Annotated in this window: 56 protein-coding genes (2 of these 56 running past the window's edge); 40 read left to right on the top strand and 16 right to left on the bottom strand. The window is 62.9% G+C overall.

The features are described 5' to 3' along the window. On the top strand, positions 1–819 hold the 3' portion of the coding sequence (locus tag HOP51_RS09955; protein WP_234273758.1) for an MFS transporter. The gene continues 765 nt to the left of window position 1, outside the view; 819 of the gene's 1584 nt are visible here — the last part of the coding sequence; its start codon lies off the left edge, out of view; its stop codon occupies positions 817–819. On the opposite strand, the gene HOP51_RS09950 is transcribed toward HOP51_RS09955, so the two are convergent. Further along, positions 812–1414 (bottom strand): TetR/AcrR family transcriptional regulator, encoded by a 603-nt coding sequence (locus HOP51_RS09950; RefSeq protein ID WP_234273757.1) that lies wholly within the window; start codon positions 1412–1414, stop codon positions 812–814. The genes HOP51_RS09955 and HOP51_RS09950 overlap by 8 nt on opposite strands. Before the next feature lie 113 nt (positions 1415–1527). Here HOP51_RS09950 and HOP51_RS09945 point away from each other — a divergent pair, with 113 nt between their 5' ends. Next, on the top strand, positions 1528–2268 hold the full coding sequence (locus HOP51_RS09945) for an SDR family NAD(P)-dependent oxidoreductase (RefSeq protein ID WP_234273756.1): 741 nt from the start codon (positions 1528–1530) through the stop codon (positions 2266–2268). Positions 2269–2342: 74 nt separating this feature from the next. Here HOP51_RS09945 and HOP51_RS09940 read toward each other — a convergent pair whose 3' ends face one another. The 4 genes from HOP51_RS09940 to HOP51_RS09925 form a co-directional block, all read right to left on the bottom strand. Beyond that, positions 2343–3575 (bottom strand): MFS transporter, encoded by a 1233-nt coding sequence (locus HOP51_RS09940; RefSeq protein ID WP_234273755.1) that lies wholly within the window; start codon positions 3573–3575, stop codon positions 2343–2345. Positions 3576–3668: 93 nt separating this feature from the next. Then, the gene (locus tag HOP51_RS09935; protein WP_234273754.1) at positions 3669–4247 is read right to left on the bottom strand and encodes an NADPH-dependent FMN reductase; all 579 of its coding nucleotides are present in this window, start codon (positions 4245–4247) and stop codon (positions 3669–3671) included. A gap of 215 nt (positions 4248–4462) precedes the next feature. Continuing rightward, entirely contained in the window at positions 4463–5416 is a 954-nt protein-coding gene (locus HOP51_RS09930; protein WP_234273753.1) for a LysR family transcriptional regulator, read from the bottom strand. Positions 5417–5621: 205 nt separating this feature from the next. After that, positions 5622–6317 carry an FMN-dependent NADH-azoreductase gene (locus HOP51_RS09925; protein ID WP_234273752.1) on the bottom strand — a complete coding sequence of 232 codons (696 nt, stop codon included), beginning with the start codon at positions 6315–6317 and terminating at the stop codon, positions 5622–5624. Positions 6318–6465: 148 nt separating this feature from the next. Here HOP51_RS09925 and HOP51_RS09920 point away from each other — a divergent pair, with 148 nt between their 5' ends. Then, the gene (locus HOP51_RS09920) at positions 6466–7395 is read left to right on the top strand and encodes a LysR substrate-binding domain-containing protein (protein WP_234273751.1); all 930 of its coding nucleotides are present in this window, start codon (positions 6466–6468) and stop codon (positions 7393–7395) included. A gap of 22 nt (positions 7396–7417) precedes the next feature. Here the strand turns inward: HOP51_RS09920 and trpA are convergent, their stop codons facing one another. Together trpA and trpB are read right to left on the bottom strand one after the other, a co-directional pair. Continuing rightward, positions 7418–8239, bottom strand: a complete 822-nt coding sequence (gene trpA / locus HOP51_RS09915) for a tryptophan synthase subunit alpha (RefSeq protein WP_234273750.1) — start codon at positions 8237–8239, stop codon at positions 7418–7420. 20 nt (positions 8240–8259) lie between these two features. Next, complete coding sequence (trpB, locus tag HOP51_RS09910; protein WP_234273749.1) at positions 8260–9465, bottom strand: tryptophan synthase subunit beta; 1206 nt, start codon at positions 9463–9465, stop codon at positions 8260–8262. 113 nt (positions 9466–9578) lie between these two features. Here trpB and HOP51_RS09905 point away from each other — a divergent pair, with 113 nt between their 5' ends. After that, positions 9579–10499, top strand: a complete 921-nt coding sequence (locus HOP51_RS09905; RefSeq protein WP_276574352.1) for a LysR family transcriptional regulator — start codon at positions 9579–9581, stop codon at positions 10497–10499. A gap of 13 nt (positions 10500–10512) precedes the next feature. Here the strand turns inward: HOP51_RS09905 and nfo are convergent, their stop codons facing one another. Next, on the bottom strand, positions 10513–11361 hold the full coding sequence (gene nfo, locus HOP51_RS09900; protein WP_234273747.1) for a deoxyribonuclease IV: 849 nt from the start codon (positions 11359–11361) through the stop codon (positions 10513–10515). 103 nt (positions 11362–11464) lie between these two features. Here nfo and HOP51_RS09895 point away from each other — a divergent pair, with 103 nt between their 5' ends. The 3 genes from HOP51_RS09895 (at position 11465) to pdxR (ending at position 14229) form a co-directional block, all read left to right on the top strand. Further along, on the top strand, positions 11465–12088 hold the full coding sequence (locus HOP51_RS09895; protein ID WP_234273746.1) for a LolA family protein: 624 nt from the start codon (positions 11465–11467) through the stop codon (positions 12086–12088). Between the two features lie 21 nt (positions 12089–12109). Next, a complete protein-coding gene (locus HOP51_RS09890) occupies positions 12110–12595 on the top strand; it encodes an SRPBCC family protein (protein ID WP_234273745.1) in 486 nt (161 codons plus the stop codon). Between the two features lie 86 nt (positions 12596–12681). Next, a complete protein-coding gene (gene pdxR, locus HOP51_RS09885; RefSeq protein WP_234273744.1) occupies positions 12682–14229 on the top strand; it encodes a MocR-like pyridoxine biosynthesis transcription factor PdxR in 1548 nt (515 codons plus the stop codon). Here the strand turns inward: pdxR and HOP51_RS09880 are convergent. Genes HOP51_RS09880 through HOP51_RS09870 form a run of 3 tightly spaced genes read right to left on the bottom strand, consistent with a single transcriptional unit; the run spans position 14226 to position 16062 of the window. Continuing rightward, positions 14226–14978, bottom strand: a complete 753-nt coding sequence (locus HOP51_RS09880; protein WP_234273743.1) for a GNAT family N-acetyltransferase — start codon at positions 14976–14978, stop codon at positions 14226–14228. The genes pdxR and HOP51_RS09880 overlap by 4 nt on opposite strands. Further along, a complete protein-coding gene (locus HOP51_RS09875) occupies positions 14975–15586 on the bottom strand; it encodes an FMN-binding negative transcriptional regulator (protein WP_234273742.1) in 612 nt (203 codons plus the stop codon). Before HOP51_RS09875 ends, HOP51_RS09880 begins: the two co-directional genes overlap by 4 nt. An 11-nt stretch (positions 15587–15597) precedes the next feature. Continuing rightward, positions 15598–16062 (bottom strand): GNAT family N-acetyltransferase, encoded by a 465-nt coding sequence (locus HOP51_RS09870; protein ID WP_234273741.1) that lies wholly within the window; start codon positions 16060–16062, stop codon positions 15598–15600. A 164-nt stretch (positions 16063–16226) separates the two neighbouring features. Between HOP51_RS09870 and HOP51_RS09865 the strand changes: the two genes are divergently transcribed. After that, complete coding sequence (locus HOP51_RS09865) at positions 16227–17159, top strand: DNA-3-methyladenine glycosylase family protein (RefSeq protein WP_234273740.1); 933 nt, start codon at positions 16227–16229, stop codon at positions 17157–17159. Continuing rightward, entirely contained in the window at positions 17143–17670 is a 528-nt protein-coding gene (gene ogt / locus HOP51_RS09860) for a methylated-DNA--[protein]-cysteine S-methyltransferase (RefSeq protein ID WP_234273739.1), read from the top strand. The genes HOP51_RS09865 and ogt overlap by 17 nt, the downstream gene beginning before the upstream one ends. Positions 17671–17674: 4 nt before the next feature. Here the strand turns inward: ogt and HOP51_RS09855 are convergent, their stop codons facing one another. After that, the gene (locus tag HOP51_RS09855; protein ID WP_234273738.1) at positions 17675–18166 is read right to left on the bottom strand and encodes a MarR family winged helix-turn-helix transcriptional regulator; all 492 of its coding nucleotides are present in this window, start codon (positions 18164–18166) and stop codon (positions 17675–17677) included. Positions 18167–18252: 86 nt separating this feature from the next. Between HOP51_RS09855 and HOP51_RS09850 the strand changes: the two genes are divergently transcribed. Both HOP51_RS09850 and HOP51_RS09845 read left to right on the top strand, forming a co-directional pair. Next, positions 18253–19188 (top strand): DMT family transporter, encoded by a 936-nt coding sequence (locus HOP51_RS09850; protein WP_234273737.1) that lies wholly within the window; start codon positions 18253–18255, stop codon positions 19186–19188. A gap of 14 nt (positions 19189–19202) precedes the next feature. Beyond that, on the top strand, positions 19203–19844 hold the full coding sequence (locus HOP51_RS09845) for an NAD(P)H-dependent oxidoreductase (protein WP_234273736.1): 642 nt from the start codon (positions 19203–19205) through the stop codon (positions 19842–19844). On the opposite strand, the gene HOP51_RS09840 is transcribed toward HOP51_RS09845, so the two are convergent. Together HOP51_RS09840 and HOP51_RS09835 are read right to left on the bottom strand one after the other, a co-directional pair. Continuing rightward, positions 19841–20152, bottom strand: coding sequence for a cupin domain-containing protein (locus HOP51_RS09840; protein WP_234273735.1), 312 nt, complete (start codon positions 20150–20152; stop codon positions 19841–19843). The genes HOP51_RS09845 and HOP51_RS09840 overlap by 4 nt on opposite strands. 103 nt (positions 20153–20255) lie before the next feature. Further along, positions 20256–20924: an FMN-dependent NADH-azoreductase gene (locus HOP51_RS09835; protein ID WP_234273734.1), complete on the bottom strand. Its 669-nt coding sequence runs from the start codon at positions 20922–20924 to the stop codon at positions 20256–20258. 244 nt (positions 20925–21168) lie between these two features. Here HOP51_RS09835 and HOP51_RS09830 point away from each other — a divergent pair, with 244 nt between their 5' ends. From HOP51_RS09830 to HOP51_RS09785, 10 genes are all read left to right on the top strand, one after another. Continuing rightward, positions 21169–22035 (top strand): LysR family transcriptional regulator, encoded by an 867-nt coding sequence (locus HOP51_RS09830; RefSeq protein WP_234273733.1) that lies wholly within the window; start codon positions 21169–21171, stop codon positions 22033–22035. Between the two features lie 304 nt (positions 22036–22339). Continuing rightward, positions 22340–31159: a LysM peptidoglycan-binding domain-containing protein gene (locus tag HOP51_RS09825; protein WP_234273732.1), complete on the top strand. Its 8820-nt coding sequence runs from the start codon at positions 22340–22342 to the stop codon at positions 31157–31159. A gap of 165 nt (positions 31160–31324) precedes the next feature. Then, complete coding sequence (locus tag HOP51_RS09820; protein ID WP_234273731.1) at positions 31325–32899, top strand: SAM-dependent methyltransferase; 1575 nt, start codon at positions 31325–31327, stop codon at positions 32897–32899. A gap of 455 nt (positions 32900–33354) precedes the next feature. After that, a complete protein-coding gene (locus HOP51_RS09815) occupies positions 33355–33558 on the top strand; it encodes a hypothetical protein (protein ID WP_234273730.1) in 204 nt (67 codons plus the stop codon). 133 nt (positions 33559–33691) lie between these two features. Further along, positions 33692–34930 (top strand): SctD/MshK family protein, encoded by a 1239-nt coding sequence (locus HOP51_RS09810; RefSeq protein WP_234273729.1) that lies wholly within the window; start codon positions 33692–33694, stop codon positions 34928–34930. A 12-nt stretch (positions 34931–34942) separates the two neighbouring features. Further along, positions 34943–35359 carry a hypothetical protein gene (locus HOP51_RS09805; RefSeq protein WP_234273728.1) on the top strand — a complete coding sequence of 139 codons (417 nt, stop codon included), beginning with the start codon at positions 34943–34945 and terminating at the stop codon, positions 35357–35359. Further along, positions 35356–35688, top strand: a complete 333-nt coding sequence (locus HOP51_RS09800) for a tetratricopeptide repeat protein (RefSeq protein WP_234273727.1) — start codon at positions 35356–35358, stop codon at positions 35686–35688. Before HOP51_RS09805 ends, HOP51_RS09800 begins: the two co-directional genes overlap by 4 nt. After that, complete coding sequence (gene sctV / locus HOP51_RS09795; protein WP_234273726.1) at positions 35685–37904, top strand: type III secretion system export apparatus subunit SctV; 2220 nt, start codon at positions 35685–35687, stop codon at positions 37902–37904. The genes HOP51_RS09800 and sctV overlap by 4 nt, the downstream gene beginning before the upstream one ends. 49 nt (positions 37905–37953) lie before the next feature. Further along, positions 37954–39291, top strand: coding sequence for a type II and III secretion system protein family protein (locus HOP51_RS09790; RefSeq protein ID WP_234273725.1), 1338 nt, complete (start codon positions 37954–37956; stop codon positions 39289–39291). Between the two features lie 12 nt (positions 39292–39303). Continuing rightward, positions 39304–39729 (top strand): CpaD family pilus assembly protein, encoded by a 426-nt coding sequence (locus tag HOP51_RS09785; RefSeq protein WP_234273724.1) that lies wholly within the window; start codon positions 39304–39306, stop codon positions 39727–39729. A 52-nt stretch (positions 39730–39781) separates the two neighbouring features. Here HOP51_RS09785 and HOP51_RS09780 read toward each other — a convergent pair whose 3' ends face one another. Continuing rightward, positions 39782–40567, bottom strand: coding sequence for a tetratricopeptide repeat protein (locus tag HOP51_RS09780; RefSeq protein ID WP_234273723.1), 786 nt, complete (start codon positions 40565–40567; stop codon positions 39782–39784). A gap of 189 nt (positions 40568–40756) precedes the next feature. Here HOP51_RS09780 and HOP51_RS09775 point away from each other — a divergent pair, with 189 nt between their 5' ends. From HOP51_RS09775 to HOP51_RS09700, 16 genes are all read left to right on the top strand, one after another. Further along, positions 40757–41374 carry a hypothetical protein gene (locus HOP51_RS09775; RefSeq protein WP_234273722.1) on the top strand — a complete coding sequence of 206 codons (618 nt, stop codon included), beginning with the start codon at positions 40757–40759 and terminating at the stop codon, positions 41372–41374. Positions 41375–41400: 26 nt separating this feature from the next. Then, on the top strand, positions 41401–41583 hold the full coding sequence (locus HOP51_RS09770) for a hypothetical protein (protein WP_234273721.1): 183 nt from the start codon (positions 41401–41403) through the stop codon (positions 41581–41583). A 119-nt stretch (positions 41584–41702) separates the two neighbouring features. Next, positions 41703–42128 carry a hypothetical protein gene (locus HOP51_RS09765; RefSeq protein ID WP_234273720.1) on the top strand — a complete coding sequence of 142 codons (426 nt, stop codon included), beginning with the start codon at positions 41703–41705 and terminating at the stop codon, positions 42126–42128. 4 nt (positions 42129–42132) lie between these two features. Beyond that, on the top strand, positions 42133–42921 hold the full coding sequence (gene sctJ, locus HOP51_RS09760; RefSeq protein ID WP_234273719.1) for a type III secretion system inner membrane ring lipoprotein SctJ: 789 nt from the start codon (positions 42133–42135) through the stop codon (positions 42919–42921). Beyond that, entirely contained in the window at positions 42918–43604 is a 687-nt protein-coding gene (locus HOP51_RS09755) for a hypothetical protein (protein ID WP_234273718.1), read from the top strand. Before sctJ ends, HOP51_RS09755 begins: the two co-directional genes overlap by 4 nt. Beyond that, the gene (gene sctL, locus HOP51_RS09750) at positions 43561–44151 is read left to right on the top strand and encodes a type III secretion system stator protein SctL (RefSeq protein WP_234273717.1); all 591 of its coding nucleotides are present in this window, start codon (positions 43561–43563) and stop codon (positions 44149–44151) included. The genes HOP51_RS09755 and sctL overlap by 44 nt, the downstream gene beginning before the upstream one ends. After that, positions 44151–45488: a FliI/YscN family ATPase gene (locus tag HOP51_RS09745; RefSeq protein WP_234273716.1), complete on the top strand. Its 1338-nt coding sequence runs from the start codon at positions 44151–44153 to the stop codon at positions 45486–45488. Before sctL ends, HOP51_RS09745 begins: the two co-directional genes overlap by 1 nt. Further along, on the top strand, positions 45485–45973 hold the full coding sequence (locus HOP51_RS09740) for a hypothetical protein (RefSeq protein WP_234273715.1): 489 nt from the start codon (positions 45485–45487) through the stop codon (positions 45971–45973). Before HOP51_RS09745 ends, HOP51_RS09740 begins: the two co-directional genes overlap by 4 nt. Continuing rightward, entirely contained in the window at positions 45963–47084 is a 1122-nt protein-coding gene (gene sctQ, locus HOP51_RS09735) for a type III secretion system cytoplasmic ring protein SctQ (protein WP_234273714.1), read from the top strand. Before HOP51_RS09740 ends, sctQ begins: the two co-directional genes overlap by 11 nt. Then, positions 47077–47733: a type III secretion system export apparatus subunit SctR gene (gene sctR / locus HOP51_RS09730; protein ID WP_234273713.1), complete on the top strand. Its 657-nt coding sequence runs from the start codon at positions 47077–47079 to the stop codon at positions 47731–47733. The genes sctQ and sctR overlap by 8 nt, the downstream gene beginning before the upstream one ends. 5 nt (positions 47734–47738) lie before the next feature. Next, on the top strand, positions 47739–48008 hold the full coding sequence (locus HOP51_RS09725; protein WP_159549826.1) for an EscS/YscS/HrcS family type III secretion system export apparatus protein: 270 nt from the start codon (positions 47739–47741) through the stop codon (positions 48006–48008). Between the two features lie 6 nt (positions 48009–48014). Beyond that, positions 48015–48860: a type III secretion system export apparatus subunit SctT gene (gene sctT, locus HOP51_RS09720; RefSeq protein ID WP_234273712.1), complete on the top strand. Its 846-nt coding sequence runs from the start codon at positions 48015–48017 to the stop codon at positions 48858–48860. Further along, the gene (locus HOP51_RS09715; RefSeq protein WP_234273711.1) at positions 48857–49906 is read left to right on the top strand and encodes an EscU/YscU/HrcU family type III secretion system export apparatus switch protein; all 1050 of its coding nucleotides are present in this window, start codon (positions 48857–48859) and stop codon (positions 49904–49906) included. The genes sctT and HOP51_RS09715 overlap by 4 nt, the downstream gene beginning before the upstream one ends. A gap of 111 nt (positions 49907–50017) precedes the next feature. Then, the gene (locus HOP51_RS09710) at positions 50018–50377 is read left to right on the top strand and encodes a YciI family protein (protein ID WP_234273710.1); all 360 of its coding nucleotides are present in this window, start codon (positions 50018–50020) and stop codon (positions 50375–50377) included. A gap of 9 nt (positions 50378–50386) precedes the next feature. Further along, positions 50387–51634, top strand: a complete 1248-nt coding sequence (locus tag HOP51_RS09705; RefSeq protein WP_234273709.1) for an RNA polymerase sigma factor — start codon at positions 50387–50389, stop codon at positions 51632–51634. 38 nt (positions 51635–51672) lie between these two features. Next, positions 51673–52035, top strand: a complete 363-nt coding sequence (locus HOP51_RS09700) for a DUF1428 domain-containing protein (protein ID WP_234273708.1) — start codon at positions 51673–51675, stop codon at positions 52033–52035. Between the two features lie 3 nt (positions 52036–52038). Here HOP51_RS09700 and HOP51_RS09695 read toward each other — a convergent pair whose 3' ends face one another. Next, on the bottom strand, positions 52039–53316 hold the full coding sequence (locus HOP51_RS09695; protein ID WP_234273707.1) for an MgtC/SapB family protein: 1278 nt from the start codon (positions 53314–53316) through the stop codon (positions 52039–52041). Between the two features lie 271 nt (positions 53317–53587). Here HOP51_RS09695 and HOP51_RS09690 point away from each other — a divergent pair, with 271 nt between their 5' ends. The 3 genes from HOP51_RS09690 to cysT form a co-directional block, all read left to right on the top strand. Further along, positions 53588–54520: a CysB family HTH-type transcriptional regulator gene (locus HOP51_RS09690; protein ID WP_234273706.1), complete on the top strand. Its 933-nt coding sequence runs from the start codon at positions 53588–53590 to the stop codon at positions 54518–54520. A gap of 102 nt (positions 54521–54622) precedes the next feature. Beyond that, a complete protein-coding gene (locus HOP51_RS09685; protein ID WP_234273705.1) occupies positions 54623–55669 on the top strand; it encodes a sulfate ABC transporter substrate-binding protein in 1047 nt (348 codons plus the stop codon). Then, positions 55669–55793: the 5' end (the start) of a sulfate ABC transporter permease subunit CysT gene (cysT, locus tag HOP51_RS09680; RefSeq protein ID WP_234273704.1), read on the top strand. Its footprint extends 709 nt past the window's final position; only the first 125 of its 834 coding nucleotides appear in the window; it begins with the start codon at positions 55669–55671; its stop codon lies off the right edge, out of view. Before HOP51_RS09685 ends, cysT begins: the two co-directional genes overlap by 1 nt.

Raw genomic sequence — 55793 nt, 5'->3', positions numbered from 1 at the left:
CGCCAGCAGCGTCTGGACGACCCGCTGCTCGACATGCGGCTGTTCGGTAGCCGCACCTTCAGTGCCGCGCTGATCGTATTGCTGGTGGGGCTGGTCGGCGTGTCCGGCGTGATGCTGCTGGTGACCCAGTACCTGCAACTGGTGGCAGGGCTCACACCGCTGGCGGCGGGGCTGTGGATGGGGCCACCGGCGCTCGCGATGGTGCTGGCGGGCATCATGGCGCCGCTGATTGCTCGGCGCATTCGTCCCGGTTACGTGGTGGGCGCTGCCCTGACGCTCTCCACACTGGGCTACTGGCTGCTGGCCGCCGTCGAAGTGAACGCCAACGGAGTGGGTATGGCGATTGCCGGGTTCTCACTGGTCTATCTCGGCCTGGGCACCATCGCTGCTCTGGGCACCGACCTGGTGGTGGGTGCGGCGTCGGCGGAGAAGGCCGGCTCGGCCTCGGCCATGTCGGAAATGGTGCAGGAGCTGGGAGTGGCGCTGGGTGTGGCCCTGCTCGGTAGCCTGGCCACCTTCGTCTATCGCGCTCAGGTCAGCGCGACGATGGCCGATGGCGAAGCTGCCGAGGCAGCGGGCATCGTCGAGGAGAGCCTGTGGGCCACCGTTTCGGCCGGCGATAGCCTGCCTGCCGGCGTACTGCTGGAAGCCCAGCAGGCCTTTACCGCGGGGCTGAACGTGACTGCCACGGTGGGCGGCGTCGCCATCCTGGCGCTGGCGGTGGTTTCCATCGTCAGCCTGCGCCATGTCGGGGCGATAGGAGGAGAAGTACAGGAACTGCCGGAAGAGAAAGGCGAACCCTGCTCACCGGTTAGCTAGTCAGTGCGCTCCAGCTCGCCATGGCGCAGTCGGCAATGGCCTGCAGCGTTTCTCTTGAAGCGCCGTCACGGGCCTGAATCGACATGCCGTGCTGCACGGTGACGAAGTAGCTGGCCAGGGCGCGACAGTCCGTCGAGGCGGGTAGCTCGCCTTCCTCGACGGCACGCTTCAGGCGGCGCTCCAACAGGCAGCCGTTCGCTTGGCGGTGGGCCTTCAAGGCATCGCAGACCTGTGCATTGGCGCCCTGCATCTGCGGGGCGGCAAGGACGATCATGCAGCCGCGAGGCGTATCGCCGCGGGTGAATGCCTCGGCCGTGGCGCGCAGCACGTGGGCGATGGCGGCGCGTGCCGTCGGCGCCGTTTCCACCTGCTCCCAGATGCCGCTGCCTTCCGTGCGTACATAGAGCTCTACCGCTTCATGGAACAGTGCCTCCTTGCTGCCGAAAGTGGCGTAGAGGCTGGGAGCGTTGATGCCCATGGCCCGGGTCAGATCGGCGAGCGAGGCGTTGTCGTAGCCCTGAGTCCAGAACACCTCCATGGCCCGGCGCAGGGCTTCTTCTCTGTCGAAGCCGCGGGGTCTACCGCGCTGAGGCATGTCTTGCTCCTTTTTTGTATCGATAACTACAAAATATCTTGACAGCGGCTTGGCTGTCTAGCCATCTTGTTTATGTATCGATCACTACATAATTTTGTGAACGGAGGCGAGACATGCAGCAAATGAATGGCAAAGTCGCTTTGATCACCGGTGGCAGCCGCGGCATCGGTGCCGCCATTGCCCGGCGTCTGGCGGCGGAAGGGACAAGCGTGGCGGTGACCTACGTCAACGGCGAGGCTCAGGCGCAGTCGGTGGTGGACGAGATCGTGTCGACGGGTGGTCGCGCTATGGCCACTCGCGCCGACAATCGCGACGACACGGCGATCGAGGCCGCCGTCGAACGCACGGTGGCCGAGTTGGGCGGGCTCGATATCTTGATCAACAACGCAGGCATTTTCCCGACCGGGACGATCGAAGAAGCCACACTGGATGAGCTGGATCGCACCATCGCGATCAACTTGCGCGCGCCGGTGGTGGCGTCAATGGCAGCAGTGGGGCATATGCCGGAGGGTGGGCGCATCATTACCATCGGCAGCAACCTTGCCGTTCGGGTGCCCTGGTCCGGCATCAGCCTCTATGCCATGAGCAAGGCGGGCCTGGTGGGGCTGACCAAGGGGCTGGCGCGTGACCTTGGGCCAAGGGGTATCAACGTCAACATCGTACACCCAGGCTCCACCGATACCGACATGAACCCCGCCGACGGCGAGCTCTCCGACCCCCAGCGTAGCTTGATGGCCATCCCCCGTTACAACGAGGCCGACGACGTAGCCGGCCTGGTGACTTGGCTTGCGGGGCCGGAGGGTCGTTCGATCACCGGGGCGGAGTTCACCATCGATGGAGGTGCCAATATCTGATTCGGCCACGTTGGCGGTCGCCGAGAACGCTGGCTATTCGTACCACGTGAATTGCGCCGCCTGCGCTTGCTCGGTCATGGTTGAACACTTTCCCCGGCGGGTTGACGCTCGTATGTTGTCCTGAAGCTTGGGCGTGCGAGCAGGACGGCGGCGACCGAGACGAGCGCCAGAGCGACCGCTACGCTCGTCCAGCCGAGGCTTGCGGCCAGTGCACCCCCAGCGGCCGGACCGACCAGCATCCCGATATTGTTGCCCTGCATGGCGAGGCCCAGCGTCGCTCCCACAAGCTCGCGACGCGGCGCGAAGCGCGGCACGCTATCCATTAGGACGACCGGGATCAGGCCGGCCATGAAAGCGAACAGCACCGCGAAGACGGCGATCGCGATCCAGGAAAGATCGGCAGCCAGCACGCCGAAACCGAACAGCGTCATCACAAGGAAACCTGTCGCCAGCACATGAAATGGTTTGCGGCCCGAAGCAAGCAGGAAGCCGGCGACGAGATTGCCAACACCGCTTGCTGCGATGGCGATGGCTGAGACCGTGCTGGCCAGTTCCGGGCCGAGATCGAACCGCTCCGTGAGCAGTGAGGGCAGGAAGCCGAACACCACGAAGAAGGTAGCCGAGAAGGCAGCGAAGATTGTGGAGAGCGCCCATGGCCCAGGTGCGATAAGCGCCTGCTTCAGTTGCGAGCCGATGCGCTGGACGCTAGCAGTCGCCACCTTCTGAGTCGGTATGGCGAAGACGAAGAAGACAGCATAGGCGAACAGGATCGCTGAATTGAGCAGCCAGAAGCCACGCCATTCGAGCAGGGTCAGGAGTGGCGCGGCGAGCATCACCACGGTCATGCCTACCGGCATGACCGTGGCCCAGACCGCGATAGCGCGATGCTGTACCCTCCTGGCGACGATGGCGAAAATCATCGTGGGTCCGGCCACGAAAACTGCCATAAAGCCCAGTCCCTCGATGACACGAGAGAGCATCAGCAGTTCGACGCCGGTTGAAGCGCCGCCGAGCCCTGCGCCGAGCGCCTGAAGCGCCAGCCCGCCCACAACCATGCGCTTGGTGTCGATCCGGTCGGCCGCCAACCCCACAGGCGCCCCGACGATGGCACCGACGATCGCGAAGGCCGATATGAGCCACGAGACGACGACGAGGCTAAGGCCGAGATCGAGCTGGACGGTGCCGAGCGCCATCGGTGCCTTGCCAACCTGAAAGGCGGAGACCACGCCTGCGCCAGCGATGATGAAGACCGTGCTCCATCCCGCCTCCCGCGGCGGGTTCGATTGGGAGTATTGCGTAGCGGACATTCTCGTGCGCTCCGTCTGTTCGTACTGTGATTTCTCTCGGGAGCATGCGCGGATCGGCATGAGCGATTCGGAGCAGCGGCTTCCCTACCTTGCCTATTCCGAGACCGTGTAGGGCACGGCGTTGCGCGCCGTGCGCAGCGCCCTGGCCCACCATTTGAGTTGATGCAGCATCGTGTTTGCTGCTGCGGCACAGCCGGTCGGATTGCGTGGTTGGCCGTCCTCGTCGAATTGGTCCCACGGGTTCTGAAAGCTGACCGTGTCGCGTAGGGTAACGGCATGAAGCTCGGGCATGATGCCGCGCAGGTGCTCGACCGCGCGCACACCGGCCGCGAAACCGCCATAGGCTACGAAACCGACCGGCTTGGCCCGCCATTCTTCGTAGCCGAGGTCGATTGCCTGCTTCAGCGAAGCCGGATAGCTGTGGTTGTATTCCGGCACGACCATCACGAAGGCGTCGGCCGCGTCGAGCCGCGCGGTGTAAGCTTTGAGATCGTCATCCAGCTCTGCGGGAAGGATCGCAGGCAGGCTGATGTCGGCCAGATCGATATAATCGACCTCGAACTCTTGCCGGCCCTTTACCTGATTCAGAAACCACTTGCCGATCGTCGGCGCGAGGCGGCCTTCACGATTGCTGCCGACGATGATCGCGAGGCGGATGGGCGTGTTATTCATGGTCTTTTTTCCTTTGTTCGTTCTACCGCTGGGCAATGGAATGTCGTTCCCCCCGAAGCGAAGCTCTGGCGGGAGACATGTGGTCAATATCGTGATGAAGGAATCTGTGCGCTCAGGCGCGCGGTGCTTCCGTAGGAGTTTTATGCCACAGCTTTGTGATTCACGGGACTGACAAAAGATGGATCATCATGATCTATCCGATTGGACTGTAGCAGTCAGTCAACCAGGCGACCCTGGGCCGCAGCTATCGTGTCGATCTCCAACGAGCAGCTCGGTAGGGCGTCCAGCAGTGCTTTGCGGAAGGCGGCGCCCGCCGGACCGAGAGGGCGGTCGGTGCGGCGAGCAAGGTAGGTCTGCGTCGTTGATTCGCCGCCCTTGGTGAAGGCTGCGACCGGAAGCCGAACGAGATCACCTTCTTGCAACTCGCGTTCAATCATCCAGAGCGGGAGGCTACCCCAGCCGACTCCCGACAGGATCAGTGTCTTCTTCGTAAGGTTGTCCGCCACCCGCCAGCGTGACGGAGACACCACGCCATAGTCGCGCTTGCCAGTGAGCGCGGACGGATCTTCGCCAACTATCTGGATGTGATCGGCGAGCGTAGTCGTGCTGAGTGGTGCGTCGACCGCCTGCGCGAGCGGATGGCCTCGCGCGACAACGGCGGCACGTCGGACTGTCATCAGCGCTTCCAGCTCGATCGCCGGATTGATCAGGTCGATTCCGCTGATCGCCAGATCGCATTCACCCTCCAGCAACGCTTCAAACGATGCCCCAAGCGGCGTCGAGAGAATACGAAAGGTGACCGCGGGGTAGGTTTCGCAAAGCGTGTTGAGGGCGCGTCCCAAGACCGGCAACGGGAACTGCGGGTCGAGTGCCACGGTGATCTCCAGTTCCACGCCCTGGCCCAGCCCCCGCGCCCGCGCGCGCACCGCGTCGACCTTGATCAACAGCGCCCTGACATCCGCCAGAAGTGACGCCCCGACGGGGGTGAGCTGTGGCCTGTGACCGGAGCGGTCGAAGAGCTCCACTTCAAGCTGCGCTTCGAGATTGCCAATCGCATGGCTGATCGCCGACTGCACTCGCGACAGCCGCATCGACGCCGCGCGGAAGCTGCCGGTCTCGGCGACGGTGACGAAAACGCGCATCTGATCGAGCGTCAGGCCGTCCAACATGTGCGATTCCTCCGATCATTTTCTGCGGACTTAGCGCTCCCTTATATAGGCTAAACGACCGATAGGCAGCACCCGAAGCGAGCTAAATTGCCTGCTTACTTCGATACCGAGTGTGCTTTTTTATCGCCGTATCGGCCATTCATGTCTAGTGTTCGCTCCCATCCGGTACGAGTCGCAGGCCACGCAGTGCGAGGCCTGCTTTCCCTCAGACGTTTACCAGATCCTTCTCGTGTTTCTTGGCCAACGCCGCAACCAGGGCATCGATATCCTGTTCGGCCTGGGCCAGCGAGGCCTGCAGGCGCTCGCCGCCGAACTCGTCGTATTCCGCTGCGATGCCGTGCACGTCGTCGATGCCCAGATAACCGAACACGGTGCGAATGTGCGGTTCGACATGGTTGGCCTGGGCCATACGCTCGCCCGGTTCGTAGCCGTAGTCGCCGCGGGAACTCAGCACCACCAAGCGCTTGTGCATCTCGGTCAGCATCGGCCAGTAGGGTAGTCCCTGGCGCGCGCGGTCGAAGCCGAAGGTGCGTCCGACCCGCACGATGTTGTCGATATAGGCCTTGAAGCCGGCCGGGACGCCGAAGTTGTACATCGGCACGCCGGCAACGATCAGGTCCGCCTCCAGCAGCTCATCGACCAGGGTATCGCTCTCGGCCAGGGCGTCGTGCATCCAGGGCTCGCGCGCTTCCGGCTTGGTGAAAGCGGCGTGGATCCACTCGCCGGTCACGGGGCGTGGCGGATGTTGGCCCACGTCGCGATAGAGGATGCGATCTCCGGGGCGGGCTCTTTTCCATTGCTCGACGAAGTGCGCGCTGAGGCGGCGGGAATGGGAGCCATGAGGATCGATGCAGGAACGGCCGGGGCGGGCACTGGCGTCGAGGTGGAGTAGCGTGATCATGAACGTCTCCTGACAAGAAAAATTCAACTTGGATGATGCGTGGGAGACAGGATCGATTCATGATGCCAGGCTGACAAACGACCATTTCTTGCGCGATGGAATAGCTGAGCTTGTCCATGGACTGAGCCTTGGCCATCAGGAGATGCCGGTGAACCGACGCACGCTGCCGCTATCCCAACTGCGCGCCTTCGAAGCGGCGGCGCGCCAGCGCAGCTTCAAACGGGCCGCCGAGGAGCTGGCTGTCACGCCGGCGGCCGTCAGCCATCAGGTACGCGAGCTGGAGGCACTGCTGGGCGTGGCACTGTTCGAGCGCCGCGTACGGCAGGTGGTGCCGACACCGGCCGCCATGCAGCTTCTTCCCGTGCTGCAGCGCGGCTTCGACGCCTTCGGCGAAGCGCTGGAGGCGCTGCGAGAGCAGGGCGATAGCGGCAGTGTCACGCTCTCCTGCACGCCGGCCTTTGCCAGCCAGTGGCTGTTGCCGCGCCTGGCCGACTTCCATGCGCGGTGCCCCGATATCGATCTGCGCATTCACGCCAGCGAAGCGCCGCTGGATCTTTCACGCAGCGCATCGCTGGCGATTCGCTATGGCATGGGACCCTACCCGGAGCACGACGCCGAGGTGCTGGCCGAGGATACCTTTGCCCTGGTGGCCAGCCCACGGCTGGCGTTGACGGGGTATGGGGATCTGAAGGCGGTGCGGCATATCGTCTTCGACTGGTACAGCCCGACATTGGGATTGCCATCGTGGCAGCACTGGTGCCAGGCGGCCGACGTGGCCCAGGCCGATCTCGGTGCGAGCCTGACTTTCTCCGACGAGAGCCATGCCATCCAGGCCGCCATTGCCGGCCAGGGGGTAGCCTTGCTGAGTCTCACACTGGTGAAAGCGGAGCTCGAGCGCGGCGTGCTTCAGGTGCCCTTCGGGCCGAGGCTGCCGGGGCTGCGCTATCAGTTGGTCCGGCATCGGCGTTTTGCCGGACATGCCGAGCTGGAGCAGGTTGCGGCGTGGCTACGACGTGCTTTTGCAGGGGTGGCCAGCGATCAGAGCGATGCGGCAAAGAGGGGGCCTGCCTGTCATTGATTTTGGTGGCTCCAGACTCGCTCTAGGTGTTGGCAGCCCGGCGCACGCCTTCGGCCAATTCACGCACCAAGCCATGAACCGCCTCGATGGCGCCATGTCGAGTCTCCGCGTTCGCGATGGCCTCCACCAGGGCCGAGCCGACCACCACGGCGTCGCTGAATCGGCCAATCGCCGTGGCCTGTGCCGCATTGCGAATGCCGAAACCGACGGCAACAGGCAAGCGGCTACGCTCGCGCAGCTGGTCCACCATGCGCTCGACATCCTGTGCCACGGGAGCGCGTCCTCCCGTGACACCGTTCATCGAGACGCAATACAGAAAGCCCGAGGCATTATCCAGAACCCTGGGCAGCCGCTTGGCATCGGTGGTCGGCGTGGCGAGGCGGATGAAGTCAATACCGTGCTCCCTGGCGGGCAGGCATAGCTCGTCATCATGCTCGGGCGGTAGATCGACCACGATCAGGCCGTCGACACCGGCGCAGGCAGCATCCTCCAGGAAGCGCTCCACGCCGTAGCGGTGGATGGGGTTGTAGTAGCCCATCAGCCCCAGCGGCGTTTTCGTATCCTGTCGGCGGAAGTGATGCACCATCTCGAGCGTCCGGACCATCGTCTGCCCGCCCTCGAGGGCGCGTAGCGTTGCCTTCTGGATCGCAGGTCCGTCGGCCATGGGGTCGCTGAACGGCATGCCGAGCTCGATCACGTCTGCGCCTGCCGCCGGCAGCCCCTGGAGCAGTTCAAGCGAGGTCTCGAAGTCGGGGTCGCCGGCGGTGACGTAGGTTACCAGGGCCGGCCTTTTCTCCGCCTTGAGCGCGGCAAAGCATTCATCGAGGCGAGTGGCGGCGTTCATGGGGTTTTCCTTGGCAGCGTTCATTGGAAGTTCTCTCCCAGGTGTTGAGCGACGCTCATCATGTCCTTGTCGCCGCGCCCGCTCAGGTTGACCACCATGAGGTGGTCGCGGGGTAGCGTTGGTGCCCGCTTGGCGACCTCGGCCAGGGCGTGGGCCGATTCTAGGGCTGGAATGATCCCTTCCTGACGGCAGCAGCACTGGAACGCCGCCAGCGCTTCGTCGTCGCTGATCGAGACATATTCGACGCGGCCCTGCTCATGCAGCCAGGCATGCTCGGGGCCGATGCCGGGATAATCGAGCCCGGCCGATATCGAGTGGGCGTCGGCGATTTGGCCATCCTCGTCCTGCAACAGGTAGGTGCGATTGCCATGCAGAACGCCGGGTGCGCCGCCGCGGAGGCTTGCCGCGTGCAGGCCGGTGTCGATGCCCTTGCCGCCGGCCTCGACGCCGACCATCTTGACCGCTTCGTCGGCGAGAAAGGGATGGAACAGCCCCATGGCATTGGAACCGCCGCCGACGCAGGCGACGAGAGAGTCGGGTAGACGTCCTTCCTTCTCGAGAATCTGCGTGCGGGTCTCGCGTCCGATCACCGCCTGGAAATCACGCACCATGGCGGGGTAGGGGTGCGGTCCGGCCACGGTGCCGATGATGTAGAAGGTGTCATCGACGTTGGTCACCCAGTCGCGCAGCGCCTCGTTCATCGCATCCTTGAGCGTGCCGGTACCCGTCGTCACCGGAATGACCTCGGCGCCGAGCAGTTTCATGCGAAACACGTTGGGCTGCTGGCGTTCTATATCGGCCGAGCCCATGTAGACGACACAGGGCATGCCGAAGCGTGCCGCGACGGTGGCGGTGGCGACGCCATGCATGCCGGCGCCCGTTTCGGCGATGATGCGGGTCTTGCCCATCCGTTTGGCGAGCAGAATCTGGCCGATACAATTGTTGATCTTGTGAGCTCCAGTGTGGTTGAGCTCCTCGCGCTTGAGAAAGATCCTGGCACCGCCAAAGTGCTCGGTGAGACGCTCGGCAAAGTAGAGCGGGCTGGGCCGGCCAACGTAATCGCGCTGGAAGTAGGCGAGCTGGTGCTGGAATTCGCCGTCCTGACGGGCTGCATCGTATTCGCTCTGAAGCTCGCTAATCAGCGGCATCAACGTCTCGGGAACGAAGCGTCCGCCGAAGCGGCCGAACATGCCATGGGCATCGGGCTGCATCGAAAGGTCGGTCATGGAGTACCTCGAAGGGTCAGGGAGCTTGTGATGAAGCTAGCGCAGACAGGCGCGGCAAAAAATCGATAAGATGGCTGCTATATGTGAGCCAGGATCACAAATTGATGCACTCCATGCCTTCTCTTAGCGCACTGCGCGCTTTCGAGGCCACCGCGCGATTGGGTAGCGTCACGGCCGCGGCAAATGAACTCAGTGTGACTCACGGCGCGGTCAGCCGTCAGGTGCGAAGCCTGGAAGAGCATTTCGGCGTGGCCCTGTTCACCAAGGCGGGTCGCGGCCTGCAGCTCACGAGTCACGGGGAGCGGCTCCAGCACGGCGTTGGCGAGGCGTTCCTGCGCTTACGTGACAGCTGCACGCAGTTGAAGCGTGACGTCGAGGCGGCGCCGTTCATCCTGGCCTGTCCGGGTAGCCTCCTGGCACGCTGGCTCATTCCGCGCCTCGACCACCTTCATCGTGAGCTACCGGAACTCAAGCTGCATGTCGTCGCCAGCGAGAGCGAAGCTACCCCAGGAAGGGGCGAGGTCAGCGCAACGCTGACGTTTGCTGAACCGCCATGGCCGGCCGACCTGGAGGCGATCGAGTTGGCAGTGGAACACATCGGCGCGGTGGTGAGCCCACAGTTGGCCGCTCGGTTCGATCCTCAGCGACCGGCGACACTGTTTGACGCCAAGCTGCTCCATACCGCCTCTAGGCCTCAGGCCTGGCCGCACTGGGCGGGTGCTCGTGGGCTCGATTCGGCGCGTCTCGACCGGGCGTTGGCCGAAGGGCAGGGCTTCGATCATCTCTATTATCTGATCGAGGCGGCCGTGGCCGGATTGGGTGTGGCGATAGCGCCCCGGCTGTTGGTCGAGGACGAGCTGCGTCAGGGGCGGCTGATCGCACCGTGGGGCTTCGTCGAGACGCCCGCCCGGCTATGCCTGTGGCTTTCACCCGCGGACAATCGACGCTGCAGCGCTCGGCTCATCGAATGGCTCAGGGGTGAGTTGAACGCCATGCTCGAGCGCGCCGTGGCAGCCGGCCGGGAGCTCTCCTAGCCGGGGCAGCACCTCAGCCGTCTGTCACCTGGGCGCGTAGCCAGGCGATTTCCTCGGCCCAGATCTCGGGCTCGATGGTTTCCAGCACCAGCGGGATCTCGTCGATACGCGGGTCGCGCATGATGGTGGTGAAGGCGTCGAGGCCGATGTTGCCCTGGCCCAGGCTGTGGTGGCGGTCGACACGGCTGGCGTATTCGCTCTTGGCGTCGTTGAGGTGCATGCCGCGCAGGTACTCGAAGCCCACCACTTTGCCAAACTCATCGAGGGTGGCAGTGCAGGCCTCGGGCGTACGCAGGTCGTAACCGGCGGCAAAGGCGTGGCAGGTGTCGATACATACGCCGACCCGCGACTTGTCGTCGACCTGCTCGATGATCTCTGCCAGGTGCTCGAAGCGCCAGCCCAGGTTGGTACCCTGGCCGGCGGTGTTCTCGATCACCGCGACGACATTGCGGGTTTCGGCCAGGGCATGGTTGATCGAGTCGGCGATGCGGGTCAGGCACTCGCTCTCGCTGATCTTCTTGAGGTGACTGCCGGGGTGGAAATTGAGCAGGGTGAGGCCTAGCTGCTCGCAGCGTTGCATCTCGTCGAGAAAGGCGGCGCGTGACTTCTCGAGCCCCGCCTTGTCGGGGTGGCCCAGGTTGATCAGATAGCTGTCGTGGGGAAGGATCTGCCCGGGGCCGAAGCCATGTTTCCGGCAGGTGGTGCGGAAGGCCTCGATGGTGGCATCGTCGAGGGGCTTGGCCCGCCATTGGCGCTGGTTCTTGGTGAACAGGGCGAAGGCATCGGCACCGATCTCGACGGCACGCAGTACGGCCTGGTCGGGTCCGCCGGCGGCACTGACATGGGCTCCGAGGTATTTCATCTGGCCTCTCCATGGTTGGCAATGCCACAACGATAGCATGAGCGGCATCTCACCACCCGCCGCTGCCCTGCTAGGCTCAAGGAAGGAGACCAAGGAGAACCGTATGCTGCTGCTCGTTTTGGTTGCGATGAGCGCTCCCCTCGCCGAGGATCCGATTGCCGCATCGCTGGCACGCATCGACGCGCTGCAGGGGTATCGTCTGACGCTGCGCAGCCAGGGCAATGGTGGTGAGGAAGTCATTCGCTACAGCTACCAGCGGCCCGGTTATGTGCGCATGGACATGGAGACGCCCTATCGTGGCGCGGTACTGATCTACCGCCCCGATACTGGCAGGGTTCAGCTCTGGCCCTTCGGTTCGCCGGGCCGACGAGCGGGTCTGTCGCTACGACCTACCAATCGCCTGGTGCGCAGCTCACGCGGTCATCGTGTGGATCAGTCAGATGTGGGCACATTGCTGCGCAACGTGCAGCAAGTGCAACGGCATGACACGGCGCGCCTGCTCGAACCGACCGAGCTCGATGGACGCCCGGCACGGCACGTCGTGGTGGAGGCCGAGCCCGGGCGGGCCGTGCGCGAGGTAGCACGCTACGATCTCTGGCTCGATGACGAGACTCTGTTCCCGCTCAGGGTGGTGAGTTACGACCGGCGAGGTGAGCGCCTCGAAAGCGTGCGCCTGGAGAACATCGACCTCGACCCCGGTTTCCTGCCCGATCATTTTACTCCCTGACGTTCTTGGTGAAGAGTGCCCATGGCTCGCTTCGACTTCGACACCACCTGGCATATCGAGGCGTCGGTCGACGCGGTCTTCGATGCCTTGACCGATTCGCTGCACTGGCCCGACTGGTGGCCCGGTCTGGTGGTCGTGCAGCCACTCGTGAGCGGCAACGACCGGGGCATCGGACGCACCCAACGTTTCGTCTGGAAGAGCCGGTTGGGCTACCGCCTGTGCTTCGACATCCGCATCACCCAGGTTCGTGAGCCCCACCTGATCAAAGGAGAGGCAAGAGGAGACGTGGCCGGGGTTGGCCGCTGGTTGCTGGATGAGGAGCGCCAGGGTACCCGGGTTCGTTATACCTGGCACGTACGTACGGTGCGGCCATGGCTGAGCCTGTTCTCGCGAGTGGCATGGCCACTGGTGACCTGGAACCATCACGCCATGATGCGGGCAGGCGCGGTGGGCTTGTCGCACTACCTGAAGCATGTACCAAAGCCCGCCGAGAGAGCCGTGCAATGAGCATGAGCCGCCATCGTTCAAGTAACGTTGGTCGCCCTATGGGCAAGCGGTATTCTTAAGCTATTTCGAAACACTGCGGAGATGCCATGAAGGGCTCGCACGGCAGCATCGATCATGAGCGACTGTCCGGGGGCGCGGCCCTTCTGGAACACGCCGATGGGCTGGCCGATGCATTGAGTCTGGCGCTGGACGAGGCGTCGAGCCAGCCCTTGAGCACGCGCCTCTATCACTCCCTGCGTGAGTGGATTCAGGCCGGTCGGTTGGCTAGCGGCCAGCGCTTGCCCTCTACCCGGCAACTGGCCCATGAGTTGGGGCTGGGGCGCAATACGGTGCTCGCCGCCTTCGACCAACTGTTGGCCGAAGGCTTTCTCACGACCCGTCATGGTGCGGGTACCTTCGTCGCCGACCTGCCGTTCCAGCAGGCCCAGGTGAACGCTTCAAGCGACATCGCCGCGCCGCGGCCAGTGCGGGCCGTTGAACCGCTGCTTTCCTCGCGTGGCAGCGCGCTGCTGGCTTTCTGCCACGCCCGGCAGGAGCCCTTTTCCGCCTTCGTTCCCGGTGTGCCTGCGCTGGATCGCTTTCCCCACGGCCAGTGGCTGCGGCTGTTGCGTCGACATCAGCAGCGCATGCCGGCTGCCTGGTTGAGCTATCAGGCCCAGGGCGGTGTGCCGATGCTGCGCGAGGCACTGGCCGATTACCTGCAACTTTCGCGCTCGGTGCGCTGTCGTCCCGAGCAGATTCTCATCGTGCAGGGCGCCCAGCAGGGTTTCGAGCTGATCGTGCGGCTGTTGACCGACAGCGGCGATGAAGTCTGGCTCGAAGAGCCGGGCTATCACGGTGCCCAGGCCTGCTTCGCGGCGGCCGGGCTCGAGATGACTTCGGTTGCGGTGGACGGCGAGGGCATGAACGTCGAGGCGCTTGCGCGCCCTGGCTCCCCCCGGCTGATCTACGTAACGCCTTCGCACCAGTACCCCAGTGGCGTGACCATGAGCCTGGCCCGGCGCCTGGCGCTGCTGGAAGCCGCCGAGCGGCATGACGCCTGGGTCGTGGAAGACGACTACGACAGCGAATTCCGCTATGCCCAACGGCCTGTCGCCGCCCTACAGGGATTGGTCGAGAACTCCCGGGTAATCTACGTCGGCACTTTCAGCAAGGTCATGTACCCCGGCATGCGGCTGGGCTACCTGGTGTTGCCAGAGGTGCTGGTCGAGCCGTTCCGTCGGGCCAACGCCCGGCTTCATCGCGAAGGGCAATACGCGGTGCAGGCAGCACTTGCCGAGTTCATCACCCGTGGCCATTTCTCGCGCCATGTTCGCCGCATGCGCGATTGCTATTCATGGCGTCAGGCATTGCTGCGCAAGGCGCTGGCGCCGGCTGTCGCGCGGGGCCTGAGGCTCTCCGAAGGTCAGGCCGGCATGCACCTGGTGGCCTGGCTCGACGCGCCCGAGCATGAGCGGATTCTCGTTGAGCGAGCCAGAAGCGAGGGCATCTCGCTGTCGCCGCTGTCGGGCTATTACCTCTCCTCCCCCGGCCAACCTGGCCTGGTACTGGGCTACGCCGGCACCGTGGAGGCCGAAATCGGTCGCGCCGGGCGGTGGCTGGCCCAGGCGTGGTGTGACCTGGTGGAGGGCTAACCGGCCTGGCAGGCCTCGTACGTCAGCGCCGATAGCGAACTCAGCTGCTTTCCCTTCGCGTCGAAGTTCTCTGGCGCGAGCCAGCGCTCGAGGCGAGCCTCGACGGTTGGCCATTCACCGTCGAGCAGCGAAAACCAGGCGGTGTCGCGGCTACGCCCGTTTTCTACCCGGTGCTGACGGAAAATGCCCTCGAAGCGAAAGCCCAGGCGCTCGGCGGCACGCCGAGATGCGGCATTGAGCGCATTGCACTTCCACTCGTAGCGCCGGTAGCCCAGCGCGAAGGCGTGGCGCATCAGCAGCAGCATGGCTTCGGTGGCGGCCGGTGTGCGGCGGAGTGCGGGCGTGAAATGGATGTGGCCGACCTCGATGCTGCCATGTTCCGGCACGATGTTGAGATAGCTGGCCAGCCCCAGAGCACGATTGGAGTCTGCTTCGACGATGGCGTAGAAGAGTGGATCCTCGCTGCGCGCCCGGTCTGCCAGCCAGATACGGCACTGCTCGGCATCGGTGAACGGCATGCCACCGGAGTAGGTCCAGCGCGCCGCCGGGGCGTCGTGCGGGCTCTCGCCCGGCATCATGAAGGCGGCATGCAGCGAATCGGAATGGCGCTCGGCCGTGAGTGGTTCGAGGCGAACCCGGTCTCCCAGCAGGGGATTCCGCTGCGGCCGGCGTGCCGGCTGCCAGGTGGACTGGGGAGCCCCGACCGGCTGGCCGAAGTCGTTGCGGTGCATGTCGTCGGCAAGGGTCATGAGCCGCTCTCCACGTTGGTCAACTGCTGCATTTCGTGCCAAAGCTGGCGTGCCTGTGGGTCGCGGCTCTCGGCTAGTGCCGCCTCGACGCCCTCCTGATCGGCCAGGGAGCGCTGGCGGCCGAGCTTGGCCTTGCCCGTGAGGGTCTCGATGCGCAGGCGAAATCCGACCACGCCGGCCTGCATCTTTTCCAGATAGCCAGGCTCGCGGGACAGCGAATCGAGCAGAGTGGGCTCAAAGTGGGCCAGGCTGCGCTCGAGCAGTCTTCGCGTACTCTCGTCATCCAATAGTTCGACGCTGCCCGTGGCATGCACGGCCAGATAGTTCCAGGTGGGCACGGCGGGCCGGCTGGCGTACCAGGTTGGTGAGATGTAGGCGTGAGGACCACTGAATATGGCCAGTGCCCGGTTGCCGTTCAACGTGCGCCATTGCGGATTGGCCCGGGCGAAGTGACCGTACAAGGTGCCGAACTCGCCTTCGCTGCGTTTCAGAAGGAGGGGCAGGTGGGTAGCCTCGAGGTCGGGGCCGATCAGCACACCAAAGTCGTATCGTTCGACCAGATCCCAGGCCTGCTCGCGTGAGAGCCGCATTGATGGGGGAACGTACATGGCGCCTCCGGTCAGCCCTGGTCCGTTGTGGTATCGAACAGCAGCCCGTAATGATAGAAGGTAGTGTCGCGCTGCCAGCCGAGCGACTCGTAGAGCGCTTGGGCCGCGTAATTCTCGATCTGGGTGGTGAGCTTGAGGTGCCTGACGCCATGGCTTGCGGCCAGATCCCTGGCGGCTAGCATCAGCTCGCGTCCGACACCCTTGCGCCGTGCTTGGGTGGCGACGAACAGGTCGTTGAGCAGCCACAGCGGCGCCAGGCGCACGGTGGAAAGCAGCGGATAGAGCTGTACGAAGCCCTGCAGCTCTCCTTCGCTGCCTTCATGCACCAGAATGTGCGAGTCGCCGCCTTCCAGGCGTGCCTGCAGGAAGCGCCGGGCGCCTTCGAGGTCGGGTTCCTGGCGGTAGAAGCGGCGGTAGTCATCGAGCAGCTCACTGAGCGGGGAAAGATCGGCAAGAGTGGCATGGCGAATGGGCATCGTGGCTCTCCTCGTTGTTCCCTGACGGTGAGTGGTCCAGTCTGATGTCTGACTGGTCCCTTGCTAAGAGCCATTCTTGCGTTTTTTCGTAGAGCCACTTCGTGGCGTTGAGGATCGATGCCAAAAACGCCGGACAGGAGCGGCGCTCACGCTAGAATGGAGCCATGAACCACGTGAACGAGTCGATATTGCGCTTGCCCTACCGCCCGCCCTATGACTGGCAGGCGATACTGGCCTTCCTGTCCCGGCGGACGATTCCGGGGCTCGAACGCATCGACGGCGAAGGGTATCACCGAATCTTCCGTCTGGGCGGAGTGCTAGGCCGCGTCACGGTGCGCCACGCGCCTGACGAGAATGCGCTGCGGGCGTCGATCCGGCTCTCCTCGCGTGCGACCCTCCCGGAGGTGGACCTCCGACTGCGGCGGCTCTTCGATCTCGAGGCCGATCCTGTGGCGATAGGCCGTAAGCTCAGTCGCGACGCCACGCTGGCGCCGCTGGTCGCGCATCGTCCGGGGCTTCGCGTGCCGGGCGGATGGGATCCGTTCGAGGTCGCCGTGCGGGCCATCCTCGGCCAGCAGGTCAGCGTCGATGCGGCCACGCGGCTGGCCGGCAGGCTGGTCGAACGGCTGGGTGAACGCGTGGCAGGCCAGGAAGACACCGGCCTGGACCGGTTGTTTCCCGCCCCCGAGCGCTTTACCTTCGACGAGATCAGAGCGCTCGGCATGCCCGGGGCGCGCGCCAAGGCCCTAGTACGGCTGGCATCGGCCTATCTCGAGCAGCCCCGTCTGTTCGAGCGCGGCCAGAATCTCGATGAGAGTGTCGCTCACCTGTGCGCGCTGCCCGGCATCGGTGAGTGGACGGCGCACTATATCGCCATGCGCGGGCTACGCGAGAGCGATGCCTTCCTGCCCCGCGACGTGGCGCTGCAACGTGCATTGGTGGAGCAGGGCCGGCGCCCCACGCCGCGTGAGCTGCTTGCGCGCGCCGAGGCCTGGCGGCCTTGGCGCGCCTATGCCGTGCTGCACCTGTGGCATGCCGATGCGGCGACAATAGCGGCAAAACCGAAACAGGAGAAAGGCGATGCAACTCTGGCTTGATCTATTGCCATCCCCGGTGGGCGAACTGAGCCTGATCAGCGACGAGCAGGGAGCGTTGCGGGCACTGGAGTTCGACAGCAATGACGAGCGTCTGCATCGCATGCTGGGGCGTCACTATCGCGAGTACCGACTTGCCAAGGGCAGAGCGCCTGCGCCCGCCCGAGAGGCCTTGGAGGCTTACTTCTCTGGCGATCCGTCCCACCTCGATGCGGTGCCGGTGGCGACCGGTGGTACCGAGTTCCAGCGCCTGGTGTGGCAGGCGCTGCGGCGGATACCGGCGGGCACCACGATCAGCTACGGTGAGCTTGCCGCAAGAATAGGGCGGCCCGGTGCCAGCCGTGCCGTGGGCCTGGCCAACGGCGCCAACCCGGTGTCGATCGTGGTGCCGTGCCATCGGGTGATCGGTGCCAACGGAACCTTGACCGGCTATGGCGGCGGGCTGGCGCGCAAGCGCTGGCTGGTGGAGCATGAGCGAGGCCACGTGCAGGGCGAGCTGTTCACCCTCGCTTAGCGACTCAGGCCTGATCGGCCAACCCATCTAGCAATTTGCTCAACAGTTCGCCCAATGCCTTCTGCTCTTCACGGCTGAGAGCGGCGAGCATCCTGGCCTCGTTTTCCACGTGGCGAGGCACGATTCGGTTCATCAGGGCCAGGCCCTCTTCGGTCAGCGAGACCAGCGTTCCGCGCCGATCTTCGGGATTCGGCGAGCGCACGATCAGTCCCGCCTTCTCCAGGCGATCCAGTCGACTGGTCATGCCGCCCGACGAGACCATCAGCGTCTCGAACAGCTGTGTCGGCCCCAGGCGGTAAGGCGCCCCCGACCGCCGCAGCGTGGCCAGCACGTCGAACTCTCCCGCCTGCAGGCCGTACTCCTTGAAGAACGCCTGTAGCCGCTCCTGGGTAAGCAGCTGAGTGGTCTTCATATATCCCACTACCTCCATCGGCAGCAGGTCGAGCTCGGGCATTTCTCGTTGCCATTGGGCAATGGCTTGCTTGACACGGTTCATAGGTGCATTTATCTTTCCATCAAGATACTTTTCGTCGAGAATCTTCCCGGCGTACTTCCCGACGTACTTATAACTAGGAGGCGATCATGGCCAACTCAACCAAGGCGCGCAACCGTGCCGGCTGGTATGCCCTGGCTTGCCTGTTGCTGGTCGGTAGCCTGCTGGCGCTGTCTCTGGTCGTGGCCAAGCTCGCCGATGGAGCCGGCGCCCCGCGCCTGAGCTTCCTGATGGTGGCGGTGACCGTTGCCGGCGGACTGCTGCTGGTGCTTGCGGCTGGGCAACGTCAGTCGATGCGGCTTGACCGGCGTATCGTCGAGTACGCGCTGGTCTCGGGCGCGCTGTTCGCGCTGCCCAATGCGCTGGGTTTCCTGGCGGTGCGCCATGTGGGGGCGGGGTTCGTCTCGCTCAGCTTTGCCTTTCCGATACTCGTCACCTGGGTGCTGGCGGTAGGGCTTGGCATGGAGCGCATCAGAGCGCTGCGGCTTTCCGGCGTGCTGCTGGGGCTAGCTGGCGGGGTGCTGCTGGCCTCGGCCAAGGCGGGCGGCATGCAGGGCGCCCAGGGCTGGGTCGCGCTGGTGCTGGCGATTCCATTGATCATTGCGCTGGGCAATGTCTATCGCACCCTGCGCTGGCCGGGCGAGGCAGGGCCGGTCTATCTCGCCGCGCTGATGCTACTGGGGGGCGCGCTGGCGCTCGCCCCCTTCGTGCTGATCTTCGAAATGCGCCAAGTGCCGCAGCTGTTCGGCCCGGAAGTGATTAGCCTGTTGCTGGTCGAAGTGATGGTCTTCACGGTGCTCTATGTCTTCTATTTCGTGCTGCAGAAAATTGCCGGTCCCGTCTATCTCAGCCAGATCGGCATGGTAGCTGCCCTGGTGGGCACGCTGATTGCCGTCTCGTTGCTGGGTGAGGCGGTGCCGCCCTACCTGGGCCTGGCGGGGGCATTGGTGGCCCTCGGCGCGGTCCTCTTCCACCGTGGCGCCTCGCGCCGCGAAACGACTCCGCTTGCCACGGCGGAACCCTGACCCAGGAGAAGCCCATGCCTCTCATGGAAGCCCTGCAGTGGCGTTACGCCGCCAAGCGCATGAATGGAACAGAAGTGCCGCAGGCCACGCTCGATACCATCCTCGGGGCAGCGAGTTTGGCGCCGTCCTCCTATGGCCTTCAGCCCTACAGTGTGCTGGTGGTACAAGACCCAGCGCTGCGTGAGCGAATCCGACACGCTGCCTGCGACCAGCCTCAGGTCAGCGAATGCTCCCACCTGCTGATTTTCGCCACCTGGAACGAAGTGGATGGCCGGCATGTGGACGAGCTGATCGCCCTGACTGCTGCAGCGCGCGGTCTCGACCCAGGGGAACTGGAAGGGTATCGACAGTCGCTCCATGCTGCCGTGGCCGGCTTCACCACGCCGGAGGCGCGGCAGCAGTGGGCGGCTCGGCAGGCCTATATCGCCTTGGGCATGGCCTTGACCGCCGCAGCAGCGGAGCGGGTCGACGCCTCGCCGATGGAAGGGTTCGACCCGCCGGCATTGGACGCCCTATTGGGACTCGAAGAGCGGGGCTTGCGCAGCGTGGTGCTGCTGGCGCTTGGCTATCGCGATACGCAACAAGATCGCCTGGCCGGGCAGGCCAAGGTGCGCTGGCCCAGGGAGCGCTTCGTGGTGGAGTGGAGCGAGGCCTAGACGCTGCCTTCCTTCTCGACGACCAGCACCCGTGCCTCGCCGATCGGGCAAGCGATATGCTCGGTACCCACCGAGGCGAAGAAGATGTCGCCCACTTCCAGCAGCTGCGAGCGCTCGCCTTCTGGGCTGCGATAGCGCATCTCCACCTGGCCATCGAGCACCACGAAGACCTCCTCACCGTCATTGACGTGCCAGCGGTAGGGCTGGTCGGTCCAATGCAGGCGGGTGGTGATGCCGTTCATGTTGGCGATGCCCTTGGCGCCCCAGGCGCGCTCGGCGGTGAAGTCCCGGCTGCGGGTGATTTCCATGCGGCTGTGTCCTTCGCGCTACGATAGGGTTTTCCGGGCGAAACACCCGAAGTCATTATGCTCGGCGAATCGGTCGTTTCGCCATCCTTGCCGCAGTTGGAGTTCAGGATGGGATTCGAGCCGCCTGGTGGGAGAGTGCCAGACGCTCTGCGAGTTGCTCCGCCTGCAGGCAGGCGTGTCGGCGCGCTTCGCCGTCGATCTCGCTGCCAAAGAGAGTCTTTTCCACGATCACCGATTCGATATCGGTAATGCCGACAAACTTCAGCCACATCTCGAAGTATACTTTCTGATAATCGTATTCTTGCGAAGGGGTAAACGAATCGTTGGCGTAGCTCAGCCCCCTGGCATAAACCACGATGGCTTTCTTGCCGGTGAGCAGGCCACTGAATCCGAACTCGGGGTCGAAGGAAAACAGGATGTCTTTCTGCGATACCAGGTCGATGAAGTGCTTGAGTTTATAGGGAATGCTGAAATTCCACAGCGGCATCGAGAACAGCAGAAGGTCGGCCTCGTGCAGGTGGGAAGCGAGCTGACGCAGGCGATCCCAGGCCTGTTGCTGAGCTGGCGTCAGCGGTGTGCCGGCTAGCCCGGCGTATTTCGCGGCCATGGCGCTCTTATCGAATTCGGGGAGCTCGATGTCCCATAGATCCAAATGTTTCACTTGGGTGTCCGGCATATGTCCGTGGTAGTTCGTGATGAAGCTGTGAGCGGCTTCCAACGACGCGGAACGTTGCCGGCGGGGAGAAGACGAGACATGCAGGATGATTGTCATGATACAAATCTCGGTGATTGTTCGTTCTTATATGCCAGCACTTTTGGATCGGAAATATAAATTAAATCATGTGATGGTATTTATAATGAACCGAGATGATGTTTTTTTCGTAACTCTGCTACGCTGTTCGAGGGGGTAAGGCAGCACGGCAGGGCAGAAGAAATCATCAGGCGGCGTTGTTACGACGAGCTGCCGAGTGATACATAAAAACTGCAAGCCATACTTATCATGGACAGATATGCTTATGCTCGATCTGCTTCTCTTGAGGAGTTTCGTCGCTGTCATCGATGAAGGTAGCTTCACTCGGGCTGCCAGTCGCCTACACCTGACCCAGCCTGCTATCAGTGGGCACCTGCGTCGTCTGGAGACGCAGGTTGGCAAGCCTTTGCTTCGCCGTACGACACGGGCCTTCGAAGTGACACCGGACGGAGAGTGCCTGGCAGCGTATGCCAGGGCCATCTTGGCGCTCAACCGCGATGCCATGACCCAGCTTTCTCGCTCCTCCTATCAAGGCAATGTGCGCTTGGGAGTTGCCGAGGATTGCGTCACCGTCCCGCTGATGCGCGCGCTCAGGGAGTTCGTGGAAGACAACCCACAAGTCGGACTCGGCGTGCGGGTGGGTATCCCCGGTGACATGATCGTGGCCATGAAGCGAGGCGATGTGGACCTGATACTGGGAGCACAGTGTGGCTCGCAGGAGCCGGGACGCCTGCTATGGCACGAACCGCTGGTTTGGGCCTGGACCGACCGCTGCCCTGTACGCTTGCCCTCTCCACTACCCCTGGCCCTGTTTCCGGAGGCTTGTCCCTACCGCGAAGCTGCCTTGACCCAACTGGCGCTGGCCGGCATTCCGCAGCGCATGGCCATGCTGTGCACCAGCGGAGCCAGCCTGCGAGCGGCAGTGGAGGGCGGGTTTGCGCTGGCACCGATGCCGGAGAGTCAGCTCGGCCCTGGGCTGATTGCCCTGTCGGAAGAGCATGGCTTGCCTCTGCTGCCTGAGGCCGAGCTCATGCTGATGACCAGCCCGACGGGAGACCAGACCGTGCTCTCGGCCTTGGCCGACCGAATCGTCGAACATCTTTGCCCCACCCCGGTAGCGGAGCCGGCCTAGGAGCCCGGACATGTCATTGGCATGAAGGACGGCCAAGCCGTCGTCAGGGAGGAGAACAATAATGCGACTGAGCAGCGTCATGCGATTGGCCGCCAGGGCCTCGACCGGGGGCGACTCGATCTTTGCCAAGGCTCTTGTCAGGGCAGCGGCCAAGCCGCGCCCGCCCAGCCAGCCACAGTTCACCCCACAGCAGACCGTTACGACACCGCAATGGAACGCTGGCACGACCTTCCATCCGGTTCAGGCCACGAACAGCGCGCCTTTCCCAGGCTATGGCGTCTATTCACCCGCATACCTGGAATCGTTGGCTCTACTTCCGGACCTCAACCAGGACGATCCATACCCGTTACCGGACTTGGTGCCTGAGGACTATATCCCCGAGGGAGGCGAGGGCCCGTTTCAGAACGTGCACACGGTCGAGCCGGTGGACAATGTCGAGACCGATGAGAATGCCGCCGTGGCAGCAGCAGGGGAGATCGTCGACGATGTGGCGTCGGGCAAGAACCTCGAGCTGATCGCTGAGGAACAGGGGCTGAGCCGAGAGAAACTGATTGAACAGCTGGAAGCCGCTGGGTTGGAAGTCGGGACGACGGAGCCCGAGGGCGAAACGGGGCGTACCACTGCCATCACCGATCCGGAGACGAATGACACCCTGGCCGAGTATGAAGAAGTCGAGTTGGCAAGTGGTGACACAGTCGAAACTTTCACTGACGAGAATGGTGACATTGTCAGGGTCGTCGTCGATGAGGCGGGGAACCGCACGGCGCTGGAAGAGAATCAGGAAACGACCCGTGAGGGCATCGATGACATCGCCGAGGAGGTCTCCGAGGGCAAGAGCATCGACCAGGTTGCCGAGGAGCGGGGGTTGACACCTGAACAGGTGATCGCCCAGCTCGCGGTAGCCGGATATGTGGTCGAGTCCGAGACCGATGAGCTGGCCAATGGAGGGGAGCAATACACCACCAAGATCGTCGATGCAGAAGATGACGAGAAGGTAATCGCGAGTTACAGCTCCGGGCGAGGTGCCGAAACCTCTTCCGTTTTAATCGACGCTGAGGGTAACGAAACACACCGGACCGAATATCGAAACGGTACGGTGATAGAAACCGAGATCGACGCTGACGGGCGTGAAACCAAGACGACCACGGTGGCAGAGAACGATGGAGAGGTCATCGAATATGAGGTGCAGGATGGCGACTATCTGATCGCCATTGCCGAACGCTATGGCGTGACGCTGGAGGAACTCGAGGCGAGCAACCCAGAACTGTTCGATTCGCCGCGCGATCCCGATGTCATTCATGAAGGTGACACTGTGGTCATCGAGGGCGCCACGCAGACGACGGTCGAGGTGACCGACAATGGCTATACCCTAACCACCTCGCCGGATGGGAGCAAGACGCTGCGGCGTGACGAGGATGGCCTGGAAATCGACATCGAATCCGCGACAAAGGAAGAATCTCTCGCTGAGCTGTTGATGGGGCTGGACGGTGACTCGGACGAGGAACAGGCACTCCAAGGAATCATTGAGAGGATCCTGCTGGGAGATGAAGAGTTGGCTCACATCGAGGAGTTGGAGGAGGAACTCGAGAGCCTGGAGAAAGAGACGCAGGACGCCATCGAAGAAATCATCGGGGAAGATGGTGACGAAGATGATGTGATTAAGCCTGCCACTAATGCCTCCGGCGATGACCCCGGGGAGCCACCTGAAGAAGATGCCCCCTCTGGCGGCGACTGGGAGGCCGTGCGCAGAAACGGCGCTTGGGTGTGGGTGGACGCCGAGCTTGCCGAGGCCGTCCGGGAGCAGGAAGCCGCGCGCCGTGCCCTGGACGATGCAATGGCGCCTGTCATACAGCGGCAGGCACAGCTGGATATCTACGCCTTGGATCCAGAGTACAAGGACGCCTGGAACAATGCTCTTGAGCGCCTCAACGCCGCGGGTGAGGCTCATGGTGTCTACTGGGAGCTGCCGGATCCGGATAGCACCCTGAAAGAGGCACAAGAACGACTGGAAGAGATTACTACCTGGATCGAATATCTCGATGCGGAGCGCGAATGGCAGGAATTGCAAGAGGAAGCGGAGGATATCGAGGAACGCCTTCTCGCGCTCTACGAGGAAGACGAGGAATACTCACGGTATTTCGATGAGGATGGCTATGAATATACCGTGAGTCGTGGGCGGGCAGGCTCGAAGACGGAGCATACGGGTGAGCTGCTGGAACAGGAGGTCATCGAGCGGGACGGCCAGCTATGGCTAGTCAATACCTACGAGAATCTGGATGAGACGAAAGAGAAACTGCTCACCTACGCTCCGGGTGATGCGCCAAGGGGGCGGCAGGAGGCCGCGCGGGATCTCGACCAGGAGTGGGAAAACCTGATGCGCGGAGGCGACTCCCTGGAGTTGGCCGATATCAGGCAGGACGCGCTCGCTGCCGAACGTGAAGAGAACCCGCACTATTTCGAGGCGGAGGGATACGAATATGAAGTGACGTCCCGTGGGCGGGGGGGGCGAACCACCCGAGACAGGCATACCGGGGAGTTAGTGGCGCAGGACGTCGTCGAGCGGGATGGGCAGCTCTTCCTGGTGAACACCTATGCCCACGAGGAGGTTGAGATCCAACTGACCCATGCCCCTGAGGAGGACGGTCGTACTGATGTACAACAGCAGATCGATGAGGACTGGGCGCGCTGGAAAGCGGCGCGGGGTGCCTCGGCAGACGGCTTGGTCGATGTTACGGAGAGCTATAACGAGGCGAAGGAAGCCTATCAGGAGATGCTCGCCGAGCAGTTCGCGGAACAGCGGGCGGGGCTCGAGGGCGAGGATGGTGAGATTGCCACTGCCCAGCAGACCCTCGATGACGCTGAGGAACGGCTCGGGGAAGGCTCGCTGGTGCCTGATGGCGAGGCTACGGTATCGATCGAGCGAGACGGTGAGACTTGGTATGTGCACCCTGAGGTGGCCGCGGCCCACGAGGTATTGAACGACGCCGAGGAGCGACTCGCGGAGTATGAACGCCTAGAGGACGAGGTGCTCGAGGCCTATCGGGAGCAGCACCCGGATCGCTTCGGCGATAACTACCGCTACTATGATGCGAGCCGCGACCCTCGGGGAGAGGGTCGCATGCGGTCTGCCGGGCGGTTCAGTGAGAACGACGTCAATGTCACGGTGGAAGATGGCCAGCTCCATCTGACGATCATCTATGAAAACCACACTCTGGAAACCCCGCTGACCTATACGCCGGGTGACGCGCCCGAGTGGATGGAACGTAGCGAGACGCAGCAACGGCTTGACCAGGAGTGGGCGGACTGGATCGACGAAGGCAGTCTGGAGGAGGCCAGGACGGCCGTGGAGGAGGCCCAGACATCCTATGACGATACCGTCGAGGAGTATGGCCTTGGCGGGACGGAGGAACTCACCGGCTCCCTGCCTGATGACGTAGATCCGGTGCTAGTGCCGATCATCGATGAAGAGATGGGAGAAGGGATGCGCTGGGTGCACCCCGAAGTGGCGGCGGCGCAGGAGGAGTTGGTGCTGCTCGAGGAGCAGCGTGATTCTCTCGAGGCGGGTGAGTGGCACGCACGAATGGAAGCCTATCGTGCCGCCCAGCCGTCGACCTGGCAACTGCTCGACGGCGGGACCTCGGCCGGGCCGGTACAGGAAGGGCCAGGGCCCGCAGAATCCTGGCAGTGGGAAGATGACTACCTTGGGCTGGAGGGAGGGTATCTCGAGGCCCAGCAACATCTCTCCGACAGTCGCGAGGCGCGTATCCGCACTCAGTTGGGCATCATGCGGGCCGGTATCTCGTTCATGGAGAAGGCGCCGGAAGAGTGGAAGGAACAGTATCCAGAGTTGAATCTAGCTGATGAATTCGCCCTCCTGAATGATGAGGCAAAAGTCCTGCGAGAAGGCTTGGATGAGAACGCTAACCATCGACTGAACATTGACAGGGCCAGTCGGTTCAACGCGTATCTGTTGGAACAGGAGGAGGCGCATCGCCTCGATCCGGACAGCGCGGAGGAGATCGTCACTGCATTCAGGGATGACGAGGCCGATGAGGCGCGTGTCGAGGCAGGGTTGGGCAACCTGCCGGAGGAGCGTGTCATCACCATCGACGAGGAGCTGGACGACAACCTGAGCGAGGTGTTCGGTACGGACGAGGCGGAGTTGATCGACCCCGTGGCCGACCAAATCCGTGAGCTTGGCGATGAGGGCGACGAAGTAGAGATTATCCCGATTCTCTATCGGGAGAGTGGCTCTACCTACGACACAGCCCTGTTCCGCATGGGGGAAGACGATACCCACCCCTGGCTCATCGACGACAGTGGCAGCCGCTATCGCAACTTTGCGGATTTCCAGTACAACAATTACCTGTCCGCAGATGGCCAGGTCTATGTACCGGAGAACTTCGCCGAGATCGCTGATATCAGCGGCGACATTCAGTATGAGTGGCAGCAGGCCCGCGAGAAGAGCTTCACCGAAGAGTGGCTCGACCCGGTAATAAGCATCGGTACCGGAGTTGCCACTCTGCTGTCCTTTACCCCAGCGGCGCCCATAGCGGCTCCTCTTGCGTACGCAGGAGGGGTCTACTTTACCGCGCGTAGCATTGACAACCTGGCCAATATGAAACGCCATGGCCGGTCCTGGGCCAGCGCGGAAGGCCTGATGCAAGGCGCCATGCTGGCGACGTCCGTGCTGCCGATGGCATCGAGCGGTCTGCGTTTCGCTGGAATGACAGCACGCGGAGTGGAGGGAACGGTGGCGGCACGCACCAGCATTGGAGCGTTCAATGCCCGCCGACTGAAACCGACACATCCGCACTATTCACCGGACTACGCTCATGCGTCGCAGATGCTCTCGCAGCCGGGTGGTGTCTTTGCGGCGGCCCGCTGGTCAGACGTGGGCGCCATGGGAATCGGCGCACCGCTACTGGGCCACTCCGGCTACAACCTCGTAATGCACTGGGACGAGATGTCAGGTCTCGAACTGACCGAGGCGGTGACGGGGGTTGCCAGCGGTATCTTCGGGACCGGCATGGGGTACCTGGGGCTGCGGGCCTCGTGGCCGAAGCAGGGGGAGGCAAGGAAGCAAGCGCCTCCCGCCTTACAGGAACTCAACCGCACTTCTATCCCTTGGAGTACATCCGGGGAGTTGTCCACGACGACGCGGCTCTACCCGACGGCGTACATGCGTGCTGGCTCGGAGGCCATCGATACTGCAGCGTTGCGGGCCAGTTTAGGAGGGGAGTCCCCCACGCCTGCCGCGGCCAACCATTCCCCTCGTGCGCGCGATAGTCAAGCTGGCCCTTTCCCTGGGAACATGCCAGAAGCTGTCTTCCCGCGAATCTCTCGCCAAGAGTTGGCAGTCGCGTCGACCGATCCACAGAGTGTGGCTCGGTTGACGTCGAGGCAATTTTCAGAGCTTTCACTTTTCCAGCTGGAGCGATTTACCCTTGCACAGATGAGGTCTATTCGTGCCTCACAACTGAACGCTTTGTCGAATGATCAGCTCGCAGCGTTTACGCCCGAACAAGTCGCAGCGCTGGATCCCCAAGTGCTTGGCAAGCTAGCGCCGGAGAAATTCGCCTCGTTGACGACAAGGCAACTGAGCAATCTCACCGAAGACCAAAGAGAGGCGCTGCGCTCCTGGCAACTGGAGACGCTGTCCAGCGAACAGCGGGCCTTGCTCACACTCACGACACGCTCATCTTCACAAGGGGAGGAAATATCTGCTTCTTACCAGATTAACCATGATACTGGTGCAAGAAAAAGCGGCCTTACACGGTTCCGGGATTTCGTTTGGAATTTCGTCCAGCAGAATTCCGGGCGAGGGGATGAGGGGGCCGTGCGCCTCGGTCTTCTAATTCCGTGGCTGGGTGGCTCGCCGACGTCGCGTACTAGTCAAATGGTTCCATCAACAGAAGGTCGTGCGAGGCTTTATCATCCTAGGCATTCGAGCCAGAATCACATCGAGGCGCTGAGCCGGGCAATCACCAATGGGGATATACCAGCAGGATATCATGTTCATTTTATCCGCTCTCAGAGGAAGTCTGATTCACTTGTTCTGACTGATGGGACGATACCGTTAAGCGGGATAATACGAGACGATGGGAAAATTAGGTGGCCAGCCCACCGCACTGGGTCAATTGAAAATGTCACCGTCACTAGTAACAATAAAAACCAGGCAGTGATTAGGGTCGAGAGCGTAAAGAGTGACGGAAGTTACCATGCGAAAGATATAAAGTATAACGAAGATGTTTACATTGTCGTGTCCGAGTTGTCAGCGAGTGCCATACGAGATCGTTTCAGGAATAATCAGGGGCAGTTACATGTTGCCGAGTACGATAGTGATCATGTTAGTGGCTGGAATGTGCCCGCGCGTCCAGAGGCAACGACTCTCGATATCGGACAATTACAAGGGGAGGCAGTCGCATTCATTCCCCCCTCACATCTGGCACAGGTGGATAATCTGTTTGGAATGCTTAGGCCCGAACAGGTGCCACATCTGACGAAAGATCAAGTTGGGGCTTTAAGTGATGCTCAACTCGAGTCATTGACCAATGGCCATATTCAGGCATTGACTGAGAATCAGATCCGGGCGCTGGAAGGGCGGATCCAGGTATTGACGGCCGATCAGATCGAAGCAATGAGCGACAGCCAACAAAAGACATTTACAGATCCCCAATGGAACGCTCTCCGGAGACCTCAGCTTGATCGGATCCGAACCTCACTGTTGCAGCAGCATGCGACTCTCTCGGCTCTGGAGAATGCGGCCCGCCAGGGCACAATTTCCTTAGTAAGGGACGATTTTGGCAACCCCAAGGTCGTCTTGGTTCACGGTATAGATGATGGGAATAGAAAGAATATTGATACACGTCCAGTGTTAGGGAGAGCTAGTAGTGAGTTCTTCGTACTGAAGGCGTCTAGATTTTCGGCATACAATAGAGCTGCTAAACAAGGCAGCGCAGAGGTGTTGAACAGTATACCTCTTGACAAAAATATTCATCATGCCTTGTCAAGAGCGATATCTCTTGAAGCCCGTAGTATTCTTCCTGCGGCCGATCCACAACAGGTGCGGGTACAGATGGTGCGTGACCCATCAACGACTCAGGGTACAACACCCCGAACCCGGGTTGATAATGCACAGGCTGAGCCAAAGCCACCAAACTGGTTGTCCCGGCTAGTGTCACCGACGTCGCCATCCCAGCGCCAGGGAAGTTGGGCTGCGGGTATTTCCTCCGCTTTGTTCCTAGGTGCAGCTGAGCTTCACCGGCACATACCTTTGATAGCAGATCCTTTGAACCGCCTGGATGTATTGGCACCAGCCGTGGTGCTTTCCAGTTTGGCGGCTGCGACTCGCGGTATAGGCATCTTCAGTGATTCCAGTTACAAGATGAGGTTTGAGACAAAGAAAGGAAGAATAGAGAGAGGTGAGAATGTAACTGCGGAGCTTCTTAATTGGGGGCTAAGTCGAATTTATGCGGCTAGAAAAGCCTTCAGCTTGAGTAACGATAGTTTATTGAAGGCCAGCAATGCAACCGAGGAGTTCTGGCTTGGCTACCAACTCCTGAACAACCTCCCTGTTCAAGAGAGTGCAGCACATCAGGGCTGGACTAGATCTGAACAGGAATTTACTATTCGCGAGGCCGCCAACGAGTATCAAGAAGGTCTTAAGGCAGCAGTCGGGGAAGAGGCATTGTTCTTGAAAGTACTCGACCCTCGCCTGGGCGTGGGGCGTGCATTTCTGGGCGGGATATCGTTAACCCATTTGATCAATGTTGCCGTGTCTTGGCAGTTTCTCACTACTGGAGGAGTTTTTCCCAGACTTTTGTCGAATGATTCAACGTGGTTGATGATTGCCGATAATGCCGGGCTTATGGGTTTTATGCTGGCCAACTTGACGCTAGGAATGAGTGCGGCGGCTAAACTAGGGGCTGGCCTACGCAATATTGATCCTACATCGAGCCCCTTGCGAAAAGCGTGGATTCAGAGTGCTACGGCCAATGGCTCATACTTCTATGGGATTCTTACTCCCTCTTGGGCCGGTAGTGCCACTGCGGTGATGGCAGCGAATGCCCTTGCCAGTGGCAATCCTTGGCTTTCCACGTCTTATGCTATCGCGACCGTCCCTCAGGTGCTTCTTGGCTATTATGGAATGAAGGGGCTTCGTGACGACTCGATCGCTATGCGTGAAGTCTGGCGAAATGTCATTGCCTCAAAGTGGCCAGATAATATAGCTCCTTTCGCTCCTGAAAGAAGCAAGACTTCCCTGAATCGCGATCCAGATAGGGCTTGGTTCAGTCCAAAGGGAAAGACGTGGCTTGCACAGCATTTGGCGGGCTTGCCTGTTGGGGCCTTGGCTTCGTTGACTGGTATAGAAGCGGGCAACCAATTCCTTTCTCAAGCTGGCTCGCCTTTGCTGGGAAGCACCTTGATAGCGGCTACTGCCATGCAGCTTGGCTTCCTTGCATACATCTATGGAATTAAGTTCCCTGGGCTGAATGTACGCATGCATGGCTTCGATTGGCTGACAGAGGGCAACCGCACTGACTGGCGTGGCAGGATTCATACGGAGGACACGGACCCTGTATGGGTGGCGAACGATGGCCAGAAAATCTGGAGGGGAGTCGGCGGCACTCTGTTCCTAAGTATGGCAATCCCCGCCGCGATAGATATCTGGCTACGTAACCAACTCTCGGCGGACGAGGAAGAGAGGGAGGAACCGGAGAGGGAGCCTACTGAAACTCCGTCTCCCTCGATGTCGCCGAATCCCTCGCCATCGTCGGAGCCTTCGCCTTCACCATCGTCGGAGCCTTCGCCTTCACCATCGTCGGAGCCTTCGCCTTCGCCATCGTTGGAGCCTTCGCCATCGTCGGAGCCTACGTCATCGCCGATACCCGCTTCATCACGGCAGGACACCATGGCCGACAACAGGCGCACCAACCCCGATCTCGAAGGGCAGGGGCATGACTGGATCGAGGTCGAGTCACCGCTGTCCCTGGGGGGCATCGCCATCAGCCAGGGGCACGATGTTGCAGAAGTGGTAGAGCTCAACTTGGGCCATATCGCCGATCCCAGTGCTCTGCAACCGGGGGACCGGGTCTATCTGCCAAAGCGGGAGATGGCTTAGGGAAACACTGATTTATTGCTGCGCTCGTTAACCTGGCCGTCGGCGGTGCTCTTAACACCGCGTAAACTCCGGTTCTTGCGCTCCGGCGGCGACCAGCATCTCTTCGCTCGCGACATAAATCAGCGCTTCCTTAGCGCTATTTGAGAACGACGGGAAGCTTTGCTAATGCATTCTTCTATTGCCAAGAATGAAGCGAATCCATATCCGGCGCTGGGATTGCGGCTCGACCCTCGGTTTGTCAGTGCGCTGGTCGAATACGTCAGGGCGAGGGGAAGCATTCCCTTTGCCGAGTTCATGGAATGCTCTCTCTATGGGGTCCATGGGGAGGGTGGGTATTATAACTCTGGGATCGTTTCTATCGGCAATACGAGGAACGATGACTTCCTGACGGCACCGGAGCGAAGTCGTTATTTTGGCCGTACGCTTGCGAAAGTGTTGGTCGACATGCATGTGGCGATGGGGCGTCCTGGGCATTTCGATGTGGTCGAGATGGGGGCGGGCAATGGGACACTGGCGCGCGACATCCTCCAGACCTTGCAGGATGAGCATAACGTGCTTCATGGCGCCCTTCGCTACACGATCTTGGAGCGCAGCCGAGCCCTGATCTTGCGGCAGCGGAACGCCTTGGCGAGATGGCCACGGGTCCGCTGGGTTCATGCAAACGCAGACAGGCTACCGTTGCGGAAGATACGTGGCGTGTTTTTGTCCAACGAGCTTCCCGATGCCTTTCCGGTACATCGTGCCGTGGTTCGGCATGGGGAGCTCAAGGAAGTTTATGTCACCCTCAATTCACACGGTAACTTTAGCGAGGAGGAGCGATCGCCGAGTGTGGCTCTTGCCGCCGTGCTTATGGACCTGAACAAGGTGTTCCCGATCGCGGCACAGCCTGAAGGCGAGCAGTTGACGGTCAACGTGAGGGCCATGCATTGGATGCGTGAACTCGGAATGGCTCTCGATGAAGGCTATGTATTGACTTTCGATTACGGAGGGCCGGGCGTCATCAGGAAAGCGCCTTACACCGTATTTGACTGGGAGCAGTATCCTTTGGATATAGCGTACCGATATCCCGGTACGGTCGACATGACATCTCATGTCGACCCGATCATCCTCGCCAAGATCGGAGCTGGCGAGGGGCTGGTGCCCATAGCCACTGCTAAAGCTCCTCAGGGGGTCTACACTCAGCCTGCATTTCTGAAGGCGTATGGACTAAGGGAAAGCCTGCGTAGGGAGAAAGATTCCATTCTGCGGAATAGTGGCTTGAGGCTATTGGGAAAAGATTATTCCAATTTCTTTGCCCTGGTTCAGAGAAAATCTCGCCAGCATTCAAGAGGCCCTGACAAAAGCACCAGCCGGAAGGGTCCACCTTCTAGGGCGGCACCCGTCCGCCTGGAAGGATGTACTCATGTCTATCGCCTTGGTGATATCCCCGCGCTGAACGGCGTATCACGCCGCGGAGGCTTACCGGCTGGATACTATGTTCACTTCATGCAGCTCCCCAACATGGATGTCAGCTTTTCTTCGTTTTGCCGGGGCAAGGTGATATGCAGTGGGCGCATCGGAATGGATGGTCGCATCTGCTGGCCTGATACTCTTAGAGTACGTGCTACTCACGACACATATATCGTTGTTACTTGCTTGCCGGCGTCAGAGGTGGATGATCTCTTGGTGCAAGGTGAAAGGCTTGCCGGCTCTGCTTCGCGGTGCGCTCACGGTTGTCTGTTTGGCGAGGCCGAACCATAGCATAAGGCCGCCTGTAGTAGGTGCGGTTGGCATGCTGCCGCCATGGGCGAGGATGGAGGTGCCAGGATTTTTCCGAATTTCTTCTCTTTCTTGGAGTTATTTTCTGCATGCCGTGTTTTTCTGAAATCATAGATGCTGACTCAAGGAAATATCTTTGTTTCAAAGCGTGGGGAAAAACTCAACCAAATTGTAATTTTTATGTGATATGAGGATGGTTTTTGACTATTTATAGAGGATCGTTATTGTGCTTTTCGGCATATTTTATATGTTTTTATTGGGCTTTATGATAAATGGTTTTTAGTCGTTTTTTTCTCCTTTCTTGCATTGCGCTGGCCGTTTGTTTGTCTATGATCTGATGGAGCGGTATCCCATTTTATCTGGTTCTGCTTGCGCGGTGCGTTGATGTGTGCAGAACGGGTGACCGCTAGTATTTTCTTCCCCAAAGGAGACATGGCATGGCGATCTTCAAGCTCAAGGAAAAGAAAGAGAATAATGAAGCCGCTTCTAGCGTCGGTGGTTCCGGCGGCGGCGGTATTGACATTGCGAAGCTAGAACAGGTCTTTGAAACTGCTGCTGAAAAGTCGATGGCCGTCAGCAAGGCCAAGACCGAAGGCAACACCGAGATCGATACGGCTAGAGCCGCACGTCCCAACAATTGACGTGGCTACGGCGGACGCTGGCGGGGCACCGGTGTCCGTGCGTGTCTGATTGAGGGGCCAGTCTGAGCATTGGCCGTCGTCATGCTCCGGGGTGGGGCCCGGGGCATGGCGACTTTCATGACAGGTGACATCCATGGCTTCCGTGACCGCGTTCCTGTTGCCGACGACCGAGACGTTCTCCACGCTCGAGGTCAGAAGCGGTTTCCACCGCGGCGTGGCGGTTTCCCTCGAGCGATCCGTTTGTCGCCTCGGCTCCGCCGCCAGCAGCGATGTCATGTTGAGCGACGATGGTATTGCCGCTGAACATGTTATCTTGCGCTTCCACGGGCGTATGGTGGCCATCGAGGCGGTCGGCGGTGTCGTCGAAGCCAATGGCAAACCGTTGGCGCAAGGTACCGGTTGGCGAACTCCTCTGCCGGTCACTCTCACCATTGGTGAGGCGACACTCACCCTCTCCCGGCCGGAGCTGACGTTGCCGCCTGCCTTGCAGAGCGCCCGCCAGGCCGCTGGTACGTTCAAGGGGCGTGTGCAGGTCGGCGTTCCCGCCGTATCGGTCGCCCTGGGACGTCGGCTGGCTCCGCTGAAGGCGGGCTTGCGTCGCGTCGCGCTACCCATCGGATCGGTCCTGCAAGGCAGGCTGGTGAGCTTCTGGCTGCGCATCGAGCGGTTCATGGCGCCGGTGAACCGACGCCTGGGTGGCTGGCTGGCGCCGCTGGGAGATTTCATGGTCCGCCAGTGGCAGCGGGCACCGATACCAGCGTCCTGGCGCCAACGGCTGGCCCGGGTGGGGCGGGCCACGCCTCATGCGTTGGCCGGGCGCGGTGCCGCCGTGATGGCCTTCTGCTCCTCCCTCGCGCTCGTTGGGGCTTATCAGATGATTGGTGTCGGCAAGGCAGGAGCCGACATTTCCGCCAGCGCACTTTACTCCACGGGCATGTTGCATCCACAGGCGGCCGAGGCGGCTCGTGCGCTGATGGATAGCGAGACGCCACCCGAGGAGGCACTGGCGCAGCGCCTCGCCGAGGCCGGGCTGGAGGGGCTGCAAGTACGCGATGCCGGCAATCATCTGATCGTGGCCGGTGAATTCCCGCCCGAGCGATATGAGGAATGGCGCGACGTACAGCACTGGTTCGACCAGCACTACGGTAGTCGCCAACTGTTGATCAGCGAGGCCCGGCCGCGGCTATCGGTCGACTCTCCCGTGCTCCAGTTCCAGGCCGTGTGGTTTGGGGACAATCCCTACGTCGTCGATGCCCGGGGCGGGCGCCTCTACCCCGGCGCTCCCTTGCAGGAAGGGTGGGTGCTGGCCGAGATCGCCGAGGGCCGTGTCACGGTACGCCGTGATGGTACCGAATTCTCCTTGACCCTCTGAGGGGGCTGCACCATGAGAGTCACTTCCGAGCGGCCCCATGACGACACCCGGCTTCGCTCGGGCACGGTGAACCACGCTGGTGAGCGTGTTGGTGGGCATGTCGGCGAGATAGAGGGTGGCAAGCCCGTCGACCCGGAGCGTCAGGCCGATTTCGCCAGGGCGGTGGAGGATAGCCAAGCCAGGCGCCAACAGGGAGGCACGTTGCGCGAGCGGGTCGAACGCTTAGCGCAGCCGTCGCCAAGCGATCCATCGCTCTACGGCAACGAGCGCAGCATCGAGCTGCTCCAGCACGTGACCGAGGTGGTGCTGCCCGGGATGGACGTATCGCCCGAGATCGCCGATCTGGCCGCGCAGTTGATCAATGAAGAGGTTACGCAGCGCCTGGAGTGGGCAGCGCGCCGTGCCGAGGCCGAGGAGTACGAGCCATGAGAGATGGCAACCAGGGATCGGCGGAGCTGCTGCACATGATGGGACACCTCTACCTCAAGAGCGGCGAGAAGAAGCGTGGCCTGGTACTGCTGCTGATCGCCGCGCATGCGGCGCCGGCGCATGCCGGGATCCTGCATTCCCTGTCCCGGGCCTTCATCGCGGTGGGCGATGCGCCGCGTGCGCTCGAGGCGCTCGATCGCATCGAGCAGCTTCAGGGAGCTTCTCCGGCGCTGGTATTGCTGCAAAGCCGTGCGCTGTGGGCGGACGGTCAAAGGGACGAGGCCCGACGCCGCTTTCACGATTACCTGCAGCTGCGGGGGAGCGCATGAGCGCGGTCCTGGCGAAGCTCAATCTCGTTGCCCAGCGGGCGGCTCAGCGCAGCGACATCGTCATTGCGCTGTTCACCGTGCTGGCGGTGATCATGATGATCATCCCGCTGCCGACGGCGCTCGTGGATGCCTTGATCGGCATCAACATCGGTTTCAGCCTGCTGATCCTCGTCGTGGCGTTCTATATCTCGCACCCGGTCGAGTATTCGTCGCTGCCGCCGATCATCCTGCTGGCCACCCTGTTTCGCCTGGCGCTGTCGATCACTACTACGCGCTTGATCCTGCTCGAAGGCGATGCCGGGCAGATCGTCTCGGCCTTCGGCCATTTCGTCATCGCCGGGGAGGTGGTGATCGGCCTGGTGGTGTTCCTGATCATCACCGTGGCGCAGTTCCTGGTGATCACCAAGGGGGCCGAGCGGGTCGCGGAGGTCGCGGCCCGCTTTATCCTCGATGCCATGCCGGGCAAGCAGATGAGCATCGACAACGACCTGCGCAATGGCGACATCGACCAGGAGGAGGCGCGTGGCAGGCGCCGACGCCTGGAGCAGGAGAGCCAGCTCTATGGGGCGATGGACGGTGCAATGAAGTTCGTCAAGGGCGATGCCATCGCCGGCCTGGTGATCTTGTGCGTGAACCTGATCGGTGGGTTGTCGCTGGGCATGGTCAAGCGGGGCATGTCGTTCGGTGAGGCAGTGAACACCTATTCGCTGTTGACGGTCGGCGACGGTCTCGTGGCCCAGATCCCGGCGCTGCTGATCGCCGTGGGTGCCGGCACCGTGGTGACGCGGGTCAGTTCGAACACCGGGCACAGCGGTGACCTGGGCAGCGAGATCGTCGGTCAGCTCGGCAGGAACTCCCGAGCGTTGGGGTTGACGGCCGTCATCCTGTTCTTCGTCGCTTTCATCCCAGGGTTCGCTTCCGGCGTGTTTCTCGCCCTGGCGGCCGGTTTGGGCTTTGCGGCCTTCGTGATCCGGCGGCGGGAACGCCAGCTCGTGGCCCAGGCCGGCGGCAACGCGTCGCCCGCCTTGGCCATGCCGGCTGGTGCCACGCCGGTTGGTAGTAGCGCCGCTCCACAGCCCGAAGTATCGCCGCCACCGGCTCCTCACGAGCCTGAAGCCTCTGCGCCGACACCGGGAACGGATGGCGTGCACCGGGTGAGGCTCAGCCTGGCGGCTCCCCTGGCCGACGAGCTGCCTCAGGAAACCCTGCGCTGGGAACTCGACGCTGCGCGCCGCCGGGCCGGCGAGACCCTGGGAGTCGAGATGCCCGGCGTCGGTTTGCGTGTCGATCCGGCATTGGAAGCCCAGCACTTTGCCATCGAACTCGACGAAGTCCCGATCATGCAGGGAGAGCTTCCAGCCGGGCGGGTACTGCTCGATGACGATCCCGTACATCTGGAGCTACTGGAGGTGGAGGCTGCAGAGCATCCGTTGCCGCTGAACCGGCAACCGGGGCAGTGGGTGGCCGTGGGGGAGTGTGAGCGCCTGGATGAGGCCGGAATTGGTTACCTCAAGGCCGACCAAGTGCTGTGCCGCTGCCTGGAGCGCACCCTGACGCGCTATGCCGGTGAGTTCGTCGGTATCCAGGAAACCCGTGCCCTGCTGTCGCGCATGGAGCAGGACTATGCCGAGTTGGTGAGCGAGGCGGTGCGCGTGGTGTCGCTACAGAAGATCGCGGATATCCTGCGCCGCTTGGTGGACGAGGGCATTCCACTGCGCGCCCTGCGCACCATCCTCGAGGCGATAGTGACCTGGGGGCCTCAGGAGGCAAGCGTGACGCGGCTAACCGAGCGGATTCGGGCGGCGCTGTCGCGTCAGATCTGTCATCGCTTCGCTCGAGCCGACCGAGTGCTGCCGGCCTGGGTGGTATCGCGCCAGGTCGAGGAAGCCATCCGTGCGACCCAGCGCAACAGCGACGGCGCTCCCAGAAGCGGTAGCGTGCCGGCCACGCTGTCGCGCTCCCTGAATCGTTGGTTCCAGCAGCGTCTCGAGGCGTTGGACAGGGATGTGTCACCTGTGGTGGTGGTGTCCGCCGATGTGAGGTCGGTGCTGCAACAGTGGGTGAGGCGACATGAGCTGGACCTGCCGGTCATCGCCTGGACCGAGATTGCGTCGGAGTTCAGTCTCCAGTCGCTTGCCCAGGTCAGGCTGTCGCAAGAGCACTCGCGGGGCGACGGCGCCGCTGCGACCGGCACGCCCAAGGGCGAAACGGAATGAGTATCTCAACGACAACTTCTCTTCCCATGGACATGGAGCGATGACCGCAATGGCAGCCAGACCCTCGATCTTTTCCTTTGTCCTTGGCTCGGTGCCGATTCATGGCCTGGCGTTCTTGCTGTCATGGCTCGTGCTGGTGATGCCTTCACTTGCCCAGAACGTCGACGGCGGAGAGGGACAGGGGCTCACACTGGAAACCGGCCAGGGACGTATCCTGCGCTTCGGTGAGCCGGCCGTTTCGGTGTTCGTGGCCGATCCCGAGATTGCCGACGTGCAAGTCGTCTCACCTGGAGTGCTCTACCTCTTCGGTAAGACCCAAGGGGACACCAACCTGATCGTGCTGGGCTCGGACGAGCGCACCCAGGCCTCGATGCGCATCCAGGTGCGCGACGGCGCCCAGGCGGCCAACCAGGCGCTGCAGGGCGCGGGAGGCGGAGCGCCGATCACGCTGCGCATGGCCGGCAACCAGTTGGTAGCGCAAGGCGAGAGCGTGGATGTCGATGGGACAATCGCCATCCAGTCCACACTGCAGAGCCACGCGCCGGAAGAGGGACGGGCGCTGGATGCCACCACCTATCGAGGCGGCACTCAGATTAACCTGCGCGTCCGTTTCGCCGAGGTATCGCGTGAGGAACTGCTGCAGTACGGCGTCAGTTGGAGCGCGCTGATCAACAATGGCTCCTTGTCGCTGGGTATACTGCCTGGCTCCCAGGCCGGCATGACCTTCGGCACTCTGGGTGCCGGTGGCGACAGCGTCGACGGGCTGTTGCAGGCTTTGCAGGAGAACGGACTGCTGCAGATCCTGGCGGAACCCAACATCACCGCGGTGACCGGAGAAACCGCAAGCTTCCTGGCCGGTGGAGAGATCCCGATTCCGGTGCCGGTCAATCGCGACCTGGTCGGTATCGAGTACAAGCAGTTTGGCGTCTCGCTGCTGTTCACCCCGGTATTGCTGCCCAACGATCGCATTTCGCTGCAGGTGCGCCCGGAGGTGAGCAGCCTGACCGACAGCAGTGTGCAAGTCGGGGGCATCAGCGTGCCGGGGCTGCAGGTCCGCCGCGCCGACACCCTGGTGGAGGTCGGCAGTGGGCAAACCTTCGCCATCGCCGGGCTGTTCCAACGCGACACCTTCAACAACGTCGAGCGCGTTCCCGTGCTCGGCGACCTTCCGATCCTCGGCAACCTGTTCCGCTCGCGGCGCTTCCAGCGCAACGAAACCGAGCTGGTGATCCTGATTACTCCCTACATCGTCGAACCCGTCTCTTCGCCGGCCTCGGTGCGCATGCCAATGGAGCATGCCCGGGTCGTGGACGACGGCGGGACGGTCGACACGGGCAGCGCCTATCGGGTCGCGAGCAACGATCCCTTCGGCTTCCACCTGCAGTGAAGGAGAAAGGATATGCGACATCACTCATGCCGTCCCTGGTGCCTGCTTCCCTTGGCACTGCTGCTGAGCGGCTGTGTCTCGTCGATGGGGCCGATCTCGTGGGATACCGGCTATCGGCAGGTGGGCGATCCCGAGGGGCAGGATACCGAGGCGCTGCGGCGTACCATCGCGCCCAACACCTGCCGGGCGGCACCGGGGCAGACCGGTATTGTGCCGTTGCCGCCTGGCTGCGCCAATGATCTCAACCTGCAGGCCATGGTCGAGCGTCCCAGTGATCTGCTGCACGGGCGCGAAATGGGGCCTGCGCGGGGAGCCCCCGTGGCGGCGGCGGCTCGCGAACGCTTGGAGGACCGCGAGCGCGCCAACAGCCGCCGCGTCGTGCTCGAGGCGGAAGCGCGCAGCTCCACCAGCCGCAGTGTCACCACGGGGGACCTATGAGCGTGCGCTTGCCAGCGTTGCTTGGCTTGGGCGCATGGCGCCCAGACGGGCCTTACCGCGTCATGGCCAGCCCCATGGCACGGGCTCGGCTGGCCGGGTCGGCGATCTCGCCGATGCGAGCAGCCTGTTCGATCAGCGACTGGCGCTCGTTGGCCGGCATCTCCGGAATGGCAATGCTGCGGGCGAGTTCCGTTTCCCGGGCCAGCACCAGTACCAGGACCAGGTTACGGAAGTGGCGCGCTTCCGCCAGCGGCGAGTCGCTCACTTGGTGCATCAGTTCGACCGCTTCGGCACTCTCGCCGGCCAGCGAGTATGCCAAGGCCAGGTTGGTGAGGGCGTCCGGGTCATGCGGCCTAAGGGCGGCCGCTCGCGAAAACGCGTGGGTCGCCGATTCTCCCTGGCCGACCAGCGCATGGGCGGCACCCAGGCGGCTCCAGGCCACGGGCGTGTCGATTTCCGGCGCCGCCTTGCTCAGGTTGCGTACTGCGCTTTCCGCCTCGCCGAGCTGCAATTGGGCCGTACCCAGCCCCAGCAGCGCTTCGGCGTTTTCGATATCGAGTCGAAGGGCGGTGCGGAAGGAGGCCTTGGCCGCTTCCGCGTTACCGGCCGCGAGACGCGCATTGCCGAGCCGGACATGCAGGCGCGGATCCTCGGGCGTCAACTCTGCTGCCCGCTCGTACATGGCCGCGGCGGTGGCGTGGTCGCCGCGCTGGTTGATGTCGTCCGCCAGGCTGAGCAAGCGGGCCTGCTCGCCGCTTGGGCCGACGGCGGTAGTCGTACAGGCACTGAGTGTCATGCAGGCAAGCAACAGGGCGGTCGTTCTCAGGCTGGCAGTCATCAAGGATCAAGCCTCCTTTTGTGTGACCCGGAATGGTGACGTCTTGAGGATGTTACTGCACCGTTTTCTCACTTGGTATATGCAAACGTCAGTTAGTGAAAGAAGTTTTGCGCCGGAATTCATCTGGCATGAGCAGCGGTTGAAGAGGCGGCATGTTTTATCCCGATAGCAAGAGGAAGCGTATTGAGAATGACGAGCCGGCGCCATGGAAAACGCGTTTTTGTGGTCGCGCATCATGCGTCGATATGTGGGCTTATGGCGATCCTTTGCTCTACGACCCTGGCCCAAGAAGGTGAGGCCGAATGGCCGGCGGATGCCTGGAAGGAGAGGGAGTATCGCTACGTCATCATCGATCAGGACGTGCGCGACGTGCTGCGTGAAATGGGTCACAACCTCTCCTTGCCGGTGGAAATATCGCGTGAAGTGAGAGGACGCATAAGAGGCGACGTGAGGGCCGAAACCGCAGAGGAATTTCTGGAGAAGATAAGCACGGCCAATGGCTTGGCCTGGTACTTCGATGGAGGGGTGCTGCACGTCGCCACACGGGGGGAGATGAGCCAGCGTCGCTTCGAGCTCGAGGGCCTCGAGCAGCAGCGCTTATTGAACGAGATCGAGAGAACTCGCATCGGCTCGCCCTTAAGAATGAGGCTGGTAAATGGTGGTTCGACGCTGCAGGTCTGGGGACCTCCAGCATGGATAGAAAACGTGGCCGGGCAGGTGGAACGCATGCGTGAGCCGGCTCGTCATGGCCCTGCCAGGGTCAGGGTGTTTCGCGGTGGTACGACCGAAACGACCGTCAATGAATGACGGCGACACGAGAGGAGAAAGTCCAGATGAACGGTATCGAACCCACAGGTGCAACAGGTGGAAACGACGTAGCCGGTACGGACCAGCAGGCATTCGACGAGGCCGTCGAAACCGCCCAGGTCAACGCCATTGTTGGCCAGGCCGTAGGCTCCCTGGCGACGATGCATGTGATGGATTACGCCGGTGAAATGCTCAAGGACGAGGGCTGATCCCGGCCCATGGCAGGGCGCGGACGGCCCATTAGCGGGCCGAACGCATAGGCCCAGTTGTGAGGTGCCAGTTGTGAGGTGCCAGTTTGAGATGAATGTACGGTGGCGAGGTGAACGTGATGATAGCGACGACCACGGGAGCGACTCAGATGCCCGGGCTGGAAGGGGCTTCCGGCTCCACAGCCCTGGCGGACCAGAATCTCTTCGAGCATATGGCACGCACGTCTGGCTCGAACCAGAGCGCCATGACACCGGCCGAGCTGGGCGAGAGCCTGTTCGACCGCATGTCGGGTTCCATCGAGCAGTTGCTCCACCCCCTGCAGGGGGCGGGTGATAGTGATGCCTCGCGCTCCGTGGCGAGCCGTGAGGCCACTCAGGGCGAGAGCAGCGCGCAAGTTGAGGGCGCGGAGGCGCTGGGCGATGTGCAGTTCGAGCGCATGCTGGAGGGACTGCGCGAGGTATTCGACCATGCGTGCAACGCCAAGCTGCTGGCGACTGGCGCGGGCCAAGTGTCGGGCATGTGCTCGACGGTACTGCGAGGATAGCCGCTTGCGAGTTGCCCAACGAAGCCGGGGCCTGCTGCAGGTGCTCGCAATCCTGATCGTGGCGCTTGGCCTGCAGGCCTGTGATGCCGAACTTTACACCGACCTCAGCGAGCGCGAGGCCAACGTCATGGTGGCAACGCTGGCACGGCATGGCATCTCCGCCAAGCGGGTCGCGGCGGATGATGGCCGCATGACGGTGACCGTCGACAAGGATCGTTTCGCCGAGGCGGTCGAGATCCTGGACCGCCTCGGGTTGCCGCAGGAGCGTTACTCCAACCTCGGCGAGGTGTTCCAGAGCAACAGCCTGGTCTCTTCGCCACTCCAGGAGCGTGCACAGATGCTCTATGCGCTCAGCGAGGAGCTGTCGCACACGGTATCGCAGATCGACGGCGTGCTCACGGCGCGGGTGCATGTGGTGCTGCCGGAAAACGACCTGATGCGGCAGAACAGTACACCCTCGTCGGCCTCGGTCTTCATTCGCCATGCGCCCGATCTCGATGTGGGGCCGCTGATCCCGCGCGTCAAGACACTGGTAGCCAACGGCATCGCAGGGCTCTCCTACGACAAGGTGTCGGTGGTGCCGGTGGTGGCGGTGAGACTGGAGCCAAGGGGAGACATAGCTCCCCCGACGAGCGCCTTCCTCGGCATTGCCATGCCGGCGAATAGCGTCGGTCGAATCAGTTGGCTGTTCGGTGGCTTCGTCGTCCTGCTGTTGAGCCTTGCCGGGGCGCTGGGCTGGATGGCCTGGCAGCGGCGCCGGCGCGATCCCTATGACCTGGAGCCGCCGACATGAGCGGGTTGCAGGCCACCGCATGGCGTGCCTTCGTCGAGGCGCCAACGCATTACATTGCGCGCCCTTGGCTGGACGACTGCCTGGGCGGCGTGGCCGATGGAGCGACGCTGGAGGATGTCGTCGGCCATCCCCGTTTCCAGCGCCGCCTGGCACACCGCTTGGTTGAGCGCCATGGCCTGGTGCCACCCGAAGCGCTGCCGACCCCCGCGCAAGAAGATGCACCCTGGCTGACGCTACCGCCTCATGCGGGCGCGACGCTGGTCCGGTATTGCGGCGCGATCTGCCACGCCATGGCTTTCGTGCGGGAGATTCGTGCGCCTCGTGTCGTAGCGCTCCAGCAGCGTTTCGGTGAGTCCGCCTATGCCGCTGCCGTGGCCAACCGTGAGCTGGCCGTGGCGAGTGCGTCCAGCGAGGACATCGAGACCCTGGAGCGGGAGGTATGGCGCGATGGAGAGGCTTGCGTGCTGGCCTGGCTGGCACTGCTGACATCCGAGTGGGTCGCCTGGCTGAGGTTGGGGCTGGCCGATGGCTTGCCACAAGCGGCAGCGGCGGATGCCATTCCGCAAGCGCGGAGCAAGGGGCCGGGCATCGTGCGGCGTGCCGCCGCCATCATCGCCGCCGAGATCAAGGAGACAGAGCATGCACGAACTGCCGGCGGGGCCGGGCAAGGTCATTCTGCGTAGCGCCGAGGCCAAGGCCTGGATCGACGGTTACGCCTTTCTCGAACGTGCCCGGGTGCGGGCTCGGGAGATGGAAGCCAGGACGCGCCATGTTGCCGCCAGCGGCTATGCCGATGGTTTCGAGGAAGGGCGTCGGGAAGGCGAAGCCCAGGCGGCCGAGCTGCTGGCGCAAACCACCCAGCGGGTAGAGCGTTACCTGTCAGGGCTCGACCAGTCGCTGACGGAGCTTTGCCTGCGCATGTTGCAGCGCATCCTGGGTGAGTTCGACGCCGCCGAGCTGGTGGGCCGCTGCGCGCGTCAGGCCCTGCGCGAGTTTCGCCACGACATGCGGGTCAGCGTGCGCGTCGCTCCTGAGAACGTAGCGAATGTCGAGGCGCTGCTGTCCGCTGGGGCAACGGCCGGTGGCCCTGCATGGCGTGTCGAGGGCGATGAGCAGTTAGGTGCGGGGCAATGCCTGCTGGTCAGTCCGGTGGCCATTGTCGATGTCGGCCTCGATGCCCAACTGAGTGCCCTGCGGCGTGCGCTGACGAACGACAAGGAGACGCGGTGATGAACCTGCCGCAAGCCGAACTCGAAGCGCTGCTGCCACGGCTGGGCGAACGCCTGGAGGAAGCCGAGCTGCGCCCGGTGCATGGACGGGTGCGTCGCATTCGTGGCCTGTTGGTGCATGCCAGCGTCGACGGTACCGGAATCGGTGAACTGTGCTATCTGCGTGACCCGCTGAGCGGCCGTCATGTCGCCGCCGAGGTGATCGGCTTTGAGGAGGAGCATGCCATTCTCTCGCCGATCGGCGATCTACAGGGCATGTCGACCCGAGCCGAAGTAATCACGACCGGGGGGCCGCAGGGGGTACCGGTGGGAGAGGCGCTGCTGGGGCGGGTGATCAGCCCGCTGGGCACCTTCCTCGATAGCAGGCCCGAGCGTGGCGATAAGCGGCTGTCGCTGTATCCCGTCCATGCCGAGCCGCCACCGCCGCTAACGCGCCAATTGATCCAGCATCCGCTGGCGCTGGGCATCCGTGCCATCGACGGCCTGCTGACCGTGGCACGCGGCCAGCGCGTTGGCATCTTCGGCGAGCCCGGCGTAGGTAAGTCCTCCCTTCTGTCGACCATTGTCGGGGGCAGCGAGGCGGAGGTCATCGTGTTGGGGCTGATCGGCGAGCGCGGCCGTGAGGTGCGCGAGCTGCTCGAGATGCGCTTGAATGCCGAGGCGAGGCGACGCACCGTCTGCGTGGTGGCCACCTCCGATCGCCCGGCCATCGAGCGGGCCCGTGCCGCCATGGTGGCCACCACCGTGGCGGAGTACTTTCGCGACCTGGGCCGCGACGTCCTGCTACTGGTCGACAGCATCACCCGCTTCGCCCGGGCCCAGCGCGAGATCGGCCTGGCCGCCGGGGAGCCGCCTACACGGCGGGGTTATCCGCCCTCGTTCTTTGCCGCCTTGCCGCGCTTGCTGGAACGGGCGGGGCCGGGAGCCAGCGGTAGCATCACCGCGCTCTATACCGTGCTGACCGAAGGCGACGGCAGCCTCGATCCGGTCGCCGAGGAGACGCGGGCCATCCTCGACGGCCACATCGTGCTCAGCGCCGACCTGGCCAAACGCGACCACTTCCCGGCGATCGATGTCCTCGCCAGCCGCAGCCGTCTGATGGATGCCGTCGCCTCCCGCGAGCAGCGACGCAATGCCAGCCGGCTGCGCGACCTGCTGGCACGCTACCGCGACGTCGAACTGCTGCTGCAGGTCGGCGAGTATCGTGAAGGCAGCGATCCTGCCACCGACGAGGCGGTTGCCCGGCATGCTGCCATCGAGGCCTTCCTGCGTCAGAGCGAGACCGAGTACAGCGGATTCGAGGACACCATGCAGCGCATGAGCGAGGTGCTGTCATGAGCGACCGGTGCCGTCTCGAGCACCTCAAAGCGCTGCGCGAACGGCGCGAACGCCAAGCGGCATTCGTTCTGCAGGAGCAACGGCGCCGTTACCGTCAAGAGGCGGACCGTCTCGATGCACTCGACCTGTCGCTCGAGCGTGAACGCGGCGAGTTCGACCGCCTCGAGCAGGGGTGGTTCGAGGCGGCGGAAGGGGAAACCTTGTCGCCAGCGGAACTGGAGCAGGCCCGCCAAGCTCTCGACGATCATTATCACCGTCAGGCCGAATTGGTCAGAGTGCGTGCGGCGGTCGAGCGGGAGCGTAGCCGCTTGCTCGATGAGTGCGAGCGGCATGCCGAAACCTGGAAGCGGCGCGCCCATGCCAGGGAGGCGCTGGAAAAGCTGCTTGCACGGCGCCAGCAGACGGGCCGGATCAAAGCAGAGAGCCGCCTCGAAGCCGATCTCGAGGATGGTCCGGTGCAAGGAGGGCCGCTGGATGAAACTTGAACAGGAGCGGCGGCACCGTGCCACGCCCGAACGTATCAGGCAAGCCATGGGAGTGGTCGCGGCAAGCGAGCCCGCCCGCTTGCCGCGCTTCGAACCCGAGTATGTCGCCGTGCTCAATGCGCTGCATCGGCCACGACCGCCATTCACTCTCGCGTTGGGGGAGCGTTCGCTACGCCTGAGCGTCGCTCAGGACAGCGACCCCGCCCTACCCATGACGGTAGGCATCAGCATGGGTGAGGCCGTGGCGACCCTGCACCTCTCGCCACGGAGCCTGGCGGCCCTGACGCGTCATCTGGCGCTGCGATTACCGCTGGAGCAATGCGCAGGCGACCTCCTGGCGCTGTGGCTGGAATACGCCCTGCTGGGATGGATCGAGCCGCTGGAGGCGCGCCTCGGCTGTGCCATTCAGCTCCACGCGGCGACCCTCGAGCCTGTCGATGCGACAGCGCTGCGCATCGTACTGCGTGTGGAGGATGAAGCGCCGGCAGGCGACTTGGCGCTGTCGTTGAGCGCTGCCGCCCTGCGCCGCTTGGCGCCGTTGCTGAAATCTCTGCCGCCTCCACTGGCGAAACCCTGCTCGGCGCTGCCGATGACCGTGCAATGGATCGCCGGTCGCCAGCAGCTTCGATTGGGCGAACTGCGCAGCCTGGTACCGGGAGACGTGGTATTGCTCGAGCCGCCGGCCAAGACGCTCATGATCGCGGGTCAACTGCTGGCCGAGGCAGTGGAGAAGGACGATGGCCTGCACCTGCTGGCCCCGGTGTCCCCGACCGTAGCGCGCAGCGCACCGGAGCCCGCCCCGTTCGATGACGATTCCCGCTGGAAGCAAAGGAGGCATGACGACATGGCAGAGAATACGCAAGACCCGCAGGCCGCTCCGGAAGCGGCCCTGGACGAGCTGCCGGTGCAACTTGCCTGTGAGTTCGGTCGCCTGGAACTGACCCTGGGTGAGCTGCGCACCCTGGATGCGGGGAGTGTGCTGCCGTTGAAGAAACCGGCACAGGAGGCTGTCGACATCCTGGTCAACGGCCGGCGCATGGGACGGGGGCGGCTGGTGGAGATCGGCGACAGCCTGGGCGTGCAGATCGTGAGGCTGCAGATCGATGGATGAGGTGCAGCCCAACCTGGTAGGCATGATCATCGTCATCGCCGGCCTGGGGCTGCTGCCCCTGGCGGTGGTGACCATGACCTCGTTTCTCAAGATCGCCGTGGTACTGTTCCTGATCCGCAACGCCCTCGGCATCCAGCAGACACCTCCCAATCTGGTGCTCTATGGCATCGCCCTGGTACTGACGGTCTATATCACCACGCCACTGGTCGGGGAAATCACTTATCGGCTCGAGGCTCAGGGCGGCTCGTTCGATAGCATCGAGGACATACGCGCGACCGGTGCGTTGCTGCGCGAGCCGTTGCAGGAATATCTGTCGCTCTATGCCAACGAGAGAGAGCGCGCCTTCTTCCTCGACGCCACTCGCAACATCTGGTCGGAGCAGGCCCGCGAGAACCTGCAGGAGGACGATCTGGTGGTGCTGATCCCAGCCTTCGTCACCTCCGAACTGGTGCGTGCCTTCCAGATCGGTTTTCTGATCTACATTCCGTTCCTGGTCATCGACCTGGTGGTGGCCAACGTGTTGATGGCCATGGGCATGGTCATGGTGGCCCCGCCGCTGATCTCGGTGCCGCTGAAGATCTTCCTGTTCGTTGCCGTGGATGGCTGGTCGCGCCTGATGCACGGCCTGATTCTCAGCTACGGAGGCTGACCGACGTGACCGGCGACATCTTCCTCTCGCTGATGAGCAATGCCCTGTGGACCGTATTGCTGCTGTCGGCACCGGCGCTGCTGGCCGCCATCGTGATCGGCTTCGGCATCGGCCTGCTGCAAGCGCTGACCCAGATCCAGGATCAATCGCTGCCCCAGGCGGTGAAGGTCATCGTGATCATGCTGGTGCTGATCGTGGGAGGGCCGCTACTGGTAGGCCAGCTCGTCAACCTGACCGACCAGGTGCTGGACAACTTCGCCGTCTGGTCGCGTTGAGATCCCATGACGTTCGATGACTTCATCCCCTTCCTCACCGAGCTGGTCTATCCGATGCTCATGGCCGCGTCCGTGGGCATGGCCCGGGCCCTGGGCGTGATCGTGGTCAGCCCGGTGTTCAACCGGCTCGGCCTGACCGGCCTCCTCCGTTCCGCCGTGGCCGTGACCATTGCGCTGCCGATGATGCCGTTCATCTTCTCGACCCTGCCTGCCCTGGAAGCCATGTCGACCTTCGGCCTGGCCGCGTTGCTGGTCAAGGAGCTGCTGATCGGCATGGTCATCGGCGTGGTGTTCGGCATCCCCTTCTGGGCGGCGGAAGTGGCCGGGGAGCTGGTCGACCTGCAGCGTGCCTCGACCATGGGGCAACTGCTCGACCCGATGGCCAGCACCGAGTCCGGGGTCACCAGCACGCTGCTGGTGGTAACACTGGTCGCGCTGTTCTTCGTCTCGGGCGGTTTCATGGTCATGCTCGAAGGCTTCTACGCCAGCTACGGCCTGTGGCCGGTGGAGAGCTTCGTACCGGTGCTGGAGACGCGGGCTGCCTTGCTGATGCTGGACATGCTGGATCAGGTGATGCGGGTTGGGGTGCTGATGATCGCGCCGCTGGTGGTGGCCATGCTGCTTGCCGACCTGATGCTTGCCTATCTGGCGCGCATGGCGCCCAGCCTGCATGTGTTCTCGCTGTCGTTGCCGATCAAGAACCTGTTGTTCACCTTCATGATGCTGCTCTACATCGTCTTCCTGATACCGCTGCTGGTAGAGGAGCTCGGGGCACTGGGAGAAGGATACCGGCGTCTCGAAATGCTGCTGGGAGGGCCGCATGGGTCGCCGGGGGGCGCGGAGGAAACATGAGCCAGAAGCCCAGCGAAGAACGATCGCTACCGCCTTCCGAGAAGAAACTGCGCGACGCGCGCAAGAAGGGCCAGGTAAGCAAGAGTTCGGACATGGTGACCGCCATGGTGATGCTGGGAGGTTCGCTCTATCTGGTCATGGCCGCCAATGGCATCGAACAACGGGTGCGCAACCTGTTTAGCACGGTGACGCGCCTCTACCACGAGCCCTTTGACACCTTGTGGCCACGCCTGCTGGCGCTGGGAGTGGAAATCATCGTACGGGCGGTCCTGCCGATCATCGTCATTGCCGTCGTGGCGGCCGTGCTGACCAACCTCCTCATCATGCGTGGGCCGGTATTCTCGGTGGACCCCATCAAGCCGAAGTTCGAACGCATCAATCCCGCCGAAGGGCTCAAACGCATCTTTTCGGTCCGGGGCATGACGGAGTTCGCCAAGGCACTGATCAAGATGGCGGCTCTGGCCACGGCATTCGTGATCGTCTTTCGGCTGGGGCTGCAGGCCCTGATGGATGCACCGCGCTGCGGTTTCGGTTGTCTTGAGGGCGTCTTCATGGCGCTGCTCAAGCCACTGGCCGTTACCGCGCTGATCGCATTTTTCATCGTCGGGCTGATCGACGTGCAGGTGCAGAGCTGGCTGTTTCGCCGCGACCAGCGCATGACGAAGACGGAGCAGAAACGCGAACGCAAGGATCAGGAGGGAGATCCGGAAATCCGGCGTGCCCGCCAGCGCGATCGGCGTGACATGTATGCCCACACCGCGAGAACCGGTCTGGAGAATGCCTCGCTGTTGCTGGGGGAGGCCGGCGGTTGGCTGGTGGGGGTGCGCTACGTCAAGGGCGAGACGCCGGTACCGGTCGTGGTATGCAAGGCATCTCCCGAGCAGTCCTCGGGAATGCTCGGGATGGCGACAGCCAAGGGAGTTCCCTTGGCCAGGCAGCCGGACCTGGCGGCCCGTATCGCCAGGCGGACGCCCAATGGCGGGCCGATTCCCCAGGAAACGTTCCAGGCGGTAGCCGATGAATTGGTGGCAGCCGGGATCATCTAGCTCGGAGCCCGCTATTCGCGAGGTGACGCGATGTCGATTTCGGCGGTGCTCGTACGAAACATGAGTACTGGCCAGTGAGCTAATCTAAGGAATCACCCAGGAGAGACCACCATGCAATACATGTTGATGTGCTGTATCGACGAGGCGCTGTGGAACGGCTTGCCGGATGTCGAACGCGAAGCGGTCCTGGATGACTACCATGCCTTGATCCAGGAGATGGTCACCAGCGGACACTACCGCGGCGGTGCCAGGTTGCAGTCGGTGGCGTCCGCCACCACGCTGCGCGAGCAGAATGGCAAGACGGTGATGCTGGACGGCCCCTTTGCCGAGAGCCGCGAGCAACTGGGTGGCTTCCACGTAGTGGAGTGCCGTGATCTGGACGAAGCCTTGGGGCTGGCCCGGCGCATCCCGCCGCTGCGGGTCGGCGGCTCGGTCGAGGTTAGACCGGTGGACCCTGCCTATCGCCTATGAGGGAGCGACGTGTCGCTTGACGAGCTCTACCGCCGCGAATATGGCCGCGTGCTGGCCAGCCTGATTCGCCGCTTCGGCCACTTCGAACTGGCCGAGGATGCCGTGCAGGCGGCTTTCGAGGCGGCGATGGTGCAGTGGCCGACACAAGGCTGGCCGCCTAACCCGACCTCGTGGCTGATCTCCACCGCGCGCCACAAGGTGGTCGACCAGTTGCGCCACCAGCAGATGCGCGAGCGCAAGGGCGATGAGCTGCGCCAGCACCTGGAGCTGCTGCTCGACAACGACCTCGAGGCCGAGCCTCTCGACAGCCTGCGTCTGATCTTTGCTTGCTGTCACCCGGCCCTGGCCCGGCCCGCCCAGGTGGCGCTGACGCTGCACACCCTGGGCGGGCTGCGCACCGAGGAGATCGCCCGTGCCTTCATGGTGCCGGTGCCGACCCTGGCTCAGCGCCTGGTGCGGGCCAAGGCCAAGATTCGCGATGCAGGAATCCCGTTCGAGGTGCCCGATGACACGGCCTTGGGCGAGCGCCTGGAAGCGGTGCTGGCGGTGATCTACCTGATCTTCAACGAGGGCTACGCGGCCAGCTTCGGCGATGACTGGGTACGCACCGACCTTTGCCGTGAGGCGATTCGCCTGGGGCGGATGCTGGTACGGCTGCTGCCGGCCGAGCGCGAAGCGCGAGGCCTGCTGGCGCTGATGCAGCTGCACCACGCCCGGCGCGATACACGTACCGACGAGGCTGGCGACATCGTGCTGTTGGAAGAACAGGATCGTACGCGCTGGCATGTCGACGAGATCGAGGAGGGGGGCGCTCACGTCGAGATAGCGCTGCGTGGCGGTATGCCCGGAGGGTATACGGTGCAGGCCGCGATTGCCTCGTTGCACGTTCGGGCGTCGAGCCCGGAAGAGACCGACTGGCGCCGCATCGCCGCGCTCTACAGCCTGCTGTACGCCATTCTGCCCACGCCGGTGGTAGCGCTCAACCGGGCCGTGGCGGTGGCCATGGCCGATGGGCTAGAAACGGGCCTCGAGCTGCTCGACAAGATCCATCTGCCTGGCTATCACCTGTTGCCCGCCACTCGCGCCGATCTGCTGCGCCGGTTGGAGCGACACGCAGAGGCGGCCGCGCATTATCGTCAGGCGCTGGCGCTGGTGACCCAGGGGGCCGAGCGGCGTTTTCTGAAACGTCGCCTGAAGGAAGTGACGGCACGGCGGCACGATGTCGATTTTGCCGCTGCCGGTTCGAAGGAGACATGAGCCCTTTGGCTCAGCCCCAACTCACAGGAGACAAGACCATGAGCTATATCGATGGATTCGTGCTGCCGGTTCCCGAAGGCAATATGGATGTCTATCTGGAAATGGCCCGGAAGGCCGGGGAAGTCTGGCACGATCACGGCGCGCTGGAGTACGTGGAATGCGTGGCCGATGACGTCAAGCCGGGAGAGCATACCTCTTTCCCCCAGAGCGTCAAGCTCGAGCCGGGGGAAACGGTGATCTTCGCCTGGATCCGCTACGCCTCGCGGGAGGAGCGCGACCGCATCAACGCCAAAGTGATGGAAGATCCGCGCATGGCGGACATGATGGACCCGGCCAATCACCCGTTCGACGGCAAGCGCATGATTTGGGGTGGTTTTCGTGAGGTGCTGAGACTTCCCTAGATCCTAGGCCAGCCACGCTACGCCGAGACCCACGACTGCCGACGCCAGCATGGGGCCGACGATACTGCGGGTGAGGCGGCCGGTGCCCGCGGCCAGGGTCAGTACCACCTTGAACAGGTTGTTCATCGAGGCCGCCAGCACGATGCCCAGCACGGCGGTGGAGAGTTCGATGGTGGTCGTGGCCATGCGGCTCAGCGACAGGGCAACCGCATGTACGTCGGCCATGCCCGAGACGGCGGCCAATAGGTAGACCCCGGCATCGCCGAGCCAGGCTCGCAGCCACTCGCCCAGCACCATGACCACCGCCAGCAGGGCGCCGAGCAGTAGTGCAGCGCGCAGTTCCAGGGGGTTCTGGGTCATCGGACGGTCGGCCCGGAGAGTACGGCGATGTCGACGCCATAGCCACAGTGCCGGCAGGTAGAGCGTCACGCCCATGGCCGCAACCGGCGCCGCCAGGCGCGGCAACAGCGCGGGGCCGAGCAGGGCGGCATACAGCAGCAGGCGCGGCAACATGGTGCCGCAGGCCAGCAGAATACCGGCGGCGAGCATCGGCGCCAACTGCGGTTCGCGACGCGCCTGTCGGGCGTACTGCAGGGTCAGCGCGGTGGAGGAGGTGAGACCGGCGAACAGTCCGGTGAACAGAATGCCCTTCTCGGTGCCGCCCAGGCGTACGGCAAAGTAGCCGACGAATGAGATCGAGGCGATCAGTACCACCAGCCACCATATCTCGTAGGGGTTGAGCACGCCGCCGGGGCCCATATCCTCGTTGGGCAGCAGTGGCAGCATCACCACGCTGATCAACAGCAGCTTGAGGCCGGCATCGAGTTCATTGGCCTGTAGCTTGTTGAGTAGGCCGTGTATCTCGCGTTTGTTGTCGAGAATCAACGCCGTGATCACGGCGCAGGCCGTGGCCAGGGCGATATCCACAGCCACGGCCAGGGCACCGAAGCAGAACGTCAGCAACAGCCCAATCAGGCCGGTGATACTGTAATCGCCGCTTTGCTCCATACGGGCGCGATAGCCGACCAGCGCGATGATCGCCACGGCGACGAAGATCAACGGGAAGGCCCAGCGCGTGAAGGCATCCGCCAGCAGGGCCGAAACACCGCCGAACAGTCCCACCAGCGCATGGGTACGCACCCCGGCCACCCGCTCGCCCCACTCCCGCTCGCGGGCGACCCAGCCGCGCTCGATACCGATCAGGGCGCCCAGCAGCAGCGCTACGGCAAGGCGTATGAGTACGGTGTTGTCGGCGAGAAAATCGCTGGCAAGGTCATCCATGCCATTTCCTTGTTCCTGGAAAGCAGTCTTCCTAGCGTGGAAGGCGCTGCGATTTCCTTCAACTGGTGCGACCGTCTCGAGTGTCGGGGGGCGCTGGGGCAACTCGCCCGGCCTTCACCTATTTCGTGCGTGCTGAATGCGATTCGCTGCAGGGCGACGGCATCCCAGCCTATCCCCATTCGCTGATATCCATATCGCGTAAAATCACTTAGGGGAATAAAAAAATGAATTTATATTCCTGAATAATATTTTCAGCTGCGGTAAAGGGGCCATGAACTTTCAACAATTGCGTATCGTTCGCGAAACGGTGCGCCGAGGCTTCAATCTCACGGAAGCCTCCAATGCGCTCTACACCTCTCAATCCGGTGCCAGCAAGCATATCCGCGACCTGGAAGAGGAGCTCGGCGTCGAACTCTTCGAGCGTCGCGGCAAGCGCATCCTTGGGCTGACCCAAGGAGGAGCCGCCCTGGTAGAAATCATTGAGCGCATCCTGCTGGATGCCGAGAATCTCAAGCGCTCGGCTCACCAGCTCACCCATGAGGACCAGGGTAGCCTGGCCATCGCCACGACCCATACCCAGGCCCGTTATGCATTGCCGCCGATCGTTGCCCGCTTCAAGCAGGTCTTTCCCAAGGTGCATCTCGAACTGCACCAATGCGGGCCCGATGAGATCGTCTCACTGCTCAAGGCCGGCAAGGTGGACATAGGGATCGCCACCGAGGCACTCCATGAGGAGGGGCAGTTGTTCGCCTGCTTCCCCTTCTATCATTGGTATCACGGCGTGATCGTGCCCCAGGGGCACCCCCTGGACGACGGTAAGCCATTGACTCTCGAGCGTATCGCCGAGCATCCCATCGTGACTTACCATGAGGGCTTCACCGGACGGGCGCGCATCGACCGGGCCTTCTGCGCGGCCGAGGTGGTGCCCGACATCGTGCTCACGGCACTGGATGCCGACGTGATCAAGACTTACGTGGAGCTTGGGCTCGGTGTCGGGCTGATCGCCTCGATGGCTTATCACGAGGAGCGCGACCGGGGCCTGACCCTGCTCGATGCCAGCGACCTACTGCCGCGCAACACCACCTACCTGGCCTTGCGTCGCGGCCATTTCCTGCGCACCTATGCCTATCGCTTCCTGCAACTGTGCCGGGAAGACCTGGATGAATTGACCGTGCAGCAGGTGTTGGCCGGCAAGGCGGAATAAGCACAAATTACGATAAGTAATCCAGTTTTTATTCGTTAATGGGATATGTGAGCGGCGTTAGTCTGAGGCACATCACCACATCAATGCTTCAGGAGTAACGTCATGATCCACCAGGCGAATCGCCCGCAACGCCGCCTTCTCCCTTTGACCGCTGCCGTGCTGCTGGGCGGCGCCCTGCTCACCGCCGCCGTGCCCCAGACCGTGGCGCAGGAGAGGGTGGAGATCCTCAACGTCTCCTACGATCCCACCCGCGAGTTCTACCGCGAATACAACGCGCTGTTCGCCGAGCACTGGCTGGAGGAAGCGGACCAGCAGGTCAACGTGCGCCAGTCCCACGGCGGCTCCGGTTCCCAGGGCCGGGCAGTGCTGGATGGGCTGGATGCCGATGTGGTGACCCTGGCGCTAGGCTACGACGTGGACGCCCTGCGCCAGCGCGAGCTGATTCCGGACGACTGGCAGAGCCGCCTGCCCAACAATAGCTCGCCCTACACCTCCACCATCGTGATCGTGGTGCGCGAGGGCAATCCGAAGAACATCCAGGACTGGGACGATCTGGTGCGCGACGACGTGGAAGTGATCACCCCCAACCCCAAGACCTCCGGCGGCGCGCGCTGGAACTACCTGGCGCTGTGGGGGTACGGCCTGGACAAGTTCGACGGCGACGAGGAGCGCACGTTTGAGTTCGTGCGCCAGGTCTACGACAACGTGCCGGTGCTCGACCCGGCGGCCCGCGGCGCCACCAACACCTTCGTGCAGCGGCGCCTAGGCGACGCCTTCATCGCCTGGGAAAACGAGGCGATCCTCTCGGTGGAGGAGCTGGGCCGCGGCGAATACGAGATCATCGTGCCTTCATTGAGCATCCTCGCCGAGCCGCCGGTCACCGTGGTGGACGCCAACGTGGAGCGCAAAGGCACCCGCGAGGTCGCCGAAGCGTACCTGGAGTTCCTCTATACCGACGAGGCGCAACACCTCGCCGCCAAACACTTCTATCGTCCGAGCGACCCGACGATCCTCGCCGAGTACACCGACCTGTTCCCGGAACTCGATCTGTTCACCGTGGATGAGGTGTTCGAGAGCTGGCAGAACGCCCAGGAGACGCACTTCAACGACGGCGGCGTGTTCGATCGCATCCTGGAAGAGATCAACTGATGGCTGGCGTCGCCGCATCCCGAGGCCGGGTGATCCCCGGCTTCGGCCTGACCATGGGCTTTACGCTGCTCTACCTGGGGCTGGTGTTCCTGGTGCCGGTGGGCGCCTTCCTGCTCTACACCAC

The organism is Billgrantia zhangzhouensis (assembly GCF_021404465.1).
Taxonomy (GTDB): domain Bacteria; phylum Pseudomonadota; class Gammaproteobacteria; order Pseudomonadales; family Halomonadaceae; genus Halomonas; species Halomonas zhangzhouensis.
Note: the sequence above shows the minus strand (reverse complement) of the source record. Positions and strands in the feature narration are given on the sequence as shown.

Coding starts and splice junctions, on each gene's coding strand:
- HOP51_RS09950 (WP_234273757.1), bottom strand. CDS start 1,414: ATGCCTCAGCGCGGTAGACCCCGCGGCTTCGACAGAGAAGAAGCCCTG.
- HOP51_RS09945 (WP_234273756.1), top strand. CDS start 1,528: ATGCAGCAAATGAATGGCAAAGTCGCTTTGATCACCGGTGGCAGCCGC.
- HOP51_RS09940 (WP_234273755.1), bottom strand. CDS start 3,575: ATGTCCGCTACGCAATACTCCCAATCGAACCCGCCGCGGGAGGCGGGA.
- HOP51_RS09935 (WP_234273754.1), bottom strand. CDS start 4,247: ATGAATAACACGCCCATCCGCCTCGCGATCATCGTCGGCAGCAATCGT.
- HOP51_RS09930 (WP_234273753.1), bottom strand. CDS start 5,416: ATGTTGGACGGCCTGACGCTCGATCAGATGCGCGTTTTCGTCACCGTC.
- HOP51_RS09925 (WP_234273752.1), bottom strand. CDS start 6,317: ATGATCACGCTACTCCACCTCGACGCCAGTGCCCGCCCCGGCCGTTCC.
- trpA (WP_234273750.1), bottom strand. CDS start 8,239: ATGAACGCCGCCACTCGCCTCGATGAATGCTTTGCCGCGCTCAAGGCG.
- trpB (WP_234273749.1), bottom strand. CDS start 9,465: ATGACCGACCTTTCGATGCAGCCCGATGCCCATGGCATGTTCGGCCGC.
- HOP51_RS09905 (WP_276574352.1), top strand. CDS start 9,579: ATGCCTTCTCTTAGCGCACTGCGCGCTTTCGAGGCCACCGCGCGATTG.
- nfo (WP_234273747.1), bottom strand. CDS start 11,361: ATGAAATACCTCGGAGCCCATGTCAGTGCCGCCGGCGGACCCGACCAG.
- HOP51_RS09895 (WP_234273746.1), top strand. CDS start 11,465: ATGCTGCTGCTCGTTTTGGTTGCGATGAGCGCTCCCCTCGCCGAGGAT.
- HOP51_RS09890 (WP_234273745.1), top strand. CDS start 12,110: ATGGCTCGCTTCGACTTCGACACCACCTGGCATATCGAGGCGTCGGTC.
- pdxR (WP_234273744.1), top strand. CDS start 12,682: ATGAAGGGCTCGCACGGCAGCATCGATCATGAGCGACTGTCCGGGGGC.
- HOP51_RS09880 (WP_234273743.1), bottom strand. CDS start 14,978: ATGACCCTTGCCGACGACATGCACCGCAACGACTTCGGCCAGCCGGTC.
- HOP51_RS09875 (WP_234273742.1), bottom strand. CDS start 15,586: ATGTACGTTCCCCCATCAATGCGGCTCTCACGCGAGCAGGCCTGGGAT.
- HOP51_RS09870 (WP_234273741.1), bottom strand. CDS start 16,062: ATGCCCATTCGCCATGCCACTCTTGCCGATCTTTCCCCGCTCAGTGAG.
- HOP51_RS09865 (WP_234273740.1), top strand. CDS start 16,227: ATGAACCACGTGAACGAGTCGATATTGCGCTTGCCCTACCGCCCGCCC.
- ogt (WP_234273739.1), top strand. CDS start 17,143: ATGCAACTCTGGCTTGATCTATTGCCATCCCCGGTGGGCGAACTGAGC.
- HOP51_RS09855 (WP_234273738.1), bottom strand. CDS start 18,166: ATGAACCGTGTCAAGCAAGCCATTGCCCAATGGCAACGAGAAATGCCC.
- HOP51_RS09850 (WP_234273737.1), top strand. CDS start 18,253: ATGGCCAACTCAACCAAGGCGCGCAACCGTGCCGGCTGGTATGCCCTG.
- HOP51_RS09845 (WP_234273736.1), top strand. CDS start 19,203: ATGCCTCTCATGGAAGCCCTGCAGTGGCGTTACGCCGCCAAGCGCATG.
- HOP51_RS09840 (WP_234273735.1), bottom strand. CDS start 20,152: ATGGAAATCACCCGCAGCCGGGACTTCACCGCCGAGCGCGCCTGGGGC.
- HOP51_RS09835 (WP_234273734.1), bottom strand. CDS start 20,924: ATGACAATCATCCTGCATGTCTCGTCTTCTCCCCGCCGGCAACGTTCC.
- HOP51_RS09830 (WP_234273733.1), top strand. CDS start 21,169: ATGCTCGATCTGCTTCTCTTGAGGAGTTTCGTCGCTGTCATCGATGAA.
- HOP51_RS09820 (WP_234273731.1), top strand. CDS start 31,325: ATGCATTCTTCTATTGCCAAGAATGAAGCGAATCCATATCCGGCGCTG.
- HOP51_RS09815 (WP_234273730.1), top strand. CDS start 33,355: ATGGCGATCTTCAAGCTCAAGGAAAAGAAAGAGAATAATGAAGCCGCT.
- HOP51_RS09810 (WP_234273729.1), top strand. CDS start 33,692: ATGGCTTCCGTGACCGCGTTCCTGTTGCCGACGACCGAGACGTTCTCC.
- HOP51_RS09805 (WP_234273728.1), top strand. CDS start 34,943: ATGAGAGTCACTTCCGAGCGGCCCCATGACGACACCCGGCTTCGCTCG.
- HOP51_RS09800 (WP_234273727.1), top strand. CDS start 35,356: ATGAGAGATGGCAACCAGGGATCGGCGGAGCTGCTGCACATGATGGGA.
- sctV (WP_234273726.1), top strand. CDS start 35,685: ATGAGCGCGGTCCTGGCGAAGCTCAATCTCGTTGCCCAGCGGGCGGCT.
- HOP51_RS09790 (WP_234273725.1), top strand. CDS start 37,954: ATGGCAGCCAGACCCTCGATCTTTTCCTTTGTCCTTGGCTCGGTGCCG.
- HOP51_RS09785 (WP_234273724.1), top strand. CDS start 39,304: ATGCGACATCACTCATGCCGTCCCTGGTGCCTGCTTCCCTTGGCACTG.
- HOP51_RS09780 (WP_234273723.1), bottom strand. CDS start 40,567: ATGACTGCCAGCCTGAGAACGACCGCCCTGTTGCTTGCCTGCATGACA.
- HOP51_RS09775 (WP_234273722.1), top strand. CDS start 40,757: ATGACGAGCCGGCGCCATGGAAAACGCGTTTTTGTGGTCGCGCATCAT.
- HOP51_RS09770 (WP_234273721.1), top strand. CDS start 41,401: ATGAACGGTATCGAACCCACAGGTGCAACAGGTGGAAACGACGTAGCC.
- HOP51_RS09765 (WP_234273720.1), top strand. CDS start 41,703: ATGATAGCGACGACCACGGGAGCGACTCAGATGCCCGGGCTGGAAGGG.
- HOP51_RS09755 (WP_234273718.1), top strand. CDS start 42,918: ATGAGCGGGTTGCAGGCCACCGCATGGCGTGCCTTCGTCGAGGCGCCA.
- sctL (WP_234273717.1), top strand. CDS start 43,561: ATGCACGAACTGCCGGCGGGGCCGGGCAAGGTCATTCTGCGTAGCGCC.
- HOP51_RS09745 (WP_234273716.1), top strand. CDS start 44,151: ATGAACCTGCCGCAAGCCGAACTCGAAGCGCTGCTGCCACGGCTGGGC.
- HOP51_RS09740 (WP_234273715.1), top strand. CDS start 45,485: ATGAGCGACCGGTGCCGTCTCGAGCACCTCAAAGCGCTGCGCGAACGG.
- sctQ (WP_234273714.1), top strand. CDS start 45,963: ATGAAACTTGAACAGGAGCGGCGGCACCGTGCCACGCCCGAACGTATC.
- sctR (WP_234273713.1), top strand. CDS start 47,077: ATGGATGAGGTGCAGCCCAACCTGGTAGGCATGATCATCGTCATCGCC.
- sctT (WP_234273712.1), top strand. CDS start 48,015: ATGACGTTCGATGACTTCATCCCCTTCCTCACCGAGCTGGTCTATCCG.
- HOP51_RS09715 (WP_234273711.1), top strand. CDS start 48,857: ATGAGCCAGAAGCCCAGCGAAGAACGATCGCTACCGCCTTCCGAGAAG.
- HOP51_RS09710 (WP_234273710.1), top strand. CDS start 50,018: ATGCAATACATGTTGATGTGCTGTATCGACGAGGCGCTGTGGAACGGC.
- HOP51_RS09700 (WP_234273708.1), top strand. CDS start 51,673: ATGAGCTATATCGATGGATTCGTGCTGCCGGTTCCCGAAGGCAATATG.
- HOP51_RS09695 (WP_234273707.1), bottom strand. CDS start 53,316: ATGGATGACCTTGCCAGCGATTTTCTCGCCGACAACACCGTACTCATA.
- HOP51_RS09690 (WP_234273706.1), top strand. CDS start 53,588: ATGAACTTTCAACAATTGCGTATCGTTCGCGAAACGGTGCGCCGAGGC.
- HOP51_RS09685 (WP_234273705.1), top strand. CDS start 54,623: ATGATCCACCAGGCGAATCGCCCGCAACGCCGCCTTCTCCCTTTGACC.